Annotated in this window: 58 protein-coding genes (2 of these 58 running past the window's edge); 21 read left to right on the top strand and 37 right to left on the bottom strand. The window is 58.6% G+C overall.

The window, feature by feature from the left end; all coding sequences use genetic code 11:
• Positions 1 to 104, top strand: the 3' portion of a protein-coding gene (locus tag ACR0MP_RS03650; protein WP_170402998.1) for a response regulator transcription factor. 544 nt of this gene lie to the left of the window's left edge; the window shows 104 of its 648 coding nt (coding positions 545–648); its start codon lies off the left edge, out of view; it ends in the stop codon at positions 102 to 104.
• 74 nt (positions 105 to 178) lie between these two features.
• Here the strand turns inward: ACR0MP_RS03650 and ACR0MP_RS03645 are convergent, their stop codons facing one another.
• Together ACR0MP_RS03645 and ACR0MP_RS03640 are read right to left on the bottom strand one after the other, a co-directional pair.
• Positions 179 to 565 carry a bleomycin resistance protein gene (locus ACR0MP_RS03645; protein WP_480885860.1) on the bottom strand — a complete coding sequence of 129 codons (387 nt, stop codon included), beginning with the start codon at positions 563 to 565 and terminating at the stop codon, positions 179 to 181.
• Positions 566 to 608: 43 nt separating this feature from the next.
• Positions 609 to 1,454 carry a HalD/BesD family halogenase gene (locus tag ACR0MP_RS03640; RefSeq protein ID WP_170422173.1) on the bottom strand — a complete coding sequence of 282 codons (846 nt, stop codon included), beginning with the start codon at positions 1,452 to 1,454 and terminating at the stop codon, positions 609 to 611.
• 425 nt (positions 1,455 to 1,879) lie between these two features.
• On the opposite strand from ACR0MP_RS03640, the gene ACR0MP_RS03635 reads away from it, so the two are divergent.
• The 3 genes from ACR0MP_RS03635 to ACR0MP_RS03625 all read left to right on the top strand — a co-directional run bounded on the left by ACR0MP_RS03635 (position 1,880) and on the right by ACR0MP_RS03625 (position 5,297).
• The gene (locus tag ACR0MP_RS03635) at positions 1,880 to 3,631 is read left to right on the top strand and encodes an acetolactate synthase 3 large subunit (protein WP_170734867.1); all 1,752 of its coding nucleotides are present in this window, start codon (positions 1,880 to 1,882) and stop codon (positions 3,629 to 3,631) included.
• Positions 3,632 to 3,700: 69 nt separating this feature from the next.
• A complete protein-coding gene (gene ilvN / locus ACR0MP_RS03630; protein ID WP_480885857.1) occupies positions 3,701 to 4,261 on the top strand; it encodes an acetolactate synthase small subunit in 561 nt (186 codons plus the stop codon).
• Between the two features lie 340 nt (positions 4,262 to 4,601).
• Complete coding sequence (locus ACR0MP_RS03625; RefSeq protein ID WP_170404700.1) at positions 4,602 to 5,297, top strand: helix-turn-helix domain-containing protein; 696 nt, start codon at positions 4,602 to 4,604, stop codon at positions 5,295 to 5,297.
• Here ACR0MP_RS03625 and ACR0MP_RS03620 read toward each other — a convergent pair.
• The 7 genes from ACR0MP_RS03620 to ACR0MP_RS03590 all read right to left on the bottom strand — a co-directional run bounded on the left by ACR0MP_RS03620 (position 5,294) and on the right by ACR0MP_RS03590 (position 14,593).
• Positions 5,294 to 6,091, bottom strand: coding sequence for a DUF2189 domain-containing protein (locus ACR0MP_RS03620; protein ID WP_170598095.1), 798 nt, complete (start codon positions 6,089 to 6,091; stop codon positions 5,294 to 5,296). The genes ACR0MP_RS03625 and ACR0MP_RS03620 overlap by 4 nt on opposite strands.
• Before the next feature lie 28 nt (positions 6,092 to 6,119).
• A complete protein-coding gene (locus tag ACR0MP_RS03615; protein ID WP_480885855.1) occupies positions 6,120 to 7,517 on the bottom strand; it encodes an amidase in 1,398 nt (465 codons plus the stop codon).
• A gap of 118 nt (positions 7,518 to 7,635) precedes the next feature.
• Complete coding sequence (locus tag ACR0MP_RS03610; RefSeq protein ID WP_480893679.1) at positions 7,636 to 8,343, bottom strand: M50 family metallopeptidase; 708 nt, start codon at positions 8,341 to 8,343, stop codon at positions 7,636 to 7,638.
• On the bottom strand, positions 8,344 to 9,471 hold the full coding sequence (gene prfB, locus ACR0MP_RS03605; protein ID WP_170403025.1) for a peptide chain release factor 2: 1,128 nt from the start codon (positions 9,469 to 9,471) through the stop codon (positions 8,344 to 8,346).
• 89 nt (positions 9,472 to 9,560) lie between these two features.
• The gene (locus tag ACR0MP_RS03600) at positions 9,561 to 12,047 is read right to left on the bottom strand and encodes a PBP1A family penicillin-binding protein (RefSeq protein ID WP_170403028.1); all 2,487 of its coding nucleotides are present in this window, start codon (positions 12,045 to 12,047) and stop codon (positions 9,561 to 9,563) included.
• 95 nt (positions 12,048 to 12,142) lie between these two features.
• Positions 12,143 to 13,363, bottom strand: coding sequence for an N-acetylmuramoyl-L-alanine amidase (locus ACR0MP_RS03595; RefSeq protein WP_480759234.1), 1,221 nt, complete (start codon positions 13,361 to 13,363; stop codon positions 12,143 to 12,145).
• Positions 13,364 to 13,429: 66 nt separating this feature from the next.
• Positions 13,430 to 14,593 (bottom strand): pyridoxal phosphate-dependent aminotransferase, encoded by a 1,164-nt coding sequence (locus tag ACR0MP_RS03590; protein WP_480771515.1) that lies wholly within the window; start codon positions 14,591 to 14,593, stop codon positions 13,430 to 13,432.
• Here ACR0MP_RS03590 and ACR0MP_RS03585 point away from each other — a divergent pair.
• Genes ACR0MP_RS03585 through ACR0MP_RS03575 form a run of 3 tightly spaced genes read left to right on the top strand, consistent with a single transcriptional unit; the run spans position 14,592 to position 17,825 of the window.
• Positions 14,592 to 15,977, top strand: coding sequence for a M48 family metalloprotease (locus ACR0MP_RS03585; RefSeq protein ID WP_170422466.1), 1,386 nt, complete (start codon positions 14,592 to 14,594; stop codon positions 15,975 to 15,977). The two genes, ACR0MP_RS03590 and ACR0MP_RS03585, sit on opposite strands and share 2 nt — an antisense overlap.
• Positions 15,974 to 16,732: a DsbA family protein gene (locus ACR0MP_RS03580; protein WP_480885850.1), complete on the top strand. Its 759-nt coding sequence runs from the start codon at positions 15,974 to 15,976 to the stop codon at positions 16,730 to 16,732. Before ACR0MP_RS03585 ends, ACR0MP_RS03580 begins: the two co-directional genes overlap by 4 nt.
• A 22-nt stretch (positions 16,733 to 16,754) precedes the next feature.
• The gene (locus ACR0MP_RS03575; RefSeq protein ID WP_480893677.1) at positions 16,755 to 17,825 is read left to right on the top strand and encodes an agmatine deiminase family protein; all 1,071 of its coding nucleotides are present in this window, start codon (positions 16,755 to 16,757) and stop codon (positions 17,823 to 17,825) included.
• A gap of 6 nt (positions 17,826 to 17,831) precedes the next feature.
• Here the strand turns inward: ACR0MP_RS03575 and ispG are convergent, their stop codons facing one another.
• From ispG to hemA, 3 genes are all read right to left on the bottom strand, one after another.
• Complete coding sequence (gene ispG, locus ACR0MP_RS03570; RefSeq protein WP_170396552.1) at positions 17,832 to 18,953, bottom strand: flavodoxin-dependent (E)-4-hydroxy-3-methylbut-2-enyl-diphosphate synthase; 1,122 nt, start codon at positions 18,951 to 18,953, stop codon at positions 17,832 to 17,834.
• A gap of 70 nt (positions 18,954 to 19,023) precedes the next feature.
• Positions 19,024 to 20,238 carry a helix-turn-helix domain-containing protein gene (locus ACR0MP_RS03565; protein ID WP_170403043.1) on the bottom strand — a complete coding sequence of 405 codons (1,215 nt, stop codon included), beginning with the start codon at positions 20,236 to 20,238 and terminating at the stop codon, positions 19,024 to 19,026.
• Between the two features lie 130 nt (positions 20,239 to 20,368).
• Entirely contained in the window at positions 20,369 to 21,592 is a 1,224-nt protein-coding gene (gene hemA / locus ACR0MP_RS03560) for a 5-aminolevulinate synthase (RefSeq protein ID WP_170403046.1), read from the bottom strand.
• A gap of 302 nt (positions 21,593 to 21,894) precedes the next feature.
• Here hemA and ACR0MP_RS03555 point away from each other — a divergent pair, with 302 nt between their 5' ends.
• Positions 21,895 to 23,280: a dipeptidase gene (locus ACR0MP_RS03555; RefSeq protein WP_170403049.1), complete on the top strand. Its 1,386-nt coding sequence runs from the start codon at positions 21,895 to 21,897 to the stop codon at positions 23,278 to 23,280.
• A 135-nt stretch (positions 23,281 to 23,415) separates the two neighbouring features.
• On the opposite strand, the gene lpdA is transcribed toward ACR0MP_RS03555, so the two are convergent.
• Entirely contained in the window at positions 23,416 to 24,810 is a 1,395-nt protein-coding gene (gene lpdA, locus ACR0MP_RS03550) for a dihydrolipoyl dehydrogenase (protein WP_170403052.1), read from the bottom strand.
• A gap of 212 nt (positions 24,811 to 25,022) precedes the next feature.
• Here lpdA and ACR0MP_RS03545 point away from each other — a divergent pair, with 212 nt between their 5' ends.
• Positions 25,023 to 25,457, top strand: coding sequence for a hypothetical protein (locus ACR0MP_RS03545; RefSeq protein ID WP_170403054.1), 435 nt, complete (start codon positions 25,023 to 25,025; stop codon positions 25,455 to 25,457).
• Here ACR0MP_RS03545 and ACR0MP_RS03540 read toward each other — a convergent pair.
• The 4 genes from ACR0MP_RS03540 to ACR0MP_RS03525 form a co-directional block, all read right to left on the bottom strand.
• The gene (locus ACR0MP_RS03540; RefSeq protein WP_170396541.1) at positions 25,454 to 26,032 is read right to left on the bottom strand and encodes a DUF924 family protein; all 579 of its coding nucleotides are present in this window, start codon (positions 26,030 to 26,032) and stop codon (positions 25,454 to 25,456) included. The genes ACR0MP_RS03545 and ACR0MP_RS03540 overlap by 4 nt on opposite strands.
• A 107-nt stretch (positions 26,033 to 26,139) precedes the next feature.
• The gene (locus ACR0MP_RS03535; RefSeq protein WP_170403056.1) at positions 26,140 to 27,411 is read right to left on the bottom strand and encodes an MFS transporter; all 1,272 of its coding nucleotides are present in this window, start codon (positions 27,409 to 27,411) and stop codon (positions 26,140 to 26,142) included.
• Between the two features lie 106 nt (positions 27,412 to 27,517).
• Entirely contained in the window at positions 27,518 to 28,564 is a 1,047-nt protein-coding gene (gene queA, locus ACR0MP_RS03530; RefSeq protein ID WP_170404706.1) for a tRNA preQ1(34) S-adenosylmethionine ribosyltransferase-isomerase QueA, read from the bottom strand.
• Positions 28,565 to 28,608: 44 nt separating this feature from the next.
• A complete protein-coding gene (locus ACR0MP_RS03525) occupies positions 28,609 to 31,992 on the bottom strand; it encodes a YhdP family protein (RefSeq protein WP_480885844.1) in 3,384 nt (1,127 codons plus the stop codon).
• 68 nt (positions 31,993 to 32,060) lie between these two features.
• Between ACR0MP_RS03525 and ACR0MP_RS03520 the strand changes: the two genes are divergently transcribed.
• The 4 genes from ACR0MP_RS03520 (at position 32,061) to ACR0MP_RS03505 (ending at position 35,420) form a co-directional block, all read left to right on the top strand.
• Positions 32,061 to 32,522: a peroxiredoxin family protein gene (locus ACR0MP_RS03520; protein ID WP_170396533.1), complete on the top strand. Its 462-nt coding sequence runs from the start codon at positions 32,061 to 32,063 to the stop codon at positions 32,520 to 32,522.
• An 85-nt stretch (positions 32,523 to 32,607) separates the two neighbouring features.
• Complete coding sequence (locus ACR0MP_RS03515; protein WP_480885887.1) at positions 32,608 to 33,426, top strand: ferritin-like domain-containing protein; 819 nt, start codon at positions 32,608 to 32,610, stop codon at positions 33,424 to 33,426.
• A gap of 178 nt (positions 33,427 to 33,604) precedes the next feature.
• Positions 33,605 to 34,930: a M23 family metallopeptidase gene (locus ACR0MP_RS03510; protein WP_223117903.1), complete on the top strand. Its 1,326-nt coding sequence runs from the start codon at positions 33,605 to 33,607 to the stop codon at positions 34,928 to 34,930.
• On the top strand, positions 34,920 to 35,420 hold the full coding sequence (locus ACR0MP_RS03505; protein WP_170396528.1) for a bactofilin family protein: 501 nt from the start codon (positions 34,920 to 34,922) through the stop codon (positions 35,418 to 35,420). The genes ACR0MP_RS03510 and ACR0MP_RS03505 overlap by 11 nt, the downstream gene beginning before the upstream one ends.
• A 176-nt stretch (positions 35,421 to 35,596) precedes the next feature.
• Here the strand turns inward: ACR0MP_RS03505 and ACR0MP_RS03500 are convergent, their stop codons facing one another.
• Entirely contained in the window at positions 35,597 to 35,962 is a 366-nt protein-coding gene (locus tag ACR0MP_RS03500; protein WP_170403066.1) for a cupin domain-containing protein, read from the bottom strand.
• A gap of 239 nt (positions 35,963 to 36,201) precedes the next feature.
• Here ACR0MP_RS03500 and aqpZ point away from each other — a divergent pair, with 239 nt between their 5' ends.
• The gene (gene aqpZ, locus ACR0MP_RS03495; protein WP_170396526.1) at positions 36,202 to 36,891 is read left to right on the top strand and encodes an aquaporin Z; all 690 of its coding nucleotides are present in this window, start codon (positions 36,202 to 36,204) and stop codon (positions 36,889 to 36,891) included.
• Positions 36,892 to 36,942: 51 nt separating this feature from the next.
• On the opposite strand, the gene ACR0MP_RS03490 is transcribed toward aqpZ, so the two are convergent.
• A complete protein-coding gene (locus ACR0MP_RS03490; RefSeq protein ID WP_170565963.1) occupies positions 36,943 to 37,491 on the bottom strand; it encodes a peptidylprolyl isomerase in 549 nt (182 codons plus the stop codon).
• Positions 37,484 to 37,990, bottom strand: a complete 507-nt coding sequence (locus ACR0MP_RS03485; RefSeq protein ID WP_170396522.1) for a peptidylprolyl isomerase — start codon at positions 37,988 to 37,990, stop codon at positions 37,484 to 37,486. The genes ACR0MP_RS03490 and ACR0MP_RS03485 overlap by 8 nt, the downstream gene beginning before the upstream one ends.
• Positions 37,991 to 38,125: 135 nt before the next feature.
• Here ACR0MP_RS03485 and ACR0MP_RS03480 point away from each other — a divergent pair, with 135 nt between their 5' ends.
• The 6 genes from ACR0MP_RS03480 (at position 38,126) to ACR0MP_RS03455 (ending at position 43,860) form a co-directional block, all read left to right on the top strand.
• Positions 38,126 to 39,316, top strand: coding sequence for a phosphoglycerate kinase (locus ACR0MP_RS03480; protein ID WP_170403074.1), 1,191 nt, complete (start codon positions 38,126 to 38,128; stop codon positions 39,314 to 39,316).
• 130 nt (positions 39,317 to 39,446) lie between these two features.
• Complete coding sequence (locus tag ACR0MP_RS03475; RefSeq protein ID WP_480885841.1) at positions 39,447 to 39,746, top strand: FtsB family cell division protein; 300 nt, start codon at positions 39,447 to 39,449, stop codon at positions 39,744 to 39,746.
• A gap of 172 nt (positions 39,747 to 39,918) precedes the next feature.
• The gene (pdhA, locus tag ACR0MP_RS03470; protein WP_170396516.1) at positions 39,919 to 40,908 is read left to right on the top strand and encodes a pyruvate dehydrogenase (acetyl-transferring) E1 component subunit alpha; all 990 of its coding nucleotides are present in this window, start codon (positions 39,919 to 39,921) and stop codon (positions 40,906 to 40,908) included.
• Positions 40,909 to 40,923: 15 nt separating this feature from the next.
• Entirely contained in the window at positions 40,924 to 42,297 is a 1,374-nt protein-coding gene (locus ACR0MP_RS03465) for a pyruvate dehydrogenase complex E1 component subunit beta (RefSeq protein ID WP_170396514.1), read from the top strand.
• Positions 42,297 to 42,557 (top strand): hypothetical protein, encoded by a 261-nt coding sequence (locus ACR0MP_RS03460; RefSeq protein WP_170403080.1) that lies wholly within the window; start codon positions 42,297 to 42,299, stop codon positions 42,555 to 42,557. Before ACR0MP_RS03465 ends, ACR0MP_RS03460 begins: the two co-directional genes overlap by 1 nt.
• Position 42,558: 1 nt before the next feature.
• A complete protein-coding gene (locus ACR0MP_RS03455) occupies positions 42,559 to 43,860 on the top strand; it encodes a pyruvate dehydrogenase complex dihydrolipoamide acetyltransferase (protein ID WP_480885839.1) in 1,302 nt (433 codons plus the stop codon).
• 73 nt (positions 43,861 to 43,933) lie between these two features.
• Here the strand turns inward: ACR0MP_RS03455 and cysE are convergent, their stop codons facing one another.
• Complete coding sequence (gene cysE / locus ACR0MP_RS03450) at positions 43,934 to 44,743, bottom strand: serine O-acetyltransferase (RefSeq protein WP_170396508.1); 810 nt, start codon at positions 44,741 to 44,743, stop codon at positions 43,934 to 43,936.
• Between the two features lie 86 nt (positions 44,744 to 44,829).
• Between cysE and ACR0MP_RS03445 the strand changes: the two genes are divergently transcribed.
• On the top strand, positions 44,830 to 45,168 hold the full coding sequence (locus ACR0MP_RS03445; RefSeq protein WP_170626669.1) for a TraR/DksA C4-type zinc finger protein: 339 nt from the start codon (positions 44,830 to 44,832) through the stop codon (positions 45,166 to 45,168).
• Here the strand turns inward: ACR0MP_RS03445 and ACR0MP_RS03440 are convergent.
• The 16 genes from ACR0MP_RS03440 to ACR0MP_RS03365 all read right to left on the bottom strand — a co-directional run.
• The gene (locus ACR0MP_RS03440) at positions 45,149 to 45,445 is read right to left on the bottom strand and encodes a DUF7742 family protein (protein ID WP_480885837.1); all 297 of its coding nucleotides are present in this window, start codon (positions 45,443 to 45,445) and stop codon (positions 45,149 to 45,151) included. The two genes, ACR0MP_RS03445 and ACR0MP_RS03440, sit on opposite strands and share 20 nt — an antisense overlap.
• 2 nt (positions 45,446 to 45,447) lie before the next feature.
• Positions 45,448 to 49,428 (bottom strand): baseplate multidomain protein megatron, encoded by a 3,981-nt coding sequence (locus tag ACR0MP_RS03435; protein WP_480885835.1) that lies wholly within the window; start codon positions 49,426 to 49,428, stop codon positions 45,448 to 45,450.
• Complete coding sequence (locus tag ACR0MP_RS03430; RefSeq protein WP_480885833.1) at positions 49,428 to 49,868, bottom strand: NlpC/P60 family protein; 441 nt, start codon at positions 49,866 to 49,868, stop codon at positions 49,428 to 49,430. The genes ACR0MP_RS03435 and ACR0MP_RS03430 overlap by 1 nt, the downstream gene beginning before the upstream one ends.
• Positions 49,868 to 50,752 carry a baseplate hub domain-containing protein gene (locus ACR0MP_RS03425; protein ID WP_170403095.1) on the bottom strand — a complete coding sequence of 295 codons (885 nt, stop codon included), beginning with the start codon at positions 50,750 to 50,752 and terminating at the stop codon, positions 49,868 to 49,870. The genes ACR0MP_RS03430 and ACR0MP_RS03425 overlap by 1 nt, the downstream gene beginning before the upstream one ends.
• Complete coding sequence (locus ACR0MP_RS03420) at positions 50,752 to 51,384, bottom strand: DUF2460 domain-containing protein (protein ID WP_170403098.1); 633 nt, start codon at positions 51,382 to 51,384, stop codon at positions 50,752 to 50,754. Before ACR0MP_RS03420 ends, ACR0MP_RS03425 begins: the two co-directional genes overlap by 1 nt.
• Before the next feature lie 12 nt (positions 51,385 to 51,396).
• Positions 51,397 to 52,059 (bottom strand): phage tail tape measure protein, encoded by a 663-nt coding sequence (locus ACR0MP_RS03415; protein ID WP_170403101.1) that lies wholly within the window; start codon positions 52,057 to 52,059, stop codon positions 51,397 to 51,399.
• Positions 52,046 to 52,255, bottom strand: coding sequence for a rcc01693 family protein (locus tag ACR0MP_RS03410; RefSeq protein WP_480885830.1), 210 nt, complete (start codon positions 52,253 to 52,255; stop codon positions 52,046 to 52,048). The genes ACR0MP_RS03415 and ACR0MP_RS03410 overlap by 14 nt, the downstream gene beginning before the upstream one ends.
• Positions 52,252 to 52,566 (bottom strand): gene transfer agent family protein, encoded by a 315-nt coding sequence (locus ACR0MP_RS03405; protein ID WP_170512020.1) that lies wholly within the window; start codon positions 52,564 to 52,566, stop codon positions 52,252 to 52,254. Before ACR0MP_RS03405 ends, ACR0MP_RS03410 begins: the two co-directional genes overlap by 4 nt.
• Positions 52,566 to 52,979 (bottom strand): phage major tail protein, TP901-1 family, encoded by a 414-nt coding sequence (locus tag ACR0MP_RS03400; RefSeq protein WP_170374021.1) that lies wholly within the window; start codon positions 52,977 to 52,979, stop codon positions 52,566 to 52,568. The genes ACR0MP_RS03405 and ACR0MP_RS03400 overlap by 1 nt, the downstream gene beginning before the upstream one ends.
• 20 nt (positions 52,980 to 52,999) lie before the next feature.
• Entirely contained in the window at positions 53,000 to 53,413 is a 414-nt protein-coding gene (locus ACR0MP_RS03395) for a DUF3168 domain-containing protein (protein ID WP_170403108.1), read from the bottom strand.
• On the bottom strand, positions 53,410 to 53,748 hold the full coding sequence (locus ACR0MP_RS03390) for a phage head closure protein (protein WP_170403111.1): 339 nt from the start codon (positions 53,746 to 53,748) through the stop codon (positions 53,410 to 53,412). Before ACR0MP_RS03390 ends, ACR0MP_RS03395 begins: the two co-directional genes overlap by 4 nt.
• On the bottom strand, positions 53,745 to 54,344 hold the full coding sequence (locus tag ACR0MP_RS03385; RefSeq protein ID WP_480885827.1) for a head-tail connector protein: 600 nt from the start codon (positions 54,342 to 54,344) through the stop codon (positions 53,745 to 53,747). The genes ACR0MP_RS03390 and ACR0MP_RS03385 overlap by 4 nt, the downstream gene beginning before the upstream one ends.
• 172 nt (positions 54,345 to 54,516) lie before the next feature.
• Entirely contained in the window at positions 54,517 to 55,695 is a 1,179-nt protein-coding gene (locus ACR0MP_RS03380; protein WP_480885825.1) for a phage major capsid protein, read from the bottom strand.
• Positions 55,696 to 55,730: 35 nt separating this feature from the next.
• Positions 55,731 to 56,276 carry an HK97 family phage prohead protease gene (locus tag ACR0MP_RS03375; protein ID WP_480885823.1) on the bottom strand — a complete coding sequence of 182 codons (546 nt, stop codon included), beginning with the start codon at positions 56,274 to 56,276 and terminating at the stop codon, positions 55,731 to 55,733.
• Positions 56,277 to 56,302: 26 nt separating this feature from the next.
• Positions 56,303 to 56,521 carry a GTA head formation protein, RCAP_rcc01685 family gene (locus tag ACR0MP_RS03370; protein ID WP_170403123.1) on the bottom strand — a complete coding sequence of 73 codons (219 nt, stop codon included), beginning with the start codon at positions 56,519 to 56,521 and terminating at the stop codon, positions 56,303 to 56,305.
• Positions 56,514 to 56,527: the 3' end of a phage portal protein gene (locus tag ACR0MP_RS03365; RefSeq protein WP_480885820.1), read on the bottom strand. Its footprint extends 1,147 nt past the window's final position; 14 of the gene's 1,161 nt are visible here — the last part of the coding sequence; the start codon falls outside the window, past its right edge; it ends in the stop codon at positions 56,514 to 56,516. Before ACR0MP_RS03365 ends, ACR0MP_RS03370 begins: the two co-directional genes overlap by 8 nt.

Here is a 56,527-nt window from a genome sequence, read left to right as displayed (position 1 = left end):
ATCGCAAGAACATCAAGCGCAAACTTGGCATCTCCTCCACCGCCGGCTTGACCCGCTATGCCCTGGAGCATGGCGTCCTGCAGGGCACCAGCCCCGGGCTATGACCGCAGCGCGAAACGCGCTGCCCGGCCCAACCGAAGGAGATGTGCCAACGGCACATTGAAGTCGGGCGGGAGCACTACCCGCTGCCGCGTTCACTGATATCTTCACCAAAGAACACCAAAGTCCCGTCTTCATCGAGGACATGAAATTCGCGCTGCTGATAGGGCTGATCGAATGGCGGGCGCACCCGCCCTTCAGGCAGTTCCTCCAACCCGGGGCGCAGGATTTCGAACAGGCTGTCGATTCCTTTGACGTCAACATAGAACGACTGCTCATCCCCCAATGCGCGCCCATCCTGACGCGGTGGACATTCCAATAATCGGATCGCCACAGGATCACGGCGCAAAAAGGCATAATTGTCCTGCCTGAATGTGCAGGAAAACCCAAGCCGCCGAGTGTAGAACTCAATCTGCGCGTCCAAAGAAGAACAAAGGACAAATGGTGTAAGTTGTAATATCTGCATCAAAACAGCCCTCTTCCAACCTCGGGCCCGAGACTAGCACAAATCAGTCAAGCAGTTGATCACCCCGCAACCCTTCACGCTCATAATGATGCGGCAGCACACGGCCATAGAGTTGACGGGTCCGCTCCACCCCACCACACATGCCTTCGGTTTCGACAAACGAAAAGATACCAACATAGCGTTTCCGTTGTCCTTCAACCGGCGCTACCCGGTGCAAGGCATAGCGCCCCTTGAATATCTGCAGGTCGCCCGGTTGCAGTTCCAGTTGGTGTACGCCCCTCCTGCTGCCATCCAAAATCGCAGCGACGCCCTTGAAATTCTCGTCTTCACTGGTCCGCAGATTGGGTGCGTATTCGAATGCACCGCCCTCCTCGCCATTCTGGATTGCCAGCGTCACGGTGTAATTATTGGTGTCAAAATGCCACGGAAAGCCGCCTCCCTTCTCGACCACATTGATGATCACATCCGCCAACGGGTCATCATATCGGAAGAACCGATCCTCCGGCTCGTTCAAAGCCATGCGGATGAAAGGCATGAAACCTTCATACTCATAAATACGCCGCAGCGGGCTTGTGACAGGGAAGTTGTCAGCCGGAACAAAGGCGTTGGATCGGTCATAAAACCGTCGGATTGGATGACCGATCCCGTAACTGGGATCATCCTGCGTAAAATAGGCATTCGTGCGATTGAACGATCGATGGGCTTTGGGAGCGACGTGATCGGCCTCAGCGATCAGTTTCCCAAGGCCATCTTCGTGCACAAAGCCGGGGAGGACCGCGCATCCATCAACTTCCAGGTCCCGCCTCAGGTCCGCGATCAGCTGCCTGTACCCGTATGAATCAGGCCGATCGATCGGATAGCGCCCCAGATCCACAAGATCGTGCAGCATGTCTGACCTCCCGATTTAGCGCTGTTTTCACCAGCCTGCCTCAGCATCGGGCGCTGCTCTGGTCTGTTTCAGACATAGGCCTGACGCAATCAGACCACTGTTGATCGCCCGATCGCACGCCAATTTACGGCGAATTTTCGCGGATATTTCTCGACCTGCGTCATTTTGCGCAACAAAATATCAAATCCCACGATTCCAAACTTACAATATTTTTGTATTTGCCTGTTGACGCCCCTTCCCCTCAACCATAATGTCCCTGCACGCAAAGAAGGAGCCTCTGGCGATGAAAGCGCTAGTCGTAATCGTAGGAAACACGCGCATGGGCCGGTAACGGTAAACCATAATCGAACCCATGCGCCTCCGAAAATCTCGGGGGCTTTTTTTTGGCAACACGCAAGACACATGTCGCGAACGGAGCAAAGCAGATGACACGTGAGATGACCGGCGCAAAGATGGTGGTTCAGGCCCTCAAGGATCAGGGCGTGGACACGGTATTTGGATACCCCGGTGGCGCCGTCCTACCGATCTATGATGAGATCTTTCTGCAAAATGACATCCGTCACATTCTGGTACGGCATGAGCAAGGTGCGGTACATGCTGCCGAAGGCTATGCCCGCTCGACCGGCAAGCCGGGCGTTGCCTTGGTCACATCCGGTCCTGGCGCGACCAATGCCGTGACCGGCTTGACCGATGCGTTGTTGGATTCAATTCCGATCGTTGTTCTGACCGGTCAGGTTCCGACCTTCATGATTGGCTCTGACGCCTTTCAGGAAGCAGACACTGTGGGCATCACGCGCCCCTGCACCAAGCACAACTGGTTGGTGAAGGATACGGACTCGCTGGCGGCGACTATGCACGAAGCCTTCCATGTGGCCACATCGGGTCGCCCCGGCCCCGTGCTGGTCGATATTCCGAAGGACGTTCAGTTTGCCTCGGGAGAGTATACAACGCCGAAACCGTCAACTTCCCATTATCAGCCGGTATTGAAAGGCGATTTGGAAGAAATCACGGAACTTGTTGCAGCAATCGAGACCGCGAAGAAACCAGTCTTCTATACCGGTGGTGGCGTTATCAATTCTGGTCCAGCTGCCAGCCAGCTGCTGCGCGAACTGGTGGATGCAACCGGCTTTCCGATCACTTCGACTCTGATGGGGCTTGGGGCCTATCCGGCCTCGGGCGAAAACTGGATCGGCATGCTTGGGATGCATGGGCTCTACGAGGCCAACATGGCGATGCATGATTGCGATCTGATGATAAACATCGGCGCGCGATTTGATGACCGTATCACCGGCCGGATCGATGCGTTCTCGCCGAACTCAATCAAAGCCCATGTAGATATCGACCCTTCGTCGATCAACAAAGTTATCCGTGTCGACATCCCAATAGTTGGCGATGTTGCCCACGTGCTTGAGGATATTCTGAAAGTCTGGAAAGCACGCGGTCGCAAAACAGACGCTGCCAATATCAAGCAGTGGCAAGACCAGATTAACGAATGGCGCAACGTCAACTGCCTTGCCTTCACAAACAGCGAGAAGACCATCAAGCCGCAATACGCGCTGCAACGGCTTGAAGAGCTGACGAAGAAATATGACCGCTATGTCACGACCGAGGTTGGACAGCACCAGATGTGGGCGGCGCAATACCTGGGATTTGAAGACCCCAACCGCTGGATGACTTCGGGCGGGCTGGGCACTATGGGCTATGGTTTCCCCGCCTCGATCGGTGTGCAAATGGCACATCCCGATGCGCTGGTCATCAACGTGGCTGGTGAGGCCTCGTGGCTGATGAACATGCAGGAAATGGGCACGGCCGCGCAATACCGCCTGCCCGTGAAACAGTTCATTCTGAATAACGAGCGGCTTGGAATGGTACGACAATGGCAAGAACTGCTGCACGGCGAACGCTATTCGCATTCGTGGTCCGAGGCCCTGCCTGATTTCGTCAAGCTCGCTGAAGCCTTTGGTGCCAAGGGTATCCTGTGTTCCGACCCGGCCGATCTGGACGACGCGATCATGGAGATGATCAATTACGACGGTCCGGTCATCTTCGACTGCGTGGTCGAAAAGCACGAGAATTGCTTCCCGATGATCCCATCGGGCAAGGCCCACAATGAGATGCTGCTGGGCGAAGCCGAAACGCAGGGCGTGATCGATAGCAAGGGGTCGGTTCTGGTTTAACAAAATTCGACTAACTTTATCGGGCGCAGGATGGCGCCCGGCTCTCTCAAGATCATGAAAGGGACATGAATGTCTGCCCTGCAAATCAAAAAAGGTGCAACCCGCCATTCTGCATATAACCTACGCCCGACATTCTCGGACATGCAGGAACAACACACGATCGCGGTGCTGGTTGAAAACGAACCGGGGGTTCTGGCCCGCGTAATTGGTCTGTTCTCGGGTCGTGGCTATAATATTGAAAGTCTAACGGTTGCTGAGGTTGACCATACCGGGCATCTCAGCCGAATTACCATCGTCACCACCGGCACCCCGCAAGTGATCGAGCAGATCAAGGCGCAGCTTGGACGCATCGTGTCGGTCCGTGACGTGCATGATCTGACCGTCGAAGGTGCTTCGGTCGAGCGCGAGCTGGCGATCATAAAGGTTGTGGGTGAAGGCGATAAACGGGTCGAAGCCCTGCGACTGGCCGACATTTTCCGGGCCAATGTCGTCGATAGTACGCTGAATTCGTTCATCTTCGAGATCACCGGTGCACCGGACAAGATCGATGCCTTTGCCGATCTGATGCGCCCTCTTGGCTTGATTGAAATCGCCCGTACCGGAGTTGCAGCCCTGTTGCGCGGTGACTAAGCCCCATTTCCGCCCCGGGACTGAATTCATTCTCGGGGCGGCGGCCTGCTTGGCCATTGTGCCCTGCTAACCTCAAAAAGGCTTAATGCGTTCATCAAATATGAGCAACAGCATGAAAAAGATCATGCAAATAGGCTGAAAGCCTATTGATTTTGCTTATCATCAGACTAGCCTGTGACGCGTAGCGAGGCGCTTTGCAGCGCCCGTTGGGGTCAACTTTACGATTTCTGAATACTGCGCGGCCGCTGTGCCGCCGCAAACCTGTTTTTGCTGAAGATACAAACGGAAATCTGGGACAGAAGTGACCGACATCAATCGCAGCCCCGCAGAATTGCGCAGCATGTTCGGAGCCAACCTTAGGCAGCTCGCAAACAGTTATCGGTCGGTTTCAGAGCTTTGCCGCCAATTGGGTATCAATCGAACTCAGTTTAATCGCTATCTGTCAGGTGAAAGTTTTCCCAGGCCGGATGTGCTGGACCGGATGTGTCGATTCTTCGATATCGACGCGCGTATCCTGCTGAAACCTTTGGATGAAATAGAACCGGTCGCCGCTCATCCCGCATCAGAAATCATCGATCGATTTCTCGTCACCGGGTCAGAAAAAACTATGGCGACCGGATTTTATCACGCCGCTGAGGCCTCACCAAACCGACGCGAACCAACACTTCACCGGCTACTGTTTATGCGCCGCATTCGGCATTGCACCTTGCTGCGCAGCTATGAACCCTTGTCGCATATGCCGAAATGCTCCGCGCCCATGCGTGAGGTTCAGGGCATCGTTTCTCACATCGGCGGACAAGTCTGCGCATTGATGTCCCGGCCCGGCGCACAGGATTGCAGAATGATGGTTCTGAACCTTCCGCCTGAATGGGCACCTCAGGAATGGTCGGGTTATGTGTATCGGTTGGCCGGTGGCAGTGGATCCGATGTAAGACGGCTTACGCTGCATCACCTTGGGCATGATTTGTCCGCAGCACTGCAATCGGCACGAAAGGCGCACAATTCATCAGGGCCTGACTTAAACGGACAGATTTAAGAGGGTGTCGGCTGAGCAGCCCCGGACGGATCGTTGTCCAAGATCAAGCGATAAAGATGCCAGCTGGCATGCCCCAGCAAAGGCAGGACGATAAACAGACCCAGGAACCAAGGGATCATCGCCAAAAAAGTGATGATCGCGATGAAGGCCCCCCACGCCAGCATCACACCCATGTTCGCTTTGACATAGGCAAAGCTGGTGATCATCGCGGTCACAAAATCCAGCTCACGATCCAGCAGCATAGGAATCGACAGCACGGTGATCATGTACAGAATGATTGCAAATACGGCCCCGACCAGTGTGCCCAGTACCAACATGCTCAGCCCATTCGTGGTCAGGAACACCTCAAATGATGTTGAAATATTGGTCATCGTCGACAGCCCCATGAACAGGGCAAAGATCATGTGGCCCAGAAAGAACCAGAACAGAAAGATCACCACGATAATGGCGCAGATCGACGGCAGTTGCCTTCGGCTTTGCTGTATGACCACGCCGAAGATCGCACCGGGATTCAACGGCTCTCCCTGTTCCAGCCGGTGCGAGACCTCATATAATCCCACGGCAGCAAACGGCCCGATCAGGGGAAAGCCGATCGCGGCCAAAACCAGCCAGAACGACGTTCCCGTCTGCAGCGTGACCCACGCCATCAGCCACCCGGCCAGCACATAGAAGCCCGCAAACAGAAGCCCAAAAAGCGGCGCGCGGCGATAATCCTGCCACGCTCGACGCAGTGCCTCTTTCAGCATCGCGGTATCAACGGGTTTCAGCGTCGGCACACCAAAGGGTTTGTCCATTCTTGTTTTCTCCTCCCGGGCGGTTGTTCTACATGGCGGGTCGTTTCTGAGGCCAAAGCGTTGCAGAATGATATGCCGCCCCAATCGACAAGATCCGCGCATCTGCACCACGCGGACCGAACAGCTGCATTCCCATTGGCAGCCCTTGTGGTCCAAAACCGACAGGCGCACCCAGACAGGGCAACCCTAAAAGGCTAACGGGTGTCACGACCTGCATCCAGCGATGGTAGGTATCCATCCCCTGCCCCTTGATTTCGGTTGGGTACGGCGTTTCGAGCTCGAACGGCCAGACCTGCGCTGCGGGCAACACCAAGGCGTCATAGTCTTCGAAAAGCTCCACCGCCCGCTTGTGCCAGTCAGACCGGTTCACACTGGCCCGGTGCACATCCATCGCGCTGAGCGCCAGGCCGCGCTCCAACTCCCATTGCGCGGTGTCTTTGAGTGATGATTTCTTCTTGGCCAAAGGCTCCAACCCTGCGGCCACTGACCAGGAGCGCAGAGTAATCCAACTGTCCCAGATCAGGTCCGCGTCAAACGGGGGGGCAAGCGCCTTAACGCGCGCACCGCGTTCTTCGAAAACGTGCAACGCATCGCGGCATAGCGCGAGGATACCCTCTTCGCACGGAAACGCCCCACCCCAATCGCCCAACCAGCCTATGCGCAGCCCTGTCAGATCAGCCGCTTGAACGGGCAACACGCGCTCGACCTCTGTGCTTAAAGGCATCCTTGAATCAGGGCCGGATATGACGTCAAGCAATAGCCCGATGTCTTCGGGGCTGCGCGCCATAGGCCCCAGTGTTGAAAGCTGATGCAGATAACTGTCCCCCACTGGCTCAGACGGAACGCGCCCCCAACTTGGCCTGAACCCGTATACGTTGTTCCATGCGGCCGGGTTGCGCAGGCTGCCCATCATGTCCGAGCCGTCCGCCAGCGCCAGCATTCCCGTCGCCAACGCCACTGCTGCACCGCCCGACGAACCTCCACAGGTTTTCGTGGGATCATAAGGGTTGCGTGTTGCACCATAGACAGGATTGAATGTGTGCGAACCCAGTCCGAATTCCGGCGTGTTGGTCTTACCGATCAGAATTGCCCCAGCAGCCCTTAGCCGGGCGGCCAGTAGATCGTCAGTTTGCGGCACATGATCCTTGAACAATGGCGAACCCTGCGTCGAAGTGATCCCTGCCACATTTACCAGATCTTTCACCGCTATCGGCAACCCGTGCAGCGCGCCGCGAGATGACGCGGCATCCGCCGCCCGCGCCTCGGCCATCAAAGCGTCTTCATCCCGCAGCGCGACAATCGCGTTTACCTCACCGTTCACCTGGGCGATCCGATCCAGCGTCGCGCGCATCAGTTCTGCAGCTGAAAGCTGTCGGCGGGACAAGGCGTCAAGGATGTCCGTCGCGGATGCTCTGGTCAAATCCATGCGGGTTGGTCCTTTGGCTGCTCGTCATCAGCCTAGCGACGTGCTCGGACCATTTAAAGCCACTGTTTAAATGTATCTTTTTAGAATTTCGCGAAGAAGAGCGGCGCAAGAGCGCGCATCATCTGATACTGAGGTCGATCCGCACATTGCTATCGCGGCCCAGCACATTCTTCAGACCAAAGACGATCATCATCAGACTAAGCACCAGCCACAACCCGCCCCACATCATGGTGGTTCCGCCGAATTCTTCAGCCAGCATATATGCATCTGATCGCAATCCCGCGCGTCGGATCGTGTCATCGAAAATGTCAAACGGAACGTAGATCATGCTGGTCAGCCCGATGACCCGTAGAATCAGATCACACAGGTTGCGGTTCAGGAACCACGCGGTGGCCAGCATCACCGCTCCACAGCCCGCGCTGAACGCCATGGCAAACGGTTCCCGGATATACAGGAGCGCAACAATCAGCATGACTCCCCCAAAGAGACCAAGCGCAGCCTGATCGGCATTGGTGCGCAGGGCGATCATCAGCAGGCCCATCCCAAGCATCAAGGACCCAAGATATCCCGCTGACAGACTGACAAACCGATTGCCTCCTCGGCCAATAACCAGGCCACCTTGTTGTGGAGAGACCGAGAAACTTTCAACCGAACCACCGGTCAGGATAATGGCACCGGCATGCGAAAGCTCATGCAGGAACACAACCAGGATTTTCAAGGGAAGCACCAGCATCGTGTTCCAGAACACAAACACCAACGCGACAATTGCGATCAATTGCCAGTGGCCCTTGATCAGGTTCATAGCCGAGGTCAGGGACTGCCGCAATTAGCCCTCGCCCTGTGCCTCGGACCGGCTTTTGCCTGAGACATTCAGGGCCAGTGTCGCCGCCATGAAACCATCCAGATCGCCATCCAGCACACCCTTGGTGTCCGATGTCTCGTGATTGGTCCGCAAGTCTTTGACCATCTGATAGGGCTGCAGCACGTAAGACCGGATCTGGTTGCCCCAGCCCGCATCACCCTTTGCTTCGTGGGCGGCGTTGATCTCGGCGTTTCTGCGATCCAGCTCTTGCTGGTACAGCCGGGACTTGAGCGCCTTCATGGCAATATCTCGGTTCTGGTGTTGCGATTTCTCGGAACTGGTCACCACGATTCCGGTTGGAATATGCGTGATCCGAACGGCCGAGTCCGTCGTGTTCACGTGCTGACCGCCCGCGCCGGACGAGCGATAGGTGTCGACGCGGATATCGGCCGGGTTCACCTCAATCTCTATATTGTCATCCACCACAGGATAAACCCAGACCGAACTGAACGAGGTATGACGCTTGGCCGCCGAGTCGAACGGAGAGATACGCACCAGACGGTGCACGCCACTTTCCGATTTCAACCAGCCATAGGCGTTGTGGCCAGTTATCTTGTAGGCGGCGGACTTGATCCCCGCCTCTTCCCCCGCTGTCTCGGATTGCAGTTCGACCGTATAGCCTTTTTTCTCGGCCCAGCGGACATACATCCGCGCCAGCATCGAGGCCCAGTCGCAGCTTTCCGTACCGCCCGCGCCCGAGTTGATCTCAAGGAAGGTATCATTGCCGTCCGCTTCGCCATCAAGCAGCGCCTCAAGCTCTTTCTTTGCGGCCTTGGTCTGCAGCTTTTTGATCGCTTCTTCGGCGTCGGTCACGACCTCTTCGTCCTCTTCCATCTCGCCCAGTTCGATCAGCTCAATATTGTCGCTGAGATCGGTCTTGATAGATTCGTAGGTCTCGATGGCATCGACCAGCAACTGCCGCTCGCGCATCAATTTCTGCGCGTTCTCGGGATTGTCCCACAAGTTCGGATCTTCAACACGCGCGTTGAATTCCTCCAACCGGTGCGGCGCTGTTTCATAGTCCATGCGCTGCGCCAGCAGCTCCAGCGACTTTTCGATTTCCGCCACGATATTCTGGGTTTCGGCGCGCATGGTCAGGTCCCAACTTGCTCAATCAGGTGTGCGTGATAGCAAGAGGTGCGAGGCACCACAAGACGACTGAGCCGGGAAACTTGGGCGGATCAGTAAAGCCCGCCGCCCTGCAGATCGCCCTGGCTGGCATTGGGGCCAACCGTGATCGTATCCCCGGTTGAGGTGGTCACCTGACGGCCCGAACTTGCCTCTTCAAACAACGGCAGGTCAGATCCCATCGCGAAGCCACCGTCATAGACGCGATCGATAAAACCATCCACGCCATCACGGAAATACTCGGCGACCACATATTCTCCACTCGCGTCTTCTGGCAGGCGCGCGCCGCTGAAACGGTCAATCTTGATGAAATGGCCACCCGGAGGCACCTCGAACGGGCCACCGCCGTATTTCTCGACTGCTTTTTCCATAAAGCTTTGGAACACAGGACCGCACAAGGTGCCGCCGTAGGCTCCTCGGCCCATCGGGCGCGGGCGGTCATAACCGATGTAGCATCCGGCCACGATATTTGAGGTGAAACCGATGAACCACGCATCCTTGGATTCGTTCGTGGTGCCGGTCTTGCCCGCTGTGGGCACGGGCAGGTTCACAACACGTGATGCAGTGCCGCGATCAACCACGCCCTTCATCATCGACGTCAACTGGTAGGCGGTGATGGCATCCATGACCTGGCTGCGATCGGTGAGGATCGTCGGCGATTCATCAGGCTCAAGCCAGCTAGAGTTACAATCGACACACTGGCGATCGTCATGGCGATAGATGGTCTTGCCGAACCGGTCCTGAATACGGTCAACCAGTGTGGGTTCAACCCGCTCGCCACCATTGGCGAACATCGCATAGGCAGCGACCATTTTGTACAGCGTAGTCTCTTCAGACCCTAGCGAGTTCGCAAGGAACGCCCCCATCCGGTCATAAACGCCAAACCGCTCGGCATAGCCTGCGACCACGGGCATTGTGACTTCTTGCGCCAGACGGATGGTCATCAGGTTCCGCGACTGTTCGATCCCGGTACGCAAGGGCGTTGGACCGTAAAACTTGTTCGTCGAGTTCTTGGGTCGCCACAGTCCCTGCGGTGTATTCACTTCAATCGGCGCATCCACAACGATCGTTGCGGGGCTGTATCCGCTGTCTAGCGCCGCTGCATAAACGAACGGTTTGAAGCTCGACCCGGGTTGGCGCTGTGCCTGAGTGGCGCGGTTAAACACGGTATCCTGATACGAGAACCCGCCCTGCATCGCCAGAACACGGCCCGAATTCACGTCCATCGCGACAAAGCCGCCCTGCACTTCTGGCACCTGACGGGCAGACCACTGCCCCTCTTCGCCAGCCATTACCAGAATGACATCGCCGCGTTCGAAATTGTCCTGGAAATTGCCCTGCATCCACTTGATGTCTTCGCGCGGGACGGTGCCATCTGCTGGGCCATCTTCGATACCAACGGTCAGGGATTGGTCGGCCACGTTCAGAACAACGGCAGGATACCACTGCGTCGGCAGCACCACGTCGCGGGGGATTTCCATGATCGCCAGCGCCTCGCGCCACTGTGCTTCATCCGCCAGCTTCTCCTCGGCGATGACCTCGCCTGTGCCGCGCCACCGCCCACGAGAGCGGTCGTATTTCTGCAGCGCCGTACGCAGGGCTTTCGCCGCTTCGACCTGCATTTCCTCATCCACCGAGGCGCGTACGGTGAAACCGCCAGTGAAAAACTCACCCTCGCCAAAATCCTCGCTCAACTGGCGACGGATTTCGTCGGTGAAATAGTCACGCGGCGGCAGTGCAGTGCGGAAGCTCTCAAAATCGCCGTTCTGAACCGAACGCAAAGGCATCTCGACTTCGGTCTCATAGGTGGCCTGATCGATATAGCCGTTCTGTTGCATCTCGCGCAGCACATAGTTGCGGCGGTTCAGCAAACGTTCTTTCTGCCGCACAGGATGGTAGTCCGATGGTGCCTTGGGCATCGCCGCCAGCATCGCGGCCTCATGCGGGGCCAGTTCCTGCAGAGTTTTGTTGAAATAGGTCTGCGCAGCAGCGGTCACACCATAAGAGTTCTGACCCAGAAAGATCTCGTTCATATACAGCTCGAGGATCTGTTCCTTGTCCAAGGTATCCTCAAGCCGGGTGGCGAGGATAATTTCCTTGATCTTGCGCTCGGCCCGGCGGTCGCCGGACAGCAGGAAGTTCTTCATCACCTGCTGTGTAATCGTTGATGCACCACGTACGGTTTCGCCCTTGGTGCGCACGGCCTCGACCCCGGCAGCAATGATACCCCGCGGGTCATAGCCCTGATGGGTATAGAAATTCTTGTCTTCCGCCGAGATAAACGCTTGTTTTACCAGATCGGGAATTTCCTCGGACGGCGTGAACAGGCGGCGCTCCTGTGCAAATTCGTCGATCAGCTGGCCCTCACCCGAGTAAATCCGGCTGATCGTCGGTGGTTTGTATTGCGCCAATGACTCGTGGCTGGGCAGGTCTCGGCCATACATCCAGAACACCGCGCCAACGACCAGCGCGGCCATAAAAATACCTAAGGTCACGAGACTGAAAATTGCCCCGAAGAACGAAAGAATGAACCGGATCACGTTACTGCCTTTTACTCGCGATGACGCCTATATAGTGTCGCCCCCGCGCAGGGTCAAAACACGAAAGGCTACAATGGCTGTTTTGCGCCGCTGCGTCATTGTCCGATCAGAGATCGCTTCACCAGATCGTCCCGACGCCAGTTCTCAAGCCCCTGCACAAGCCCATGCGCCATGGATGCGCGCCAGTTCGGATCAGAGATGTTCTTGAAATCGCGCGGGCTGGACAAAAAACCCAACTCAACCAGAACCGATGGGATATCTGCTGCCTTCAACACCGAAAACGACGAAGAACGTAGCGGACGACGATTCATCGGGCCTCCCTGCTGCGTCATTCCATCCACCAGCGAGCGCGCCAGTGCGCTACTGCGTGGCACGGTCTCTTGCCGAGCCAGATCCAGCAACACATCAGCGACCTGATCGTCCGCACCGCTGAGATCAATGCCTGCGATCAAATCACTCCGGTCATGCCGTTCGGCCAGCTTTTGACTGGCAACGTCTGAAGCTTCCTCTGAAAGAGTGTAGACGACCGACCCATGCGCCAGCCCTTCGGAAAGCGAATCCGCGTGCAGTGAGATAAACACGTCGGCCCCGGCCTGATGTGCCAGCGAGATACGGCGTTCGAGCGAGACGAATTGATCGTCAACACGCGTCATCACCACTTCGAAACCGCCGGTTCGCAGCAGCGCCTCTCGCAGCTCACGCGCGAAGGTCAGCATCAGTGTTTTCTCATTGGTATCAGCGAATTCTGCCCCGGGATCAATGCCGCCATGCCCGGGATCCAGCATGACCCGTACCGCCCGCACGCCGTCGCGCCGCGGCAGTGCCGGTGTCACTGCGGGTTCCGGCAAATCCCAGCCGGGCTGACGGGGGGCACCTGCGCTGGCTGCAAAACTGTCAAAATCAGTGCCTTTTAGGTGCAGCGATAGTTGAGCAGTGCCCGTCGCCTGATCAAACCGCAGATCAGCTGTTTCCACCGCCAGCGGAGCGCCCAGCTCCAACACCAGACGCGACCAACCGGGCACGTATGCCCCGAATTGAACACCGCTGATCCGGCTGGTTTGTAGGAAGGTCTCGCGGTTCAGGCCAGACCAGTCGACCTCTTGGAAATCCAGAACCACGCGGTATGGATCGCGCAGCGTGAACACGCGGTATGGCACGCCTTGAGTCAGCCCAAGTTCGACCCTTACGCCGGTATTACCATCATCGACGATGCCGCTCTGGTCCGGAAGGACGCGTGCGAGCGCGCTGAAGTCCTGCGCGACCGCGACACCGTTCAACGCCCAGATCAGGGCGATTGCGTAGAAAATCCTGCTCATGGCCTCAAGTTATCCCGAGATCGTTTGAGGCAGAGCCTATCGCATGACGCCGCCTTTGTGAACGCTTTAGGCCGATTGCGGGATCGCACCCCGCTTGGCCATAAAACGTTGCAGCCGATCCAGCCCATCCTGAATGTCTTCGGTCGATCGCGCATAGGAAAATCGCAGCGTCGTGTGCCCGCGCACTGGGTCGAAATCCAGCCCCGGCGTCACGGCAACCCCGGCTTTGTCGAGAATCTCGGCTGCAAATGCCCGGCTGTCATCGGTCAAGTCTGAGACATCCGCGTAAACATAAAACGCCCCATCCGGCGGTGCGATATTGGTAAAACCGGCCTTGGGCAACCCGTCCAGCATCAACAGACGATTGCGGCGGTATACATCCAGATTTGCCTGCAATTCGTCGTTACAATCCATAGCTGCCAATGCGGCCACCTGACTGGCGTGAGGCGCGCAGATGAACATGTTCTGGGCAATCCGCTCAACCACCCGTACCTGATCCTCGGGCACAACCATCCAGCCAACGCGCCAGCCGGTCATCGAAAAATATTTGGAGAATGAGTTTATCACATAGCACTCATCCGTCAGCTCGAGCGCAGTGACGGCTTTGGCCTCGTATTCCAGCCCGTGATAAATCTCGTCACTGATGAACGATGCACCCTGCGCGTGCGCCGCATCGATCAGCGCCTGCATCGCCGCATGATCCAGCATTGTCCCAGTCGGGTTGGCAGGCGAGGCAACCATCAATCCCTGCAAATCAAGCCCCGTGAAATCGGCGGGCACCGGCTGCAGCCGGTTTTCCGGTGCTGTCGGCAAGTCTACCGGCACCAAACCCAATGCTTTCAGGATTTGCCTATATGAGGGATATCCCGGGGCACCAATCCCCACCCGATCACCGCTGTCGAACAGAGCGGTAAAGGCGAGCAAAAACCCGCCCGATGATCCCGGTGTGATGACCACCCGTTCTGGATTGAGATCAACGCCATACCATTCACCATACATCTGCGCGATCCGCTGACGAAGAGCGGGCAAACCCAAAGCCACCGTATACCCAAGCGGCCCTTGTTCCATGGCCTTCGCCAATGCTTCGGTTGCCCCTTTGGGTGCGCCGGTCCCCGGTTGACCTACTTCCATGTGAACGACATGCCGCCCGGCTTCTTCCGCCTTGCGCGCGGCCTCCATCACGTCCATCACGATGAAGGGATCGACCCCGGAACGGGTTGAGTTTCTCATGGCCATCTCCCATGTTGCAGCCATGGCTTTTGAACGCTTATCCCGGCTGGCGTCAATCCCGGCCGTGTTGCTGCTGGCAGTGACATGGTCGATCAGCGCCATGCAGGCCAGCGCGCAAAGCCTTATCCGCGATCCCGACATTGAACACGGGCTGCAAGAGCTTGCCTTTCCGATCCTGCGGGCCGCTGGCCTGAACACCAACCGGGTGCGCGTACTGATCGTCAATGATGGTACGTTCAATGCCTTCGTGATCGATTACAACACGATCTATATCAACTATGGCTTGATCCTGAGCGTCGATACGCCCGAGATGCTGCAAGCGGTGATCGCACACGAGGCCGCGCACATCGCCAACGGCCACTTGGCCAGACGCTCAGAGAACCTGCGCGCGGCACAACGTAACGCGCAGCTTGGGACACTTTTAGCGCTTGCAGCCGCAGCCGCAGGTGGCGGAGAAGCTGCTGCAGGAATTGCAGCGGGCACACAAGCCTCGGCGCTGCGCAGCTTTCTGGGCCATACGCGGGCCGAAGAAGCCTCGGCGGATCGAAGTGCTGCCAGCTATTTGCGTTGGGCGGGAGTATCTCCGCGCGGGATGGTCAACCTGCACCGTAAGTTCGCGGGGCAAGAGCTGTTGAACCCCGTCAATCAAGACCCCTACATGCGCTCACACCCTACCAGCCGCGAACGTTTGCGCGCGGCCGAGGCCTTTCTGAACGAATTCGGCGACAAGGCAGAGCAAAACGCAAATGCCGATTACTGGTTCGCGCGGATCAAAGGTAAGTTGTCAGCCTTTCTTCGATCCCCGACCTGGACCATGCGTCGCGCGGGCGAAGAAAAAGATCGTGACATACGCCTGATGCGCGAGGCATCGGCCCATCATCAAAATCGCGATCTCGCCCGTGCCCGCGCCGCAATCGATGGTGCGCTGGAGATTCGCCCTGACGATCCGTTTTTTTATGAATTGAAGGGCCAGATTCTATTGGAGAACCGGCGCGTGCGCGAAGCTGTGGATGCCTACGGTGCAGCCGTTGATATGGCGCCCAACAATGCCCTGATCCTCGCCGGTTACGGACGTGCTTTGCTGGCGGATGGCAAGACGAAGAAAGCCCTGCAAGTGCTTGAAAAGGCGCGCGCACGCGACTATCGCAATGCCCGGCTGATGCAGGATCTGGGTTCTGCCTATTCGCAGGTGGGCAACAACGGAATGGCGTCTGCGGTGACTGCAGAACGCTATGCGCTGCAGGGCCGACTTGATGATGCGGGCATACATGCTAAACGGGCTGTTGCACAGCTCCCCGAAGGCTCTCCGGGTTGGCAAAGGGCACAGGATGTGTTGATTGCCTCGGAGCGCGCAAAGAAGAAGAAAAAGAGGAAACGGAAATGATCCTGAGACATGCTGCACCGGCCCTATTGGGTCTTTCCCTGATCACTGGTCCTGCGCAGGCGCTGGAATTGAACGCGATGAGCGACGCCGAGAAGGCCGAGTTTGGCGCACAGGTGCGCGAATACCTTCTGGAAAACCCCGAAGTGATCCTCGAGGCGATCAACATCCTTGAGGAACGCAATGCCGTTGCCGAGGCTCAGGCTGACAAGGAGCTTGTCGCGGCCAACGCTGACGAGCTTTTTAATGACGGTTACAGCTGGGTCGGTGGCAATTCGGACGGCGATATTACTCTGGTCGAGTTCATGGACTACCGTTGCGGTTACTGTCGACGCGCCGTGCCCGAAGTGGCCACCCTGCTGGCCGAGGACGGCAATATCCGTCTTGTGATTAAGGAATTGCCGATCCTGGGCGATGCCTCTGTAGCGTCATCCCGCTTTGCCATCGCAACAAAACAGGTGGCCGGAGACGATGCCTATAAGCAGGTCCATGACGCTCTGCTGGAATTCAGCGGCGAGCCCTCCGAGGTGACCCTGCGCCGGATTTCAGATGGGCTGGGTCTGGACAGCGACGCGATCATCGCGGCAATGAACAGCGATGAGGTCACCGAAGAAATCGCAAAAACCCGCGATCTGGCGCAAAAGCTGCGGATTTCAGGCACACCGTCCTTTGTTCTGGGCACCGAAATGATGCGCGGGTACCTGCCCGCAGACCAAATGCTCCAGATCGCAAATGGTGTTCGGGCAGAACAGGGTTAAGTCATCACTGTGGGTTTCCAGCATGGATCGACGGAACCTCTTACTCACTGGAGGCGCGCTGAGTTTTATGGGCCTGTCTAAGCAAGCCCTCGCTCAGCGCACCTCAAACTTCTTTGTACCGGCGGAAGAAGCGCCCCACGAACGCACATTTATGCAATGGCCGGTCAGCCGCAAAGTTTACCGTGACCAGATCTTTCTGGATATGGTGCAACAAACCATCGCGGAAATCGCGAACGCCATTTCCTCCTTTGAACCCGTGACAATGCTTGCGGCGGCAAAGCACCATGCGGATGCGCGTCAAAAACTATCCTCATCAGTCGAGCTCTGGGATGTTCCAACCGAAGATTTGTGGTGCCGCGACGCGGGTCCAATCTTCGTGATCGACAATCGAGGCGGGATTGCGGTCACTCATATCCAGTTCAACGGCTGGGGTCGGAAACAGGTGCACAAACACGATGCGCGGATCGCTGCCAAGGTTGCCGACCATCTCGGTCTGCCCCTGCTTCCGACCGGCTTGAAAGGCGAGGCCGGCGGTGTAGAACAAGACGGTCATGGGTTGTTCATGGCCCATGAAAGCTCATGGGTGAATGAGAACCGCAATCCAGACCTGTCACGCAATGAAATTGAATCTCGATTACTGGCTGCATATGGGGCCGACCGCATGGTCTGGTCCGATGGGGTCTGGGGCGAGGATATCACCGATTACCACATCGACAGTCTGGCGCGCTTCACCGGCCCTGGGCGCGTTTTGATCAACCTGCCAGACGAGCCGGATATGGATGATCCGTTTCATGTCGCGGCCCTTGATACTCATGACCGTCTCGTCGCCGAAGGATTGCAGGTTGAGGTGATCCCTGAACCCAATAGGCGCCGAGTTAACGATCCCGAATTCGTGGCGTCTTATGCGAATTACTATGTTTGTAATGGCGGCATCGTGATGGCCCAGTTCGGAGACCGCGAAACCGATGAGATTGCACAGATGGCCCTAGCTCGTCACTACCCCGGGCGCGAGATCATTGCATTGAATGTCGACGTATTGGGCGAGCTGGGCGGCGGCATTCACTGCGCAACACAGCAAATGCCTGTTGCATAGGCCTTGTTACTCAGCAGCTTCAGCTGCCGCATCCAGCTCTGCTGCCTTCTTTTCGACCTCTTCAACGATGTGATCAATCATCTGGTCGTTTGACATCTTGTGGCTGGCTTTGCCTGCCAGATAGACCATGCCCGAGCCTGCCCCGCCACCGGTGAAACCGACATCGGTCATCAGCGCCTCACCCGGACCGTTCACGACACAGCCGATGATCGACAGGCTCATGGGTGTCTTGATGTGTTCCAAGCGATGCTCCAACGCCTCAACCGTTTTGATTACGTCAAAACCCTGTCGCGCGCAGGAGGGGCATGAGATGATGTTCACGCCGCGATGGCGCAGGCCCAGAGATTTCAGGATCTCATAGCCGACCTTGACCTCTTCCACCGGATCAGCAGACAGGCTGACGCGGATCGTGTCGCCAATGCCCATCCACAGCAGATTGCCCAGACCGATGGCCGATTTGATGGTGCCGCTGACCAGCCCTCCGGCCTCGGTGATGCCCAGATGGATGGGCGCATCCGTCGCCTCGGCAATGCCCTGATAAGCCGCGGCTGACAGGAATACGTCGCTGGCCTTCACACTGATCTTGAAATTGTGAAAGTCGTTGTCTTCGAGAATACGGATATGCTCCAACCCGCTCTCGACCATCGCTTCGGGGCACGGCTCGCCGTATTTCTCAAGCAGGTGCTTTTCCAGGCTCCCTGCGTTCACCCCGATCCGGATCGAGCAATTGTGGTCTCGCGCGGCTTTGATGACCTCTTTCACCCGTTTTTCATCGCCGATATTGCCCGGATTGATCCGCAGACAGGCCGCACCGGCCTCGGCGGATTCGATTCCGCGACGGTAGTGGAAATGAATATCAGCCACGATAGGAACAGGGCTTTCGCGCACGATCTCTTTCAGCGCTTTTGACGAGGCCTCATCCGGGACCGAGACCCGCACGATATCCGCCCCCGCCTCTGCTGCCGCCTGCACCTGTGCCACGGTCGCAGCCACATCGGTGGTCAGCGTGTTGGTCATGGTCTGCACGGCAATCGGTGCGTCACCTCCGACGGGCACATTGCCAACCATGATCTGGCGGGATTTGCGGCGATAGATATTGCGCCAAGGGCGCACGTGATTGAGCGACATGAGGATCGATCCGGATCAGCCTGAATTGACCCTTAGATAGTTCGCCATCCCTTGGGGAGCAATGCCAAGATCACTCGGCGGGCGCTTCTGCCGCCTCGGTCTGCAACTCGGCCACCAGTTGCTTGAGTGCGCTGTTCTGATCGGCCTCAAGATCGGCAACTGCGAAGGTTTCTGCAACGGCATCCTTTGACAGAACAACACCTTTGGCCACCGTACCCGGCGCGCCCACAGGACCAAAGTGTTCGCCATTCATCGAGAAATAGACCGACCCCGCGGCTCCTGCTCGCAGTTGCGGGGGTTCCTCGGTGAGCGGCACTTCAAACGTGCTGCCCTGCTCAACGGTGCCCAGAGTTCCTTCGAAAATCACGCTGCCATCGGCTGCAGTGACACGCATCCAAGCAGGGTTCACGGCCACGATCTTCAGCGTCGTATCCAGCTTTTCAACCACTTGAGGCAAGGCCGGGCGTTCAACCGTATGAACTTCGGTCACTTTGATTTGCGGAGGTTCAGGCGCGCGGAACGTTCCGACATTGCGCGGATCAAGGGTGGAAATCGGCGCATCGCGCGCCACCAGCACCGGCACATCAAGTGCCTGCGGACGATACAGACGATCCAGCGCTTCAGAGCTTGGCACCTCGGCGCTGGCCAGTTCCGTTGCCTCGGGCCGGGCCTGCGCGGCATCCAGCGGGTCAAGGTCTGTAAGCACGACGGGGGCCTGCTCAACCGGGCTGACCTGCACCTGCTGAATGCGGTTCAGAACCGACCAGCCCCCATAACCGATGCCGCCAATGACGGCCAACAGCACCAGCGTCGATCCAATAGCACGCGGTTCAATCTGGCTGACTACGGATTCGCGGCCCGGAATATAAGGCGTATTGGGCGAGACAAACGGATCACGTCCCATCGGCCCGCGTGAGGGCAAACCACCTTGCGCCTTTTTGACCACCGACGCCTCGGCCGACATGCCATGCGCAACCTCGAAACCGCTTTCCTGACAGAAGGTCGCAAAAGTCTCATCGGGGTTCATGCCCAGATAGCGGGCATATGAACGCACATACCCGGCGATGAAGCCGGGTGTGTCAAAGGCATCGGGATCTGCATTTTCGATGGCGGCGATGTAGTTGGCTTTGATTCGCAGTTCACGCTGCACATCCAGAAGCGACTTGCCCATCGTTGCACGTTCGCCGCGCATGACATCGCCAAGCCGTACCTCATAGTCATCAAAACCCTTGGGTCTGACGTCCATGTCTTCTTCGGAATCGCGCTGTGATCTGCGCCCAATCATTCCTGCTGCCCCATCTTTGCCTGTCGCGTGTTACGCGCAAACGTCGAATCGCCCCTATAACGATTCGTCCGCTTCTTTTGTTAGCGTAAGCTTAACACGCAGCAAACTCGTTGCACACTTTAGCGTGAGGTTATCCAGCAAGTTCGGCGCGATTTAGCGCACAATGTGACCAAAGTTCGTCCATCGCCTGCACCAGACGGTTCATTTCGTCGGGTCCATGCACCGGAGATGGCGTAAACCGCAGACGTTCGGTGCCGCGCGGAACGGTCGGGAAATTGATTGGCTGCACATAGATACCATAGTCATCCAGCAGCATATCGCTCAACTTCTTGGTGTGGACGGGGTTGCCAACGATCACCGGCACAATGTGGCTGCCGTGATCAATCAGAGGCATGCCAAGTCCTTTCAGCCTCAGCTTAAGAATGCTGGCCTGGGTCTGGTGCTGCTCGCGCAGTTCAGGCGCGCGCTTGAGATAGGCCACCGAGGCTGCCGCCCCTGCCGCAACCGCAGGTGGCAGCGAGGTAGTAAAGATAAAGCCCGGCGCATAGGACCGGATGGCGTCACACATCTTGGCACTCGCCGCGATGTAGCCGCCCATGACACCGTAGGCTTTGGCAAGCGTTCCGTTGATGATGTCAATGCGATGCGCCAACCGATCACGCTCGGTTACACCCCCGCCGCGGGGGCCGTACATGCCAACTGCGTGAACCTCATCAATATAGGTCAAAGCACCGAATTCATCGGCCAGATCGCAAATCTCTTCAATGGGTCCGAAATCGCCATCCATCGAATAGACCGACTCAAACGCGATCAGCTTGGGGGCTGCAGGGTCATCAGCCTCAAGCAACTCACGCAGATGTGCCACGTCATTGTGGCGGAAGATGCGTTTGGCACCCCCGTTGCGGCGCACGCCTTCGATCATCGACGCATGGTTCAGTGCATCGGAATATATAATCAGGCCGGGGAACAGTTTTGGCAGAGTGCTGAGTGTCGCGTCATTGGCGATATAGGCACTGGTGAATAGCAGTGCGGCTTCTTTGCCGTGCAAGTCCGCCAATTCAGCTTCCAGCCGTTTGTGATAGACTGTCGTGCCTGAAATGTTGCGCGTTCCGCCCGAGCCTGCGCCTGCGGCCTCCACCGCCTCGTGCATGGCCTCCAGAACAACAGGATTCTGACCCATGCCCAAATAATCATTGCCACACCACACGGTGATGTTCTGCTGCGAACCATCGGGACAAGTCCGTACCGCATGCGGAAAATGACCGTTCCGGCGTTCAATATCGATAAAGGTCCGATAACGTCCTTCGTCATGCAGCCTGGCAATCGCTGTATCGAGCTGAGCAGTATAGTCCAACGGACCCTCCTTGGATGCCCGGTTATTATAGCCCCGGGCGACTTTTTTCGCCACTTCACAAGCCGGGCTGGAAGTATGGCGTCGCGTTCATCTGTCCAACTGGCCTACAGCCGAACAGCCGAACCCAACTTTGATTTGCATCAAATAACGCCAAACGCCTAAACCGACAAGCAAAGTTACGACCACAAGACGCGAGGAAACGCCGCAGGCCTTTCCCCCAGATCCAGCACAGAAACCTGCTGGACGGTACCGCCCATGCTGATAGGCTCTGCCCAATTTCAAGACCTTCCCAGGAGACCCCTATGTCGCTTGACGCTGTACTGAGCCGGATCGACGCCGATCTGACCACCTCCATCGACCGCCTGATGGAGTTTCTGCGCATTCCCTCCATCTCGACTGACCCGGCCTTCAAAGACCAAGTCGACCAGGCTGCCGATTGGCTGGTGGCGGATCTGAAAAGTATCGGTATTGCAGCCGAAAAGCGCGAAACTCCGGGACATCCCATGGTCGTTGGCCATGTCGGTGAGGACAGCGGTGGGCCGCATGTTCTGTTCTATGGACACTATGATGTGCAACCTGTCGATCCGCTGGAGCTGTGGACACGCGATCCTTTCGATCCGGCTTTGGAAGACACTCCACACGGACAGGTGATACGCGGGCGCGGCGCTTCTGACGACAAAGGCCAACTAATGACCTTCGTCGAGGCCTGCCGCGCCTGGAAAGCAGTGCATGGCACCCTGCCCTGCCGCATCACGTTTTTCTTCGAAGGTGAGGAAGAATCCGGGTCGCCCTCACTCGTGCCATTTCTCAAAGCAAACAAATCCGAGCTTCAGGCGGATCTCGCGCTGGTCTGTGATACTTCGATGGTGTCGCGGGGGGTGCCTTCGATAGCGTCGCAATTGCGCGGCATGCTCAAGGATGAATTCACAATCATCGGTCCCCGCATCGACCTGCATTCGGGCCACTATGGCGGGCCGGGTCTGAACCCGCTGCGGGAACTGTCGCGCATCGTCGCATCCTTCTATGATGAAGAAACCGGCCGCGTCGCAGTCGAAGGTTTTTACGAAGGCGTACACGAAGTCCCGGCCGAGCAATTGCGCCAATGGGAGAATTGCGGGTTCGATGAAGCGGAATACCTGAATTCGGTTGGCTATACCGAGCCGCACGGTGAAACAGGCTATTCCACGCTGGAACAACAATGGGCGCGACCCACGCTTGAAGTGAATGGCCTTTGGGGAGGTTACAACGGCGCGGGCTCCAAAACCGTTATCCCGTCCGAGGCACATTGCAAGATCACCTGCCGCCTGGTCGGCGACATGGACCCGGACGCGCTCCGCAAAAGGATCCGCAAACATGTCGAAGAGCGCCTGTCTACGGATGCTAAAGTGGTCTGGGACAGTGATCTCGAAGGCTCGCCTGCTTCGGTGATGAACCTTAGCCGCCCAGAATTCGAAGCGGCCCGCGGAGCACTTTCGGACGAGTGGAATCGCGAGGCCGTTTTCACCGGGATGGGCGGATCAATCCCGGTGGTTGGATATTTCAATACAGTGTTGGGGCTGGATTCGATGCTGGTTGGGTATGCCAACGACGATGATGCCATCCACTCGCCGAACGAGAAATACGACGTCAAAAGCTTCCACAAAGGCATCCGCTCGTGGGCCCGTATATTGGAAGCAATAAATAAATGAGGATCCTTTGCGAGGCTCTGCCTCGCGCTCCGAGGTATTTTCGGCCAGATGAAGTACGGATCCCCTGCTTCATCTGGCTATAAATATCTCGGGGGAGTCGCGGCTTGCCGCGGCGGGGGACAGAGCCCCCTGTCCTTACATGTGGATCACGCGTCCATAGGCATCCAGCACGCTTTCATGCATCATTTCAGACAGCGTCGGATGCGGGAAGACGGTGTTCATCAGGTCTTCTTCAGTGGTTTCCAACTGGCGACCGACCACATAGCCCTGAATAAGCTCTGTGACTTCGGCACCGATCATGTGTGCACCTAGCAGTTCCCCAGTCTTGGCATCGAAGACGGTCTTGATCAGTCCCTCGGGCTCACCAAGCGCGATGGCCTTGCCGTTGCCGATGAACGGGAAGCGTCCGACCTTGATCTCATAGCCCAGCTCTTTGGCCTTGGCTTCGCTATACCCAACCGAAGCGACCTGAGGCTGGCAATAGGTGCAGCCCGCGATGCTTTCAGGCTTCACCCGATGTGCGTGTTTGCCCGCGATCAGCTCAGCTACCATCACGCCTTCGTGGCTGGCTTTGTGTGCCAGCCAGGGCGCCCCGGCGATATCACCTATAGCGTAAAGCCCGTCTACCCCAGTGCGGCAGTATTCATCGGTGACCACGTGCGTGCGGTCGATCTTCACACCCAAGGCTTCAAGCCCGAGGTTTTCCACATTGCCGACGATGCCCACGGCCGAGATCACCGTATCAAAATCGTGTTTCTCAACCTTGCCTTTCACCTCGATATGCGCAGTCACCTTGCCCTTGGCGCGGTCCAATTGTTTAACCATCGCCTTTTCCATGATGGTCATGCCCTGCTTGGTGAAAGCTTTCTTGGCAAATGCACTGATCTCGGCATCTTCTACAGGCAGCACTCGATCCATCACCTCGACCACGGTCGTGTCCGCGCCCAACGTGTTATAGAAGCTGGCGAATTCGATCCCGATCGCACCCGAGCCGATGACCAGCAGTTTCTTGGGCATCCGCGGCGGTTGCAGCGCGTGTTTGTACGTCCAGACCAGATCGCCATCCGCTTCAAGGCCCGGCAGTTCGCGCGCCCGGGCACCGGTGGCCAGAACGATATTCTTCGCGGTTAGGTCTTCCGTGCCTTTGTCTGTTTTGACGCTGACCTTGCCCTTGGCGGGGATCGATGCCTCGCCCATGACAACAGCGACTTTGTTCTTTTTCAGCAGATGACCTATACCGCCGGACAACTGCGCGGCAACACCGCGCGAGCGCTTCACAACCGCATCCAGATCGTAGCCGACCTTGTCTGCTTTCAAGCCAAAATCCTTGGCACGCTCCATCAGGTGAAACACTTCCGATGACCGCAGTAGTGCCTTTGTCGGGATACAACCCCAGTTCAGGCAGATACCACCCAGATGCTCGCGCTCGACAACAGCGGTCTTCAGGCCCAGTTGCGCCGCGCGAATAGCGGCTACATAGCCACCGGGGCCAGCCCCGATTACGATCAGATCATAAGATTGTGCAGCCATGTTTCCCTCTCGGCACAGGTCAGTTCAAAAACTAGTTTACCGTTAAACTATTTTTTACAACGCATCAACATCAGAGCCCGCGACATATGTGACGCGGGGTCAAATCAGGTATTTGGAGCTGAATTCAGCCTATACCCACGTTACCGCAAAGGCTAGAACTGACGAATATGCACTTCCAGTTTTTGACCTTCCCGATTTTCGAAAGGCGTATCATGGCTAAAACGCTCAAAGATTTACTGCTCGCTCTTTTGAACGCGACATTGATATTGTTGGCTTTATGCCTGTTTTTGGGGTGGAAACTTGCGCAGTCTGTCGATCAGATCCGGGTCGGGTTTGCTGAGAACCTGCAGGTCGTGGCGCCGCTACGAGATCAGGCGCAGGGAATTCGTGGGGAACTGGCCGCGTTGCGCAGCGATCTTGCAACCCTTGGCAGTCAGGGCACGCAACTCGATGCGGTTACGCGCCAACAGTTGAATGCGGCATTGCGACGTTTGGGTGATCTGGAGGGGAAGCTGGAAGACACTCAGGCCCGATTGGCGGGCCTGGTCGAAGAACCAGAAGACTTGATCGACTATGCCATCACGACATCCGCCGACACTGTCACCGACCGCCTTCTGATCCTAAAAGGCTGTGAGCCCGCGACCTAGGTCGCGGCCTGCAACTCACGCACAGTCGAACCATATCCGCCATTACTGACATATGCGGCTTCGTGTTCAGTGGTCGCGCGTTCCAGCGCATCGTTTCGATACGGGAAACGACCGAACTTGCGGATCACCTCACGATGAGCGCGCGCATGAAGCAGATTGCTCTCGCCGCCTTCCGGCATCCGTTCGATCATAAGGCGCACACAGCGCTCCTGATCGCACAGATTTTCCGAATGCATCATCGGCAAATAAAAGAACTGCCGCGCCGGTTCGTCGATCTTAAGATCCCAGCCTTTGTCGACCGCGCATTTCGCTGCAGCCAGTGCTGCCCGATCCGATGCAAAGGCCTGTTTGCTTCCTCGGAACATGTTGCGAGGCAACTGATCCATAAGAATAATATAGGCCAGCGAACCGCTAGGATAGGTCAGCCAAAGCGAGAATTTACCCTCACACGCGGCTTCCCATGTTGAAAGAAATTTATCCCGGATCCGCGCATCCAGCGCTTCATCCTGCAGGTACCACCCCTCGGGGCCAACCTCATCTAACCAAAAACTCAATACTTCTTCAGGACCTACCATTGCCCTAGACTCCGTAATTGCCCTCCCCAGGACGTAACGTCATTAAAATCACTTTTACAGATTTGTGACAGTAACATATTGCAACACAAAAGTCACATTTCCGGCGCTCAGGCGGGTTCTTGCGTATCCTGCTCGTCCTGGGCTGCCTCAATGGCGACCTCTTGCGCAACTTCCAGGGCAACGGGCGAAGATGTCGGGTAGATCGGGGCAATCGATCCGGTTTCATCCACGGGTTTGTAGACGCGCTGGGTCATACGATAGGCCGCATAGGCGGCCATGATGAACATCAGCGCCGCGATGAACAGGAAAAAGCCTTGTGGGCCGAGCACGCCAGCCCCCATTAGCCAACCGGTGATAATTGGACCTGCGATTGCGCCCAAGCCGTTAATAAAAACCAGACCGCCCGAAGCCGCCGACATATCGTCATACTCCAAGTAGTCATTGGTATACGCGATCAACAGAGAATAGAGCGGGCTTGTCATGCCGCCGATGATAAAGGCAGCTACGAGAAGCATGGTGAAAGTGACGCCCAGTATCATGCCTATCACGGCGCCTACCCCACCAACAGCGGCCACCAGCATGATCAGCAGACGGCGGTCCATTCTGTCGGACATCCAGCCCAACGGATATTGCAGGACTACGGCGCCGATATAAAACACCGCGACGAAGGTCGAAATCTCGACCAGACTCAACCCCACCTGAGCGCCATAAACGGCGCTCATCCCGAATTGCGCTGAGAATATCCCGCCCAACAAGAACATGCCGACACAGCCCAGTGGCGATGTTTCCATCAGTTGGCGTAATGTCATCGGTTTGGTGGTATCGAACGCCGGTGTTGGAGAGATGGACAGCAGAATAGGCGCAAATGAGATCGAAACCAGAATAGAAGCGATGACAAAGGTCTCATATCCCGCCGGGTCACCGACCAGCAGCAATGCCTGAGCACTCACGACCCCCGTCATCTGCACCATCATATAAAGCGACAGCGCCTGTCCCCGATTCTCGTTGTTGGCCGCGTTGTTCAGCCAGCTTTCCGCCGTCACGTACACGCCCGAGAAACAGAATCCGATAATCACACGGCCCAGCGACCATGCAATCGGATCCGTGAGCATCGGATACATGATCATGACGGCTGAGATAAAGGAAGCCAGCGCTGCGAATACGCGCACGTGACCAACTCGCCGGATCATCTCGGGGGCCAAACGCGAACCACCTAGGAAGCCAAGGAAATAGGCCGACATAACAAAAGACATCTCGAGGGTCGAAAAGCCCTCGATTTCGCCGCGCACACCCAGCAACGTGCCCTGCAGGCCGTTGCCGACCATCAGCAATCCCATTCCCAAAAGAAGCGCCCAAGCGCTGGAAAGAACCTGAAGCATTCTGTCTATCCAAAATTGCCGGTGTGTTTTGTCCGCTTTGCCGTCAATGACGAAGCACGTCGCGCTTGTCTACGACATTGTAAGGGCGCAGATGGCCAAGATACGACTATGGTATAAGCAGAGATCCGTCGCCGTATGAGAAAAAGCGATATTCTTCTGCGATAGCGTGGTCATAGACCGACTTGACCCGATCCTGCCCAATCAACGCCGAAACCAGCATCAGCAATGTGGATTTCGGCAGGTGGAAGTTGGTCATCAGCGCATCAGTGACGTGAAATTCAAAACCTGGGTATATGAAGATATCGGTCTCGCCTTCCCACGGCGCGATCCGGCCGCGTCGTGCTGCGCTTTCGATCAGTCGAAGGGCAGTTGTGCCCACCGGGATAACGCGCCCGCCCGCTTCTTTGGTCGCCGCAATCTCGGCAGCGGCCTGCGCGCTGACCCGTCCCCATTCGGCGTGCATCTTGTGGGTGGTCACGTCTTCCACTTTGACCGGCAGAAATGTGCCTGCCCCCACATGCAGTGTGACATGCGTGAACTCGACACCGCGCTCCGATAGCGCCTGCAAAAGCGCATCATCAAAATGCAAGGACGCGGTTGGGGCCGCTACGGCTCCGGAGTTTCGCGCCCACACAGTTTGGTAGTCGGTCTTGTCTTGTTCATCCGCCGCACGTTTCGCTGCGATGTAGGGAGGCAACGGCATCGCGCCGGCCTGCTCCAACGCTTGATCGAAATCCTCTCCGGTCAGGTTAAAGCGCAGATAGGCTTGGCCATCGGCAACTCGGTCCAGGGTTGCGCTCAGATCGTCTGAGAATACGATCTCTTCGCCCGGTTTGATCTTCTTAAGCGGCTTGATCAGCGCGGCCCAACAACCATCAGATTGCGGGTCCAGCAATGTCGCCTCAATCGCGGCAGATACCTGCCCTTGCGCGCTGTCACGGTGGCGGCGACCGCTGAGGCGAGCGGGAATGACGCGGGTGTCGTTCAGCACCAGACGGTCCCCGGGCTGCAATATGTCCGGCAGATCGAACACGCGCCGGTCCTGAACAGCATCACCCTGCGCAAGCAGCAGTCGCGCGGACGAGCGCGGGCTGGCGGGACGCGTGGCGATCAGGTGTTCGGGCAGGTGGAAGTCAAAGTCGCTGAGTTTCATGGCCGCGCCATACATCGGCCCGACAGATTCGGCCACAGCTCAGATCAGCGATCCTCACCACGTGTCTGGAAGGCGGGATTGGGTTCGCCAGATCGATCCGGTGTGGCATTCGGGCCATCCGAGACCGTTGGCGCAGGCTCGCGCAACAGGTTGCGCAGAAACAGAGGTGCGAGACCAGACAGAGGATTGACCGAAACTTGCGGGTCGGACAGCGGTCCGGACAAAGTGTAGTTGAAGGCAAAGATACCTTCCCCCTTTTTGGTCAGAACGCTGCCAATTGCATTGACCAGATAGATCGGTGAAATCGCGCCGCGCAGGTTCAGCATCCCGGCTACAGTGTCGACCGTACCATCAAAGGACAGCCCCATTGATGGCCCCACGGCACTACCGCTCAGCACTTTCACCTCGGTCGGAGTGATACGCATTTTGCTGTCGATGGCCGCGAAGAAAATACCTTGCCCCGCCATTTCATCCAGCAACCCCACCAGACTGATCGCGTTCAATATCGCTGCCATGGCCGGGGCGTCCGTGATCCGCGTATTTTTGATTTTCAGGTCGACGTCATAGTTTCCAGGCTCTGCGATCGGATCCAGCTGCAATTGCATTGTTCCACCGCGTGCCTGCGTCAGAACCCCTGCTGATCGCAGAACTGCCCCTGCATCGTCCGAGGTTAGACCAACCGCAGATCGGGACGCGCGCGGGGTGACCTGACCGCGGATCGCTGCACCGCCATTGACTTGCGACGCAAAGCTGCCGGTCAGTCCGCCAGTGGTTTGAAACGAGCCAGTCAACCCGGTCAACGCAACGGATTCAGTGACTTGTAGTCGGTCCAGCTTCACATCCAGCTTTGGCCCGGGCCCGGCAGCACCACCGCTGCTACCTCCCTCACCGATGGTGGATTTTCCCAGATCAAGCACGCCGCCCAACACACGGATATCTGGCAGCGCGGCACCACGCCCAATCAATTCCGCCGGAACTGCAAGCCAGTCGCCCAGTTCGAACGTGCTGAACCGTACCCTTTCGAACCCGCCATCCCGGAACGAGATCGCTGCAGTTGTCCGTAGACCAGCAGCGTTGATCCGAAGGGAATCGACACTTAGCTGAGCGCCCAGCGTGGCCTCGGCAGTCAGAGAGCCGCCAGTGCTGGCTGATTTGCGCCATCCAAGCTCAGGGATCGCCAGCGCGACACCAACCAGATCGGATTGTGCGGACAAGCGCGGGGGCTCACCCGCACCAAGACTCAGGCTGAAATCGGCGATCCCCTCTCCGGTCAACATGCCGCGCGGCAGTCTGGCATTGATTTGTTCCATCAGACGCGGGGAGAATTCGATTTGACCTGTCAGTTCGCTTTGCTGCGGGGTTTCGCCTCCGATCGGCTGCCGCCAAAGCGCTTCAACCGGTACGACGCCAAACAGCCCCTCGCCCTGGATGGCCACTTGCGTCTGGTCGCCGCTCAGGTCCAATCGGTCTGCGCTGACTTCAAATCCGGGTACCAGCTTGCTGCTGTCCAAATTCGACAACTCGCCAACAAAATGGAACCTGGTATCTTCCAGCTTCAGGCCCTTAATCAACGGCAAGGAAAGCGTTCCACTCAGACTGACCTGACCGTCGGCCAGATCCACCGGCAGATTGGCCTTGGTCAGCATTTGCAGCGGCGGCCGGTCCAGCAATGACATGGCTGCGGTTACACTGCCGCTGGCCTTAATCCGCGCAATGGCCGGGGTGGTTTTTTTGATGCCGGTATCGGGGATGATGAACGAGGTGCCCGAGGCATCAACGGTACCTCCTTCATCCGCGATCACAATCCCCTTTTGCGCCGAGACGGTAAAGCGCCGGTTGAGCAGGCTGGCCTGCCCCTGCGCGTCTTGGATAGTTGGCAACGTCTTGGCGAACCGAATCTCGGTCTCGTCGAATTCGAAATCCGCATAGATGTCCGGCTTTTCGCCGGGCCGTAGACGCAGGGCGAAATCCAGATCGGACATTTCTCCGTGATAGAGGTTGTCGGTGACCCAAAGGCGCGGTTTCGGGGCAAGTCGTTCGGGCCAGTAGTTCAACAGCTGATCAGAGCTCATCCGATCAATCTGCGCGTCAATGGCTGCGACCCAGCCGTCGGTCAAACCAGCCAGAGACCCGCTGAGCCGTGCGCGATGTGCACCGTCTTCAACCGTCATCTGCCCCAGCTGTATACGGAACGGCGCAAGTTTCATCTGGAAATCAACATCGGCCCGCGTCAGATTCAGTGCTTCGGGGAACAGATTGGCCGGGTTGATCTCAATCCCGCTGAGGCGGAACTGCCCCGACATACTGTCCAACCCGCCAGCTTTGACCCCATGTAGAAAGGCCTTGCCATCTGCCTGCACAGTACCCCAGGCAGACTGGATCGAGACTTCGTTGAAATCCAGCGCCTGTTGTTTCGGGTCGTAGGTAAAATACGTTCGCGCCGCGTCGAATTTGATCGGTGTTGTTTCAGGCGTGGGCTGCACGGCGCCTGCACCCAGATTCAACGTGGCAAAGACCGGCCCCAGCGCGCCCTCAGTATCAATGCCACCCCTCAAAGCACCTGAGATCGGTGTGCGAAGTACCTGCATCCATGCCAGCGCCGGGCTGTGGCCTGCGATATCCTCGGCGGGAAGATCGGTGATCGAGATGCCGAACTGCGCAGCCGGACTGCCCAGCAAACTGGTATAGTTGGCCTCGATCGTGCTGACATAATCGCGACCGGCCAGCACCGAGAAATTGGTGGCCAGACGAACCTCACCCGCGCTGCGGTTGGCCTGAATACGCCCGCCGTCCAGCACCCAGGACCGGCCCAACCGCAGGTCCTGATAGTCCAGCGTAATTGCATCCAGTTCGACCGAGGTCAGGGCTGACAAAATAGGCGCCTGGAACACCTCGTCCGATGATTCAATCAGCTGCGCCAGGTTCCGGGCCTGACCGACCGGCGCACTTCCGGCACCGACCGTCAGCGACAGCGCTCCATCGACACCCCGTGTCAGTGCAATCTGCGCGCCTTGCAATATGATCCGCTTCGGGCGCACATGCCCGCGCAACAGCGGGCGCATCGACAGGCTGGCCCGCAGGTCGGACACTTCGGCAATCTGCCGTCCGTCCGCATCGCTGATACGAACATCGGTCAGTCGCAATCGCGGACGCCAGCCTTCATGAATGATGAAACTGACATCGCCGAACCGAACTTTGACGCCACCCAATGTCTGATCAAGGCGCGCCTCGACCCGGTCGCGCAACCAATCCGGCGCGTGCATGCGCTGGCCGACAACCATAAAGCCGGTGACCAGTGCCAGAAATCCAAGGATGAAGACACCGCGCAATGTCCACAGCCCTGCGGTTCGACGCCGCGACCGACGGCGGGGTTTCTTATCCGCCTTCGTGTCATCCTGCTGTTCTTGCTGGACCAATTTGCGTCTCACGCCTTTCAACCTGTCAACGGAGCCCTATGATAAGCGGCAACCGTTAATTTCTCAGCCGGAGTTTGAATATGCCCGAAGTCTCAGACATCGCACCCGACTTTACACTGCCTCGCGACGGCGGCGGCGAGGTGACCCTGTCGGAACAGCGTGGCCGCGCGGTCGTTCTGTTTTTCTATCCCCGCGATGATACGCCGGGCTGCACCAAGGAATCCATCGGTTTCTCGGAACAACTACAAGCCTTTGCGGATGCGGGTGCTAACGTTTTCGGCATCTCGCGCGATACCGTGGCAAAGCATGACAAATTTGTCGCCAAGCACGGCCTTACGACGCCGCTTTTGTCCGATGAGGGTCAGAGCGTGTGCGAAGATTATGGCGTCTGGGTCGAAAAGAACATGTATGGGCGCAAATCCATGGGGATCGAACGCTCGACCTTTCTGATTGATGCGGATGGAAAAATCGCCCGCGTCTGGCGCAAGGTGAAAGTGCCGGGTCATGTGGACGAAGTGTTGGAGGCCGCACGCGCGCTCTAGCCCTCTCGACCCGCGCGGGCATCAAGGGTATGACCCGCGCGGAGTGAAGCGTAAGGGGGCAAGCGTGTCAAAAACACTGACCGAAATGGCGACCGAGGTTTTGACCACATCAGTCGGTCGCGAGAAAACCGCCCTGTCCAAACGATACGCCGTTGCCTGGTTCGCAGCCCGGCAAGGCGACGCGCCCAAGATCGAAGTGGGCACCGCAAAGCCACCGCTATACCCTGCGCGACCTGAAAAGCCCGAACTGTTGTCGCCTCGTGATGTACCGCGCCGAAGGGCGGGGTCCGAGGCCGGCCGCATCGCACTGTTGCACGCTGTCGCTCATATAGAGTTGAACGCCGTGGATCTGCATTGGGATATCATTGCCCGGTTTGGCCATGTGCCCATGCCCATCGGCTTCTATGACGATTGGGTGAAATGCGCCGAAGAAGAATCGCGCCATTTTGAGATGGTCTGCGACTGCCTCGAACAGATGGGCAGCCACTATGGCGCCCTGCCCGCCCATGCAGGCATGTGGCGCGCCGCCGAGGACACCGCACAGGATCTTATGGGTCGTCTTGCCGTCGTCCCAATGGTGCTTGAGGCACGTGGGTTGGACGTGACCCCCGGAATGATCGACATCTTCCGCAAGGCCAAGGCTGACGACGCAGTCGCTGCACTGGAAGTGATTTATGCCGAGGAAGTTGGTCACGTCGCCTATGGCTCGAAATGGTTCCACTTCTTGTGCGGGCGCGAGAATGCCGACCCCAAGGATGTATTCCACGCCCTCGTCCGCCGCTACTTCCACGGCGCGCTGAAACCACCATTTAACGAAGAGAAACGGGCCGAGGCCGGACTGCCGCCAGATTTCTATTGGCCCCTGACCGAAGACCTGCCACCACCCGGAGTTGTGTCGGACTGACAGCAAATGCTCGCTATCGGCAAGTTCTCGCCGATCACGTGCGGTAATTCTCCGTTCATAGCTCTTGATTGGTTAACAAACTTGCCCGAATGCCTCGACCGCTTTATGCAATCGCGTCAAGGAGCGGCTACTCACTCACGACCGGCTCCGAGATATGGGGACAATTGAGGTAGGACGCGTGCGGACACGTCTGGCAATTAAACTACACTCACTGCTCGAGCGGCACTTTCCAGAGCGCCGTGTTTTTCTGAAATCTGACAACGACACGCGGTTCATCCGACTGAGTTCTGAAACTCAGATCGCTGCAGTCGCCGGTGTGTCGGTGATGGTCGCCTGGACCGCGATTGCCACGTCAGTTCTGTTGATGGACAGCATCGGATCGGGCAATTTCCGAGAACAGGCCAAGCGCGATCAGGCTACGTATCAAGAACGTCTGAACATCCTGTCGGAAGAGCGCGATGCGCGTGCGGCCGAAGCGCTGGCTGCACATGATAGGTTTAACGCAGCTCTGGAACAGATTTCGGTCATGCAGTCCGAATTGCTGGAATCCGAAAACCGCCGGCGCGAGCTGGAGACCGGCATCGAGGTGATCCAAACCACGCTGCGTGCCACTATGAAGCAACGCGAAGACGCGCGGACCAAACTGGCCGAACTGCAACCCAGCACTGATGCGGACGCGGCTTATGCGATGGCATCGGCAAACCCGGAACAGATGGCATTTATGACCGATGCCCTAGCCCGGACCGCGGCGCAGCGCGACCAGATCGCCGCCGATGCGCAAGGCGCGTTGGACCAGCGTGACGAGCTCGAGCTTGAAATCCGCCTGATGCAGGAGCGCAGCGACGAGATTTTCCGCCAGTTGGAAGAGGCGATGCTGATCTCAGTCGAACCTCTCGACAAGATGTTCCGCAGCGCGGGCATGCCAACAGATCGTATCCTCGACGAAGTTCGGCGCGGATATAGCGGTATGGGCGGTCCGCTGACCCCTTTATCCTTCAGCACCCGCGGTGAGGAACTGAGCCCCGACCAGATCCGCGCCAATATCCTGCTGGAACAGATGGACCAGCTGAACCTCTATCGCATCGCTGCGGAAAAGGCCCCCTTCGCCAGCCCGGTGCGTGCAGCGGTTCGTTTCACCAGCGGCTACGGTACGCGGCGCGACCCAAAGACCGGCGGTCGCCGCATGCATAATGGCGCTGATTTCGCCGGCCCCTCGGGCACCGATATCTTCGCGACTGCTGATGGTGTTGTCACTCATGCAGGCTGGCAATCGGGTTTCGGACGGCTGGTAAAGATCAAGCACGCCTTTGGGATTGAGACACTTTACGCTCATAACACCAAGGTACGCGTAAAGGTTGGTCAAAGGGTCTCGCGCGGGGATCATATTGCTGATATGGGTAGCACCGGACGGTCGACCGGCACACACCTGCACTACGAGGTCCGTGTGAACGGAAAACCTGTTAACCCAATGACTTACATCAAGGCTGCGAGAAATGTTTTCTAAGAGCAAAATCAACGAACCCGGATCGAAAGAGACTGAGGCAGCAAAACCAGCCGCTCCGGCCACTCCGGCAACACCTGCACCGGCTGAAACAAAGGCCAGCACCCCTCCCAAGCCCAAGCCACCCGCATCGGTGCTGTCCTCGGATTTGCACATCACCGGTAACATCAAGACCTCGGGCGATATCCAGGTGGAGGGCACCGTCGAAGGAGACATCCGCGCCCATCTGCTGACCATCGGCGAGACGGCCACCATCAAGGGCGAAGTCACTGCAGATGACGTAGTGGTCAACGGCCGTATCGTGGGCCGCGTCCGTGGCCTGAAGGTCCGCCTGACTTCGACCGCCCGCGTCGAAGGTGACATCATCCACAAGACCATCGCCATTGAAAGCGGCGCGCATTTCGAAGGTTCGGTGCAGCGTCAGGACGACCCGCTGAACCCGGGCCGCAGCGGCAAATCGGGTGCCAACCCGGCGGCGGAAGTGAAGCAGTAAACACTTATCGGCAAGACCAATCAGCAACGCCGCAGGATACCCTGCGGCGTTTGTTTTGTTTTGGGGTGTTCGTCTAAATCTAACAATGACCTCAATGCGGGACGTAGCGGCCTTACACCGCGCAAGTGCCGCAATGCGCTTGGTTGATCAGGAGGGCTTGGTCTGCGTTGCCCCCGCTACTCGTACTGCACGATCACCGAAAGAAAATCATCATCGCTTGTTACTACTGTGTGGTGGCCTTTGCCGTGTTTGTCTTCCATATGCCAGACGTCACCCGGACCAATATCTCTGAATTCCCCGTCGCTCGCGGTCACGCGCACTGAGCCAGAAAGACAAATGAGCTTTTGAGCGACAGGTGTGGGATGAATTGGCTCATCCCAACCCTTCTTGAGTCTCAAGAACATGGTTTGCTTGACAGCTTCTGGCTTTGAAATCTCGATTGCTTTCGCAGGTGGTGCAAAGCTTTGCTCTTCAAGTTCGACTTCGATGTCTTTCCAATGGCTTTCGCCTTGAGCATCCGAATACAGCTTTTTGAACTTCACTTTGATACCCCCGCCACATCGTAAGCCCACAACCGATACCGGACATTGGGGCGCAAAGGAGAAAAACGCAAGTTGGGCCGAGTGTGTCGTTCTCAATCGCCAACACACCGGAATAAGCATATTCCCTAACAGCCCCCCTATCTGACGTGTCTTGAAGGAAAATTCCCCGCATTCTCACAGTTTCACAAAAAGCGTTTTTTGAATTAACCTTAAAGTCATTGATTTCAGGAGGGCTTTTCATGTCATCAAAACTCATGGCCGAATTCTTCGGTACATTCTGGCTGGTACTGGGTGGCTGCGGCAGCGCGGTGCTGGCTGCAGGTGTGGCCGATGTGGGTATCGGCTGGCTGGGCGTTTCGTTCGCTTTCGGCCTGACGGTGCTGACCATGGCCTACGCGGTCGGTCATATCTCGGGCGGGCATTTCAACCCGGCGGTCAGCCTTGGGCTAATGATCGGCGGGCGGTTCGATGCCAAGGATCTAATCCCCTACTGGATCGCGCAGGTGATCGGAGCGATCGCCGCAGCAGCCGTGCTCTATCTGATCGTCAGCGGAGCACCGGGCTTTGAAGGCGTCGGGGGGTTTGCCTCAAACGGGTATGGCGAGGCGTCACCCGAAGGCTATTCGATGATGTCAGCGTTGGTGATCGAAATCGTCATGACGGCGTTCTTCATCGTGATCATTCTCGGTGCGACCTCCAGCGGCGCGCCTGCCGGGTTCGCCCCGATCGCGATTGGTTTGGGGCTGACGCTGATCCACCTGATCTCGATTCCGGTGACCAACACCTCTGTGAATCCTGCCCGGTCAACCGGCGTGGCGTTGTTTGCCGATGGTCCGGCACTGGCGCAGCTATGGCTGTTCTGGGTGGCACCTTTGATCGGCGGCGCGATTGGCGCGCTGATCTGGCGGGCGATGTCGGACGACGATTGACCCGGCCGCATCAAGAACCCCCGGCCCGCAGAAGCGCGCCGGGGTTTTCTTTTATTCGGTCACAGTGACCTTTTTCATCGCATCCGGTTGTCCGATCACTGCGCCATTAGGGCCATCGCCCCGCTTGATCGCATCGACCACGTCCATCCCTTCTGTCACCTGACCGACAACCGTGTACTGACCATTCAGGAACGGGCCGGGCTCGAACATAATGAAGAATTGCGAGTTCGCGCTGTCTGGGTCCTGCGCCCGCGCCATACCCACGACGCCCCGGTCATAATTGAAATCCGAGAATTCAGCAGGCAGATCAGGGCGATCCGATCCACCCGTACCCGCACGACGCATGTCGCCACCGACACGGCCAAACTCAACATCGCCGGTCTGCGCCATGAACCCATCGATCACACGATGGAACACAACCCCATCGTACTGACCAGCAGCGGCCAGAGCGGTGATCTGCTCCACATGCTTGGGCGCAATATCTTCGAACAGGTCGACGGTGACGGTGCCATTGGCCCCCTCGCCCTCGATCTCGATCTCAAGCCCGGTTGCCAGCGCAGGGCTGGCCAGCAAGGTAAAAACTGCGGCCAGCTTATGCATCAGCAGCCACCTTAACGCTGATCATGCGGTCGGGGCTCGCTGGCGGCTCACCACGCACAATCGCGTCTACATGCTCCATCCCGTCGATGACGCGGCCATACACGGTGTACTGGCCGTTTAGGAAATGGTTGTCCTTGAAGTTGATGAAGAACTGCGAGTTTGCCGAATCCGGGTTGGCCGAGCGTGCCGCACCCAACGTGCCGCGATCATGAGGCAGTTTCGAAAACTCGGCAGGTACGTTCGGCAGCGACGATCCACCGGTGCCCGCCATACGAATGTTGAACCCGTCTTCCATGTCGCCATGCTGCACATCGCCGGTTTGCGCCATGAACCCGTCGATCACACGGTGGAAGGCGACGTTGTCATACTCACCACCACGGGCCAGCTCTTTCATACGGGCCGAATGCTGAGGGGCCACATCAGGCAGCAATTCGATGACGACATTGCCGTCTTTCAGCTCAATGATGATCGTGTTTTCGGGGTCTTTGATCTCGGCCATCTGGCCCTCCTGTCTTTGAAACTTGCGCAAATACCTATGACGCGGGCGCGCGAATGCCAAGTGACGCATTGACCTGAACGCAAAATGCAGGAAAAGAACCGCTGAAACTGGGTGCAATGGGCAAGGATGAGCGCGATGGGCTGGAAATCTCTGGACGATATGGATCTTGGCGGTAAGCGGGTTCTGGTACGCGTGGATATCAACGTACCGGTCGCGGATGGCGTGGTGACCGACGACACCCGCATTCAACGGATCGTGCCAACCGTGCGCGATATCCTCGCCGCAGGCGGTAAACCCATCTTGCTGGCCCATTTCGGACGCCCCGGTGGTCAGCATGTACCCGAGCTGTCATTGAAGCAGCTTGTGCCAGCACTTGAATCCGCTTTCGGGGTTCCCGTGCGCTTTGCAGATGATTGCGTAGGCTATGAGGCTGAAACCGCAGCCTCCGCCCTGACGGAAGGTGAGGTTCTGCTGCTGGAAAACACCCGCTTCCATGCCGAGGAGACCAAGAACAGCGTCCCACTTGCCCAAGGCATGGCAAAGCTGGGCGACATCTATTGCAACGATGCCTTCTCGGCCGCGCACCGCGCCCACAGCTCGACTGAGGCGCTGGCCCGTCTGCTGCCCGCCTGTGCCGGACGCCTGATGCAGCAGGAACTGAGCGCGCTTGAAGCCGCCCTGGGCGCACCCAAGCGGCCTGTCACAGCGGTTGTCGGGGGCGCCAAAGTGTCGACCAAGCTGGACCTGCTGGGCAACCTGATCGAGAAGGTTGACTATCTGGTCATCGGTGGCGGGATGGCGAATACATTCCTACTGGCGCAGGGGATCGATGTCGGCAAATCACTGGCCGAGCACGCCATGACCGATACCGCCGCCGAAATCCTCGGCAAGGCCGAAGCCGCTGGCTGCACGATCGTCCTGCCGCGCGACATCGTCGTGGCCGAAGTGTTCGAGGCCAACGCGCCGCATCAGGTGCTGCCCGCTGATCAGTGCCCTTCTGACTCGATGATCCTAGACGCCGGTCCCGAAAGCGTATCAGCCGTGTCCGAAGTGCTGGAAAAAAGCCAGACCCTGATTTGGAACGGCCCACTGGGGGCGTTTGAGCTGACACCGTTCGATGCCGCAACCAATGCGGCGGCGCTGAAGGCCGCAGCACTAACCCGCGATGGCAAGCTGACCTCGGTCGCGGGCGGGGGTGACACGGTGGCCGCACTGAACGCCTCGGGCGCGGCAACGGATTTCTCATATATCTCTACTGCTGGTGGTGCCTTCCTTGAATGGATGGAAGGCAAGACCTTGCCGGGTGTGGCTGCGCTGGAACTATAAGCGCTCAAACCTCAGGTCTCAGCTTTTTCTACTCAGGGGATTCACAACCCGAATCACCTGTGACATAGTGCGTCGAGACATCCAAAAAGGGTGCGTTTCTGAGGCAGTATTTCACACGGCGGTTAACACAGTGTCCCGTTCCAATCGGCCCGGTTTAGGGGCTTTCATTTTCTTCTCAATCGCCTTCATGCTGGGGGTGTATTTCACCTTTGCCGCCGTTCAAGGGGATTACGGTCTGTTTCGCCGAGTCGAGATTGCCGCCGAACGCGATGTTTTGTCTCGCGATCTGGCGCGGCTGAACGCCGAGATCGAGCGGATGGAGAACCTGACCCGCCGACTGTCAGACACCTATCTGGATCTCGATCTGCTGGATCAACAGGCCCGCTCAGTGCTCGGCATGATCCGCGCGGATGAGATCGTCATCCGCTGACGAAATTTTTGACTAAGAATCTCTGTACCTTAACGCCCGGAAGATAAGCTGTGGCAGGCCGCAACTCGCGTATCCTGCCCTCGCGTAACATTAGTACTCGCCAGAACGTGTGAAATGCTCTATGAGATAGTTTAACGCTAAACTATCTTGCCGAAAGGGGGAGATCGCCACTATGGCTGCGCGAAAAACCACAAAGAAACCAAATGTTTCTGCGGAAGAACTGACCACATATTACCGCGAGATGCTGCTGATCCGCCGATTCGAGGAAAAGGCAGGTCAACTCTACGGCATGGGTCTGATCGGGGGTTTCTGCCACCTCTACATCGGTCAGGAAGCGGTTGTTGTCGGCCTTGAGGCCGCGGCCAAAGAAGGCGACAAGCGCATCACGTCCTATCGCGATCACGGCCACATGCTGGCCTGTGGAATGGACCCGGGCGGCGTAATGGCCGAATTGACCGGTCGCGAAGGCGGGCTGTCCAAAGGCAAAGGCGGCTCGATGCACATGTTCTCGAAAGAGAAGAATTTCTATGGCGGCCATGGCATCGTCGGCGCACAGGTTCCGCTGGGTGCGGGTTTGGCCTTTGCTGACAAGTACAAAGAAAACGGCGGCGTCACCTTCACCTATTTCGGTGACGGCGCGGCCAACCAGGGTCAGGTCTACGAGACCTTCAATATGGCTGCTCTTTGGGAACTGCCGGTGGTATTCGTGATCGAGAACAACCAGTATGCCATGGGCACCGCGCAAGCACGCTCGACCTCTTCGGCCGACATCTACCACCGCGGTCAAGCCTTCGGAATACCGGGTGAAATGGTGAACGGCATGGATGTGCTGGCCGTCAAAGCCGCAGGTGAAAAAGCGGTCGCCCACTGCCGTGCGGGCAAAGGTCCCTACATCCTCGAGGTGAAAACCTACCGCTATCGCGGCCACTCGATGTCTGACCCGGCCAAGTACCGTACACGCGAAGAGGTTCAGAAGGTCCGCGAACAAAGCGACCCGATCGAGCACGTGCGCGAGCTGCTGCTGACCGGCAAACACGCGACCGAGGATGACCTGAAGGCGATCGACAAAGAGATCAAAGAGGTCGTCAATCAGGCCGCCGAATTCTCGAAAGAAAGCCCCGAGCCGTCGCTGGACGAGCTCTGGACTGATATCTACGCCTGAGAGGACGAATAAGACATGGCAACCGAAATTCTCATGCCCGCCCTTTCGCCCACGATGGAAGAGGGCACATTGGCCAAGTGGCTGGTCAAGGAAGGCGACACCGTATCCTCGGGCGACATCATGGCCGAGATCGAAACCGACAAGGCTACGATGGAGTTCGAAGCCGTCGATGAAGGCATCGTCGGTAAGATTCTGATCAGCGAGGGCACCGAAGGGGTCAAAGTAAACACCCCTATCGCGATCCTGGTCGAAGATGGTGAAGACGCCTCCGCCCTGCCCGTGGCTGCGCCCGCAGCCGCAGCGGAGGCCGAAGCCGCCCCTGCGGCGGTTGAGGCCCCCGCTCCTGCCGCAGCAGCCCCCGCTGCTCCGGTTGTGGACCTGTCGCCCGATTGGCCTGCCGACGCCGAGATGGCGCAGCAAACCGTCCGCGAAGCCTTGCGCGACGCGATGGCCGAAGAAATGCGCGGCGACGAAGATGTCTATCTGATGGGCGAAGAAGTCGCTGAATATCAGGGCGCCTATAAAATCTCTCAAGGCCTGCTCGATGAATTCGGTGCCAAACGTGTCATCGACACCCCGATCACTGAACACGGCTTCACAGGCATCGCCGTCGGCTCGGCCTTTGGCGGGCTGAAACCGATTGTCGAGTTCATGACCTTCAACTTCGCCATGCAGGCCATTGATCAGATCATCAACTCTGCCGCCAAAACGCTTTATATGTCTGGCGGTCAGATGGGCTGTCCGATTGTATTCCGTGGCCCTAACGGTGCCGCTGCCCGCGTGGCCGCGCAACACTCGCAGGACTACGCCGCATGGTACATGCAGGTGCCAGGTCTCAAAGTGGTGATGCCCTATTCCGCAGCCGATGCCAAAGGTTTGCTGAAATCGGCCATCCGCGACCCGAACCCCGTGGTCTTCCTGGAAAACGAAATCCTCTACGGCCGGTCCTTCGACGTGCCGCAAGTGGATGACCTGACCATCCCGCTGGGCAAGGCCCGCATCTGGCGCGAAGGCTCGGATGTGACCATCGTCAGCTTTGGCATCGGCATGCAATATGCGCTGGAAGCCGCAGACAAACTGGCCGAAGACGGCATCAGCGCCGAAGTGATCGACCTGCGTACTATCCGCCCGATGGACACCGGTGCGATCATCAACTCGGTGATGAAAACCAACCGTCTTGTGACTGTCGAAGAAGGCTGGCCGCAAGGTTCCGTCGGTAGCTACATCAGCTCGGTGGTCATGCAGGAAGCGTTCGATTATCTCGACGCCCCGGTCATCACCCTCACCGGCAAAGATGTTCCGATGCCATATGCGGCGAACCTCGAAAAGCTGGCGCTGATCACCACCGATGAGGTGATCGCTGCGGTGAAACAGGTGACCTACCGGTAATGGAGATCAGGGGCCGCGATCCAGCAACCGAATGCTACCGTGTCGAGATTGACATCGACAACCGCATCGTGCGGGCGCTTGTACCCGAGCGACTGGCGGCGGATATGCGGTTGATCGGCGCGCGCCCCTCACACCAGACCGCCTATGTCTGGATGGCGGAGAACAAAGACAAAATCGAGGCTGCGATTGCGACACTCGCACGCGGCACCGGGCGCCCCAAGGCGCCCTTTGACCAAATTACTCTGATTGAGGAGCGCTGAAATGCCCACCGAAATCCTGATGCCCGCCCTGTCCCCGACGATGGAGGAAGGCACACTTGCAAAATGGCTCGTCAAGGAAGGCGACACCGTCTCCTCGGGCGATCTGCTGGCCGAAATTGAAACCGACAAGGCAACAATGGAGTTCGAGGCCGTTGACGAAGGCACCGTCGGCAAGATCCTTATTCCTGAGGGAACCGAAGGCGTTAAAGTCAACACCGCCATCGCAGTCCTGCTGGAAGATGGAGAAAGCGCTGATGATATCGGTGCAACGCCAACCGCTGCTCCCGCGGCTGCGCCAGCTGCCGCAGCGGGCAACGAGGCTGCCGCACCAGCGGCACCCGAGGCGCCCGCCCCTGCCCCAGCGGCACCGGCCAAAGCGGATGGCGGTCGTATTTTTGCCTCCCCCCTTGCTCGTCGGATTGCCGCGCAAAAGGGTCTAGATCTGGCTCAAATCTCAGGTTCTGGCCCGCATGGCCGTATCGTCAAAGCCGATGTGGAAAGCGCCACAGCCGCACCTGCAGCGGCACCTGCGCCTGCTGCAGCAGCCGCCCAAACCGCCGCCGCTCCCGCAGGTCCATCGGCGGACGCCGTGGCCAAGATGTACGAAGGCCGCGAATACGAAGAGATCAAACTCGATGGCATGCGCAAGACCATCGCCGCGCGTCTGTCTGAGGCCAAACAGACCATCCCGCATTTCTACCTGCGTCGCGACATTAAGCTGGATGCGCTACTCAAGTTCCGCAGCCAGTTGAACAAGCAACTCGAAGGCCGGGGTGTGAAGCTCAGCGTCAACGACTTTATCATCAAAGCCGTCGCCAACGCACTACAGCAGGTTCCCGAATGCAACGCCGTCTGGGCGGGCGACCGGGTTCTGCAACTGAAACCTTCGGATGTGGCTGTTGCCGTCGCCATCGAGGGCGGTCTGTTCACTCCGGTCCTGCAAGATGCCGACACCAAATCGCTGTCGGCGCTGTCGACTGAGATGAAAGACCTCGCCGGACGCGCCCGCGAGCGAAAGCTGGCCCCGCACGAGTACCAAGGCGGTACTTTCGCGGTCTCAAACCTCGGAATGTTCGGTATCGACAATTTCGATGCCATCGTGAACCCGCCGCATGCAGGTATCCTCGCAGTTGGTACCGGCCTCAAGAAACCCATCGTGGGCGATGACGGAGAACTGACGGTCGCAACCGTCATGTCCGTCACCATGTCGGTCGATCACCGGGTCATCGACGGCGCGCTTGGCGCTCAGCTACTGCAAGCCATCGTCGGCAATCTGGAAAATCCGATGGTCATGTTGGCCTAAGCCCGGAAGATCATGCACAAAAAAAAGGCCGCCTCGAACCCCGAGGCGGCCTTTTTCGTCTATTCACTCCGAATTACTGGTCTTTCCCCAGCATATGATCCATCGAGATTGACGGCTGATCGCACCCGGCCTCGCCCACGATCTTGGCGGGAATGCCAGCGACCGTCGTGCACGGTGGCACTTCCTGCAGCACCACTGATCCGGCTGCGATACGGCTGCAATGGCCAACCTCAATATTGCCCAGAACCTTAGCACCCGCGCCGATCAGCACGCCGTCACCAATGGTTGGATGGCGCTGTTCTTCTTCCTTGCCGGTTCCGCCCAGCGTCACCGAATGCAACATCGAAACATTGTCCCCGACCACAGCGGTTTCACCGATCACGATAGAATGGGCATGGTCGATCATGATGCCTTTACCGATGCGGGCAGCTGGATGGATATCAATGCCGAATATCTCGGAAGATCGCATCTGGAAGAAATACGCCAGATCATGGCGCCCCTTGTTCCAAAGCCAGTGGGCTACGCGATAAGCCTGCATCGCCTGATACCCCTTGAAATAAAGGATCGGTTGCAGCAGGCGGTGGCAGGCCGGATCGCGTTCATAAACGGCCATCAGGTCCGCGCGCGCGGCTTCAATCAACGCTTTGTCGTCAGCATAGGCCTCATCCACGATCTCACGCAGTACCATCATCGACATCTCATTCGAGCATAGCTTGGCCGAGATGCGATAGGACAATGCCCTCTCAAGACTGCGGTGATGCAAGATACAGGCGTGTACCAACCCGCCCATCAGCGGCTCTTTCTCGACGGCTGCATGGGCTTCCGAGGTGATGCGGTCCCAAACCGGGTCCACAGGTGTCACTTGGCTGCGCGTTTCGAACATGGCTTTTCATCCTTTGCTGCGCTTAGAATAGCCATCTAGTCGTAAAATTACCAAACGCAAACCCTTGATATGCACTACAACAAAAAATGAACTCAGCCGATCTGGACCATTTTCGGAAGCTTATTCACCAGCGCCTTCGCGATCTGGCCGCGCAATCCGCCGCCGGTCAGGATGCGCAATCAGTTGTGGAGCTGGATCAACAGGCAGTGGGTCGGCTCAGCCGGATGGATGCGTTGCAAAATCAAGCAATGGCCAAGGCGCAACAGGCCCGGCGCGACACCGAAACGCATCGGCTTCGGGCCGCTCTAAACCGGATGGACGAAGACGATTTCGGCTATTGCGAAGATTGCGGCGAGGAAATAGCGCACGGAAGGCTAGAGCTGGACCTTGCCGCCTCAAAATGTGTCAGTTGCGCATCTGGCTGATTTGAAACCGGATCAGTTTGCGCAGAACCATCTCGAAACATTGGCAATATTGCAGATCGTCGAAATTTGGTTCGTCTGCCAAGGGCCGGCAGCACGCGGCTGCCATCAACGAGCCATTTCCATAAACAGGATGCAAGCGCCCAGTTCTGGCGACATGTCGATCCGCCAGTTCGGCCTCAGCAATCAGGAGGGTGCTTATCCTATCGCGGTCGGTTCGCGGCGCGGCCAGCAAAGCCCGCGCCGCCGCGCTGAGATCTCCGTGCAGGACTGGCCGCACGGCTAGCCGACCGAAAGGCGCGCAAACGCCCCGGGTCCGTAGGTAGCCGAAACCTGCGCGACTGCGACATCGTAGGGTCCGGCCAGCCCGTCATCGGCTTTCATCGCGGCAGAATACTGCCAAACCGGATCACTGGTGACAGTTTCGCGCAACAAAGCACCCTCAGTGAAGACGCGGATAAGATAGGATTCGCTTTCTTCGCCCAGAGGCACATCCAATGCGCTCCAGTCATCGCCATCAATCCGGGTGCGGCGCACCCACGAGATCTTGTCCCCGGTAGCCGACGCAGACGCCCGCAAATGCGCTGGCGCATAAGGCCTCAGCCCATTGCCATCGAACGCTTCAACCAGATGCACATATGCCGGGTCCTCGTAGCCGCGCGTTGCAGGGCCGATACGGTAATGCTTGGCCACGCGGCGTTCGGTGCGCAGCAATCCAGTCTGATAAACACGTTCATCCAGTAGGACAAAGGTAGACGCTTCAGGCCATACATCCGGCATCAGGGCATCCGTACCCAACTGACCACGCAAGCGGCCTGACAAATTGTAAACGCCAGTCTCCTGCAAGACCGCATCCGAGAACTGAAACACTTCCCAATTGCCCGGTGTTCCGTCACCGATGGCAGCCAGATTGGCACCACTCAGCAACGCCGAGCGTGGACGCGACTCCAAAACGCCATCGATCAGGTTGACACGCAACGCGGCCCCTTCGTCCCAGATCCCAGCGCCTGCGCGTCGCAGGGGTGTTTCGGTGAAGCCAATCACCGCCTGCCCCGCGATCACTTGATGCAAGGTATAGTCCTCATCCTGTGCAGCCGAATAGACAGCCACGTTACCGGGCCAGGGCTCGGCCGATATCGCCAGATACGGCGCATGGGGCGCTTCGGATCCAGTGATCAGCGGCAGATCCATGAACACCGGCAGAACTGGCACCGGAGCAATGAATGGCTTGGCTGCCGCTACATCATCCAAAACATCGGACGGGGTATAAACTCCGGGTTCAATCCGCACCGCATCCGCCAATTGCATCTCGGCCTGTTCCAGCCGGTCGATCCGATATAGCGTTCCGTCCCCGCCATCCGGCAAACGCACCACATCGCCGGCCCCGACATGCAGCAGCGAGGGCGGCAGAGCAAATCGCACAGTGTCGCGCGAGATGCGGGATTCGCTTAGCCAGCGCTCGACCGTCTGACGCCCTTCGGCGCGAGTCATCGACAAGGGCATTTCGTTGACGGCGACCGAATGGGTTCTGTCATCAGGCAAGACGGCCTCTTCCGCGACAACATCATGGTCCGCATCCGACTGGACGAACCGCAGACGCACACGCCCGGTCATCTCGGCCTCAGCCTCGCGGCGATTTTCCACTGGCCCGTCGATATCCGCGCTGATGGCGATCTGCTCGGGGTCGATGTCAACGGCCCGACGCCCGTCGCGGGTTCTAAACTTCAGCACCCCGTCCCGCTCGATCGCGTCGAACCCATAGCGCAGCATCAGTGGCTGCAAGGCCTGCCGAGCGTTCATTACGTCCTCAACCGCGTAACCACGTACCACGCCGTAGAGCTCGGACACATCAATCGCCGTCACCCCTGCCTCATGGCAGATTTCTGTCACGACCGAGGCCAGAGTCCGCGACCCGGACCGCCCGTTCAGCCAATGCCCACGTGCATAATTATCGCCGTCCGACCACTGCGTCCGCAGGTTCGGGAAAGTCGGGAACGGACGCGCATCCCAAGCCCAGACAAAGGCGTTCGACAGGTCCACCATCGGGCCGTCATAGATATCTGAAACCGGGTTGATCTCAGCATCACCCCAATAGCCAAGGACGGCCCGAAGGTACTGAACCATGATAAAATCGTCCCGTACCCCGTTGGAATACTGCGGCAAATTTGATTCAGACGACTTTGGGTCCAAAAATTTGTTCGGCTGGTTCGTGCCCTTGTCGATCGCCGCGCAGCCCAGTTCGGTGAACCAGATTGGCTTGGACCCCGGAACCCAACCCGTGGGTTTTTTCTGCCGCACGCCCCCGATCCGCTCATGATGTCGGTTTGCCCACCAGTTGCGCAGGTCCTTGTACCGCCAGACCCACGGCTCGCCATGATCGTCATCAGTGATCGGGCTTCGGATCTGCGCTTCAGCTTCCTCCGGTGAGGCATAGTACCAATCATACCCCTCGCCGCCTTCGATATTGCCGCGCAGATAGTCCAGATCGTAGATCGACCCATTCGACACCTCAGCGTCCAGATGCGAGGCCCTATCCCGCCAGTCGGACAGCGGCATATAGTTGTCGATGCCGACAAAATCTATGTTCTCATCGGCCCAAAGCGGGTCGAGGTGGAAATACCGGTCTCCGGTGCCGTCTTGCGGCTGATACCCGAAATACTCGGTCCAGTCTGCGGCATAGCCGACCTTAGTTTCCGGCCCCAATATCGCGCGCACTTCCGCGGCCAGAGACCGCAGCTCCGCAACTGCAGCGAAGCCAGACGCGCCGCGGATTTGCGTTAGCCCGCGCATCTCGGACCCGATGCAGAAGGACTCCACGCCGCCCGCCGCCTTGCAAAGGGCCGCATAGTGCAGAATGAACCGCCGTAATCCCCATTCGCTAGGGCCGCGATAGGTCACTTTGCTGCCGCTGGTCGAGAAATGTGACGCGCGCGCCGTACCAAAGAACGCCGCCACCTGCGCATCCGCATCGGCAGTTTGATCCGGCGAGCCTGGCCGCCCCGGAGCAACATCCAAAGTGATCCGCCCACGCCAAGGCAAATATGGCTGATCCGGCGCATCGGACCACGGATCAGGCAGGCCGTTGCCCTCTGATTGCTCCATCAAAATAAACGGATAAAACATAACCCGTTTGCCCGAGTTCTTCAGGTGCCGGATCGCCTGCACTACGGCCGCATCAGCCGGTGTGCCGCCATAAACCGGACGCCCATCCTGCCATTTCACCTGCCCCGCCGCAGTTCGGGACAGACCTGAAACACTCCAGGGCATGTTTGCGCCCTCGATATTCTTGCGTTCAACCTTGGGGCGGATCTGGCATTCTCCGCAGCGCAAATCATCGCCGAACCACGACACGATCAACGAAGCCGCCTCGCAGCCCGGCAATTCCTGGCCGAGCGCCCGGGTCGAGGTCACCAGATCGGACTTGCCCGATGGTGAATTGACATTCGCCGCCCAACAGCGCCCCCGGCCCTTGGTGTAATTAACCTGAGATGAAGCCAGCGCGTATTCACCCGTACCCGGCATTAAGGCCACCCCTTTGATGATCCGTGACAGCGCGTCCGCCGCATCCGGCATCTCTTCTTGTTCCTGCCGCACCACCTCGAACGAGAATTGCGGCACGCGGTTGCCAAAGGGGCCCAGCGCCAGATCTTCGATCACCACATAAGCCGTGCCGCGATAAGCGGGCACCGTGCCTGCCCCTTCGACCGCTTCAATGAGCGGGTCGGGCAATTGCTCGTGATCGCCGCGATATATCCGCATGTTCAGCGTTCGGCGCTCGACCTCTTCACCATCGGCCCAGACGCGCGTGATATCCGCGACCTGTCCCGCGCCCACCGCAATCGCCAAAGACACCGAATAGCTGTAGCTATGCGTGGTTGTTGTTGTCGTCACTTCAACGGGCTTGGGTTTCCCCTTGCCTCCACCGCCACCGCCTGATGTTTGCGTCGTCGTCGAGGTCGATCGGGTTTCCAGAAAGTCCGAAGCCCAGATGACCTGTCCTCCAACTCGCATCCGGCCGTAGACCGTCGCGACGGTCGCACCCTCACCGGTTTCGGTGAGACGGAAACGATCCAGACGCCCGGTCTCGACCACCTCGCTACCGCCACCCATTACGGATTGGCTGGCCATCAGCCGGTTGTCGATCACCCGCCCAAGCGTCGCCCCAACCGCGCGGCCAATCACCGCCGTGGACAGACCCGCAACCGAGCCCCCGATCGAACCACCTATTGCCGCACCTGCAGCAGACAGAACTATTGTGGCCATCAGAAATCCTCCAGCGGGAATTCGAAACAAGCGACCACGCGGCGACGCCAAGGCTCGCTCAGCGTGTTTTCAACAACACCATGCCCGGTATAGGCGTGGATGAATCGCATCGGGTCTTGGGCGCTGACGATGCCCAGATGCTTTGCCACTGCCGCATCCCGCATCCGAAACAGCAATACATCCCCCGGGGCCAAATCATCGGGCGATTTCTCGACTAGATGGCGACGGGCTGTGGCCCACATGCGTTCCTCACCCTGCGGCTCGGACCAATCCATGCTGTAGACCGGCACCGCCTCAGGCTCATGCCCCATCACCGCGCGCCAAACGCCCCGCAGCAAGCCCAGACAATCAGCGCCTGCACCCCGAACAGAGGCCTGATGAACATAAGGTGTGCCCAGCCATCCGCGCGCTTCGTCCACGATATCTTGTTTTGTCCGCATCACCGCCTGCTTCCCCCTTTGTGTTGACTACTGCGCTTGGGTACGGCCATGACCCAATCCTCGTGCGGCAGGTCAGGGAAGCCCTGAAAATTCAGCATGTTGTTGAACTTCAGTTGGCAAGTGGTCATGCGCTTGTCACACCCGGCGATCAGCTGGACCCGGTCCCCAACCGCCAGCCCGCCGCCAATCGCCGACCAAAGCGTGACATCGCGGCCATCTCTGACCTGTTCATCCAGCTTGATCGAGGCCCACAGGCCCTGCGCAGCCCCGCCCAGCACATCCAGCCTGCCGCGTTCAAACCAACCCGCATCAGAACTCTCCGCGCCCTGCAAACGCAAAGCCGCGCCGTCCAGCGCGACAATTTCAGCCTCAGCGCGATAACCCGACGTCTCCAGGGCAAAGCGGCACGCCTTATCCCCCAACACTGCCGTACAGGGCTTCTGATAAATCCGCCCTAAAGGCCGGTTCAGCAGATCGGTCAACCCGCGCAATTCCGCATGAAACGCCCCGCCAGCGCGACGCAACTCACCAATCGAACCACGAAACTGCAGCATCCGCTGCTCAGGATCGGCCCAATTGACCAGCCAGGCCCGCACCTCGGCCCCATCAAAGCGCCCCGCCTCGATATCCTCTTCCCGGACCGAGGCATCAGACAGCGCGCCCATCGCCTCGGTATTATCGATCGACAGGCCGGTTGCCTGCTCGATCGCCGCAGCGGTCAGACCGGTGCTGGCTTTGAACACCAGCCCGTCAAAGCGCAACTCCATATCGTGATCCGTGAAACCATAGACCTGTGCGTCGCTGCGCGTGATCGCCCAGCAACGACAGGTGGTGGTCAGCCCGCTTTGCAAATGCGCCTGCAGCGCCTGCTTGTCCCCGCTCATCAGACCCGCACCTCGACCACCGGTACGTTCGGGACGTCACCGGCCTGAAAGCTGGCCACGCTGGTCTGGATCTTGTCGGTGTCGAACCGTACCGGAACGTCGAACTCAAACCCGGCCGTAATCTCGACCTGCTCAGGCGGCGGGGCCGAGAACATCACGCGTCCGGTCGCCAGATCGACTTCAAAGTCCACGCCTTCGCGTTGCGCGTCCTGATCCAGCCCCAGCGTCACGGTCCCCAGTACCGGCTTCAAAATCGGCCTTACATAACTGAATCCACCCGAGCTGTAGCTCTTGATCAGCTGAAAATCGGTCGTCTCGCCATCCCCGCGCGCAATCACCTGATCGCCCTTGTCGACTTCAGCCGTTGCTGCGCCCGACTTGAAATCCGACCAATCCTTCCAGCGGAATCCAAACATCTGGCCCTGCCGCGCCTCAAAAAACGAGATCAGCGTCTCGACATCGTCCAGCGACCGCATCCCCAGACCCGCATCATAGCGCCTGCGCGAATGCGCCCAGGGCGTGTTGCGTTCTTCGAACCCGTTGGCCAGCGTCACGATATCCGTGCGCCGTTCCGGCCCACCGACCGAGCCAAAGCTCAGGCTGGCGGGAAATCTCACCTCGTGGAAATTCATCGCCTGCTCCCCTTATCTGTTGCGATTGCCGCGGCCCAATGCGCGGCTCATCTGCGCCGCGATCTGGCCTTGAGAGCGGCGGAACCCCTGCACATCCGGTGTTGAGATATTCATCACCACGTTGACCGCTCGCGCGCCGCCCTGTGACCGCACACCCAGCTTGCCATCGGCCCCGCGCGCCAGTGGCATGATCGCCTCGGGACCCGCCTCACCCATCAACCCGGTGCCGCCTCGCATCGGGAACATGGTTGGACTGCTAACGACCCCACCATTGGCAAACGGCATCACACGGCCCTGAGAAAAACTGCCTCCGTCCGCGAAGGGCAGAATCCCCTGAACCAACCCACCAACCCCGTTGGCCAGCATGCCGCCAAAATGATCCGTCACAGGTTTGATCGCCGCCGAATACGCCGTGCGGATCATCGAGTTCTTCAGCACATCCAGCGCGCCTGAAAGGTTCATTCCGTCCAGCACCACGCCATCAAACGCCTTGCGCAACCCGCCGGACATGCCACGCTCGAGCGTGGCCACATCCTTGCCGGTCTCTTCAAACGCGGCCTTGATCCGCCGCATCTGGCCATCAAATGCCGAGGCCATGGTCGCCGCATCGCCCAGCGCATCACCCAGCGCCTCTCCCCGCTCCTGCAGGTCGTCAAAACCATCACGATCCGTCAATACGCTCTCCTTGTGTCTTGTCCGGATAGGCCGCCAGCAGCGCATCCAGCCCTGCCCGGTTCATCGCGGGCATCCCAGCGCCCTGCCCCAGCATCAGCCGCAGCTCAGCCGGGGTCAGACGCCAGAACTGATCCGGCGTCAGGCGAAGGCCGAGGAACCCGGCCCGCATCAGTACGGCCCAGTCGAACCCGCTCACTCGGGCACCATGAAGGCCCGCGCCAGCAACTCGGCTGCCGCCTTGGCCCCCGCCATCGGCCCGCCCGCAATCTCGGCATGCAGCAGATCATCGCGGGTCACCTGAGACCCGCCGCCGCGCAGCCCGGCAACAAGCAACGCCAGCACATCGCCGCTGGAATACGCGCCACCCTCGAACCGCTGCACCAGCTCGACCAGAGACCCGGCCTGCAGCTCTTGTTCCAATTCCGCCAAAGCACCCAATGTCAGCTTGAGCACCCGCTGCTCCCCATCGATTGTCAGCGCCACCTCGCCCGTCCACGGATTGGCCATCAGAGCGCCGTAAAGCTCAGCGCACCGGCGCTTGCCATGCTCATCTCATAGGTCGCCTCACCGTTATGCGAGCCCGCATATTCGATGCTGCTGACCTGAAACGGGCCTTCGACTATGCCAAAATCAGGGATGATCACCTGAAACCCAGGCGTCTCGCCATCAAAGAACAGCTGACGCGCCCGCTCATCAGTACCTTCATCCTTGAACACGCCCGAGCCCGAGATCGAGGCCGATTTGACCCCCGCCCCCGACAGCAGCTCACGCCACCCGCCCTGGCTTTCCAGGCTGGTGACATCCACGCTTTCCGCATTGAAACTGATCCGCGTGGCGCGCAGGCCCGCGATGGTTTCAAACAGGCCGGTGCCGTTCATATCCACTTTGACCAACAGGTCTTTTCCGTTCTGGGCAGCCATATGCTCTCTCCGTTATTTGCTTAGTCGTCTTCCACGCGGGCGCGGAATCTCAGGTCGATCTGGCGGATCGCGCCGCCGGTTCCCGTACGCCGGGCACTGGCGCGTTCGAACCACAGCCCCACCAGATGGCCCCGGTCCAAAGACAGCGCCGCGCCTTCCAGCACGTCACACACCGCGCCTGCCAGCGTCTTGGCCGCGCCAAAGCCCGCCGCTTCGGACACCACCGAGACCATGAACCGATGCACCGCACCCGAACCGGATCGGTCCGACGCCTCGCGCACCTCCTCCGGCCCCAAGGTCACATAGGTCTGCGGCAACACCCCCGAAGGCACGGCGTCATAGATCGCACCGCCCGACAGCGTGCTGACCTGCGCGTCGCCCGAAAGCTGTTGAAACACCGCCGCCTGCAAAGCGGCTGCAACGCCATAGCTCATGCCGCCACCTCTTCATCTGCGAAACAGGTCAGGTACTGGCCGCGCGGGTCACGCTCGGCCACGGCGCGGATGACGAACCGGCGCGCGCCTTCGCGAAAGCGCTGATCTGGCGCGGGCCGCATTGATGATCCCTCGGGCGCGCCTCGGACCACGATCCGATACCCGACCCGCGACACCGACGCGCCACCGATCGCGCGTTCCGCCCCGCTGCGCGCCGTCACCTCGGCCCAAAGCGCACCCAGCGCGGCCCAGGTCTCGGTATATCCCCCCGCACCATCGGCGCTGCGCACCGGAGCCTCCAGCACCAGCTTGCGGTTCAGTCGCGGCGCGCTCATTGCGTCACCCCTGCGCCGAAACGCACCGTGCGATAGCGCTGGATCAGGCTGGTCACGCCAAACGGCATGCACCCTGCGCCCAGCGCCGTCTCATCGCGATATTCGTAGTAATGCGCCGCCAGCAGCAGCACCGCCTGCCCCAGATCAGCGGGCAGCCCGCCCCAATCCGTGGCCATCCCGACAGTGAAGGCAATCTTCACCGAGCCGCCGGTCTGCACCCTTGGCAAACAAGCGCCAACCGGACGCAACCGAGGGCGCTGCATGTCGCGCTCCAAACGGTAAGCTTCGGCATCCACAACCGTGTCGGTCCCCGCCGCATCCGTCAGCGTGATCGCAGTAACCGAGACCACCGGGGCCACCGGCAGCACTTCACCTGCTGGATCGCGCCAACCGTTCAGGCTCCACGAGAAATCCCGTTCGATCAGCACCTTACCGGTGCGCGCCTCAATCGCCGCAATGGCCGCACGCAGAAAGCCATTCAACACCTCGTCCTGCACATTGCCCTCGGCAAACCCCGTGCCCAACCGCAGATGCGCCTTGAACTGATCCACCGGCAGCGCCGCATCCGCGATGGCGGTTTCTTCGATCAACATCATCCATTCACTCCGCAATCTCGGACCCCTCCGGGGCCGTATCCTTGGAAAATGACGGGCACGCGCCGCCCCACGTTGCTCGGACGGAGGGGAGCAGCTAGACAACGCGGGGGATCTCACCCCGGCCCGCGCCCGCCGCCCGAGGGGCCTTGCAGCCCCCCGGATCCGCCACCGCTTAGGCGATGCCGAATTTCAGCAGTTTGATTGCAGCAAAATCGCTCACATCACCGCCCACGCGCTTGGTCGCGTAGAACAGGACATGCGGCTTGGCGCTGAACGGATCGCGCAGCACGCGCAGATCGGGACGTTCGGCTATGGTGTAGCCCGACTGGAAGTCACCGAAGGCAATCGAATAGCTGTCGGTCGCCGCATCCGGCATGTCCTCGGCAATCAGCACCGGATAGCCCATCAGACGCGCAGGCTCACCAGCGGCTAGGCCATCCGACCAAAGGAAGCGGCCATCGCTGTCCTTCAGCTTGCGGATCAGACCCGCGGTTTTCGAGTTCATCACGAAAGTGCCGTTCACCCGGTACTGCGCGCCCAGCGCATAGACCACGTCCACAATCGCATCCGCATCGACGCCACCATCAATGCCCGACGCGACATAACCCAGGCTATCCCAGCCCCAGCTGCCGTTTTCCATCGTACGATGGGTCAGGATACCCTTTGGCTTGTCCACACCATCACCATTGATGAACGCCGCCGCCTCGGCCCGTGCAAACTTGTCGGCGATGCGACCGGCCAGCCAGCCTTCGACGTCAAACGCACTGTCATCCAACAGACGCTGCGACGCTTTGGGCAGCGCGCTCAGCTCGTGCAGCGGGATCGAGATACGGTCAATCGACGGCGTACCAGTTTCCGCTGTGGCGGAGTTTTCATCAGCCCAGCCCGCACCCACATCCGTGTGGTCAATCAGAACGTCAAATGAGTTCGCCTCGACATTTATCACTGACACAATCGAACGGATCGAAGCGGTCGAATTCAGTACCGATTTGATCGCCTCAGCGGTCTGCGGATCAACCAGAAATCCGCCATCACTGTTCACCGCCGTCGACAAAGATTTCGATTCCATCTCCAGCCCGCGCAGCCCGTCATCCTCGCCCGAACGCACATAGGCGACAAAGGCCTTCTGATGCGGTGCGCCGTCCTCGATCGAGGCCGCAAGATGCGGGCGCGCCGCGATGGTTGATTTACGATCCAGCATGGTCAGTCGCTCTTCTGTCTGTTGCAGTTTGGTTTTAACTTCAGCCTTCAGGCCCTTGAATTCATTCACGAAGCCAGCCATCGCCTGCTTCACCTCCTGAACCAGGGGTTCACCCTCTCCGGTCAAGGCCGGAGTCTCGGTCTTGCTCATCAGCACTTCCTTTTTCGGGGTGGATTTGAGGCGCGCTAGGTCCGCGCCAGCTCCTGCCGAGCGTCGTTGAACACCTCGGCAATACTGCGCCAGGTGTTCTCGGCCTCAGGGTCCGTCCCCTTCGCCGCCACCCGCGCACTGGGCAGCATCGGGAAGGTCACCAAAGACACCTCCCACAGCTCCAGTTCGGTCAGGACCCGCTGGCCCTTGTCATTTTTAACAGCCCGCTTGGTGCGATAACCAATCGACAGGCCATCGATCGCGCCCGCCCGGATCAACTCCGCCGCCTCGCGGCCCTTCTGCGTGCTCTCCAGCAAGCGCCCTTTGACCCACAGGCCAGTGTCGTCCTCGCGCACCTCGTCCCAGACGCCGATGGGCTGTGCCGGATCGTGCTGCCACAGCATCTTGACCCGCTGACCGGCCTTAGCGAGCCCGTCCAGCGAGCCGCGATACGCCCCGCGCTGCACCACATCACTGCCCTGATCAACCTGCCCAAACAGGCTGGCATAACCCTCGATCACCGCATCGTCGGACACCGACAAACCATCGCCAAAACGCGCGAATTTATGCTCCAACTCCATGAACTTCTCCATGTAACATACTGAACTTATGGCGTTACCACTAAGATAGACTGAAAGGCTTGCGCAAGGATCACGGCGGCCACGCCATAGACCGTCAGCCACAACCGCTTCTCCAGCCGCTCCATCATCTCTTCGATCTGATCCAGACGCCTGCACAGGTGCGCATGCTGGATCTCGGATACCCGCTCATGCGCCGCCAGGCGCAGACCCGGCGCGCAGTCGAACGGAGGATACCCCTCAGACATCCGCAC

This window comes from Ruegeria sp. K3 (genome assembly GCF_056531845.1).
Note: the sequence above shows the minus strand (reverse complement) of the source record. Positions and strands in the feature narration are given on the sequence as shown.

Bases quoted from the DNA above. Each gene is read 5' to 3' on its own strand.
- ACR0MP_RS03645 (WP_480885860.1), bottom strand. From the start codon at position 565: ATGCAGATATTACAACTTACACCATTTGTCCTTTGTTCTTCTTTGGAC.
- ACR0MP_RS03640 (WP_170422173.1), bottom strand. From the start codon at position 1,454: ATGCTGCACGATCTTGTGGATCTGGGGCGCTATCCGATCGATCGGCCT.
- ACR0MP_RS03635 (WP_170734867.1), top strand. From the start codon at position 1,880: ATGACACGTGAGATGACCGGCGCAAAGATGGTGGTTCAGGCCCTCAAG.
- ilvN (WP_480885857.1), top strand. From the start codon at position 3,701: ATGTCTGCCCTGCAAATCAAAAAAGGTGCAACCCGCCATTCTGCATAT.
- ACR0MP_RS03625 (WP_170404700.1), top strand. From the start codon at position 4,602: ATGTTCGGAGCCAACCTTAGGCAGCTCGCAAACAGTTATCGGTCGGTT.
- ACR0MP_RS03620 (WP_170598095.1), bottom strand. From the start codon at position 6,091: ATGGACAAACCCTTTGGTGTGCCGACGCTGAAACCCGTTGATACCGCG.
- ACR0MP_RS03615 (WP_480885855.1), bottom strand. From the start codon at position 7,517: ATGGATTTGACCAGAGCATCCGCGACGGACATCCTTGACGCCTTGTCC.
- prfB (WP_170403025.1), bottom strand. From the start codon at position 9,471: ATGCGCGCCGAAACCCAGAATATCGTGGCGGAAATCGAAAAGTCGCTG.
- ACR0MP_RS03595 (WP_480759234.1), bottom strand. From the start codon at position 13,363: ATGAGCAGGATTTTCTACGCAATCGCCCTGATCTGGGCGTTGAACGGT.
- ACR0MP_RS03585 (WP_170422466.1), top strand. From the start codon at position 14,592: ATGGCCATCTCCCATGTTGCAGCCATGGCTTTTGAACGCTTATCCCGG.
- ACR0MP_RS03590 (WP_480771515.1), bottom strand. From the start codon at position 14,593: ATGAGAAACTCAACCCGTTCCGGGGTCGATCCCTTCATCGTGATGGAC.
- ACR0MP_RS03580 (WP_480885850.1), top strand. From the start codon at position 15,974: ATGATCCTGAGACATGCTGCACCGGCCCTATTGGGTCTTTCCCTGATC.
- ACR0MP_RS03575 (WP_480893677.1), top strand. From the start codon at position 16,755: ATGGATCGACGGAACCTCTTACTCACTGGAGGCGCGCTGAGTTTTATG.
- ispG (WP_170396552.1), bottom strand. From the start codon at position 18,953: ATGTCGCTCAATCACGTGCGCCCTTGGCGCAATATCTATCGCCGCAAA.
- ACR0MP_RS03565 (WP_170403043.1), bottom strand. From the start codon at position 20,238: ATGATTGGGCGCAGATCACAGCGCGATTCCGAAGAAGACATGGACGTC.
- ACR0MP_RS03555 (WP_170403049.1), top strand. From the start codon at position 21,895: ATGTCGCTTGACGCTGTACTGAGCCGGATCGACGCCGATCTGACCACC.
- lpdA (WP_170403052.1), bottom strand. From the start codon at position 24,810: ATGGCTGCACAATCTTATGATCTGATCGTAATCGGGGCTGGCCCCGGT.
- ACR0MP_RS03545 (WP_170403054.1), top strand. From the start codon at position 25,023: ATGGCTAAAACGCTCAAAGATTTACTGCTCGCTCTTTTGAACGCGACA.
- ACR0MP_RS03540 (WP_170396541.1), bottom strand. From the start codon at position 26,032: ATGGTAGGTCCTGAAGAAGTATTGAGTTTTTGGTTAGATGAGGTTGGC.
- ACR0MP_RS03535 (WP_170403056.1), bottom strand. From the start codon at position 27,411: ATGCTTCAGGTTCTTTCCAGCGCTTGGGCGCTTCTTTTGGGAATGGGA.
- queA (WP_170404706.1), bottom strand. From the start codon at position 28,564: ATGAAACTCAGCGACTTTGACTTCCACCTGCCCGAACACCTGATCGCC.
- ACR0MP_RS03520 (WP_170396533.1), top strand. From the start codon at position 32,061: ATGCCCGAAGTCTCAGACATCGCACCCGACTTTACACTGCCTCGCGAC.
- ACR0MP_RS03515 (WP_480885887.1), top strand. From the start codon at position 32,608: ATGGCGACCGAGGTTTTGACCACATCAGTCGGTCGCGAGAAAACCGCC.
- ACR0MP_RS03505 (WP_170396528.1), top strand. From the start codon at position 34,920: ATGTTTTCTAAGAGCAAAATCAACGAACCCGGATCGAAAGAGACTGAG.
- aqpZ (WP_170396526.1), top strand. From the start codon at position 36,202: ATGTCATCAAAACTCATGGCCGAATTCTTCGGTACATTCTGGCTGGTA.
- ACR0MP_RS03490 (WP_170565963.1), bottom strand. From the start codon at position 37,491: ATGCATAAGCTGGCCGCAGTTTTTACCTTGCTGGCCAGCCCTGCGCTG.
- ACR0MP_RS03485 (WP_170396522.1), bottom strand. From the start codon at position 37,990: ATGGCCGAGATCAAAGACCCCGAAAACACGATCATCATTGAGCTGAAA.
- ACR0MP_RS03480 (WP_170403074.1), top strand. From the start codon at position 38,126: ATGGGCTGGAAATCTCTGGACGATATGGATCTTGGCGGTAAGCGGGTT.
- pdhA (WP_170396516.1), top strand. From the start codon at position 39,919: ATGGCTGCGCGAAAAACCACAAAGAAACCAAATGTTTCTGCGGAAGAA.
- ACR0MP_RS03465 (WP_170396514.1), top strand. From the start codon at position 40,924: ATGGCAACCGAAATTCTCATGCCCGCCCTTTCGCCCACGATGGAAGAG.
- ACR0MP_RS03460 (WP_170403080.1), top strand. From the start codon at position 42,297: ATGGAGATCAGGGGCCGCGATCCAGCAACCGAATGCTACCGTGTCGAG.
- ACR0MP_RS03455 (WP_480885839.1), top strand. From the start codon at position 42,559: ATGCCCACCGAAATCCTGATGCCCGCCCTGTCCCCGACGATGGAGGAA.
- cysE (WP_170396508.1), bottom strand. From the start codon at position 44,743: ATGTTCGAAACGCGCAGCCAAGTGACACCTGTGGACCCGGTTTGGGAC.
- ACR0MP_RS03445 (WP_170626669.1), top strand. From the start codon at position 44,830: ATGAACTCAGCCGATCTGGACCATTTTCGGAAGCTTATTCACCAGCGC.
- ACR0MP_RS03435 (WP_480885835.1), bottom strand. From the start codon at position 49,428: ATGGCCACAATAGTTCTGTCTGCTGCAGGTGCGGCAATAGGTGGTTCG.
- ACR0MP_RS03430 (WP_480885833.1), bottom strand. From the start codon at position 49,868: ATGCGGACAAAACAAGATATCGTGGACGAAGCGCGCGGATGGCTGGGC.
- ACR0MP_RS03425 (WP_170403095.1), bottom strand. From the start codon at position 50,752: ATGAGCGGGGACAAGCAGGCGCTGCAGGCGCATTTGCAAAGCGGGCTG.
- ACR0MP_RS03420 (WP_170403098.1), bottom strand. From the start codon at position 51,384: ATGAATTTCCACGAGGTGAGATTTCCCGCCAGCCTGAGCTTTGGCTCG.
- ACR0MP_RS03405 (WP_170512020.1), bottom strand. From the start codon at position 52,566: ATGGCCAATCCGTGGACGGGCGAGGTGGCGCTGACAATCGATGGGGAG.
- ACR0MP_RS03400 (WP_170374021.1), bottom strand. From the start codon at position 52,979: ATGGCTGCCCAGAACGGAAAAGACCTGTTGGTCAAAGTGGATATGAAC.
- ACR0MP_RS03395 (WP_170403108.1), bottom strand. From the start codon at position 53,413: ATGAGCTATGGCGTTGCAGCCGCTTTGCAGGCGGCGGTGTTTCAACAG.
- ACR0MP_RS03390 (WP_170403111.1), bottom strand. From the start codon at position 53,748: ATGAGCGCGCCGCGACTGAACCGCAAGCTGGTGCTGGAGGCTCCGGTG.
- ACR0MP_RS03385 (WP_480885827.1), bottom strand. From the start codon at position 54,344: ATGATGTTGATCGAAGAAACCGCCATCGCGGATGCGGCGCTGCCGGTG.
- ACR0MP_RS03380 (WP_480885825.1), bottom strand. From the start codon at position 55,695: ATGAGCAAGACCGAGACTCCGGCCTTGACCGGAGAGGGTGAACCCCTG.
- ACR0MP_RS03375 (WP_480885823.1), bottom strand. From the start codon at position 56,276: ATGGAGTTGGAGCATAAATTCGCGCGTTTTGGCGATGGTTTGTCGGTG.
- ACR0MP_RS03370 (WP_170403123.1), bottom strand. From the start codon at position 56,521: ATGTCTGAGGGGTATCCTCCGTTCGACTGCGCGCCGGGTCTGCGCCTG.